This is a genomic window from Halopseudomonas salina, assembly GCF_014637955.1.
In the GTDB taxonomy this organism is placed as follows: domain Bacteria; phylum Pseudomonadota; class Gammaproteobacteria; order Pseudomonadales; family Pseudomonadaceae; genus Halopseudomonas; species Halopseudomonas salina.
The window spans coordinates 287,223-344,166 of sequence record NZ_BMFF01000002.1 but is presented as its reverse complement, the minus strand read 5'-3'; the positions used below and the strand labels follow the sequence as shown (position 1 = coordinate 344,166).

Sequence of the window (56,944 nt, the reverse complement as noted above, 5' to 3'; positions counted from 1 at the left end):
TGCGCATACCGTCCTGGAAAATCTTCGAATGGTAGCCTGAGCCGATGTCTGTATTTACCCCACTCAGCCAGAATGAGCTGAGCGCCTTCCTCAAGCCCTTCGACCTTGGCCGCCTGGTGGCCTTCGAGGGCATCAGCGCGGGCACCGAGAATAGTAATTTTTTTGTCAGCTGCGAGCAGGGCGAGTTTGTGCTAACGCTGGTTGAGCGTGGCCCCGTGGATGAGTTGCCGTTCTTCGTCAGCCTGCTTGACTGCCTGCATGGAGCTGATTTGCCGGTACCTTTCGCGGTGCCGGATCAGCTGGGCCGCAAGCTGCACCAGCTGAACGGCAAGCCAGCCCTGTTGCAGCCGCGGTTACCCGGCAAGCACATACAGCAGCCCGACGAGAGGCACTGCCAGGCACTGGGCAAGGTGCTGGCGCAGATGCACGCGGCAACCCTTTCCAGTGATTTGGTGCGTCAGAGCGACCGCGGATTGGCGTGGATGGAAACACAGACCAGCAACATGCTTGGTGATATGAGTGAGTCAGAGCGTGCGCTGATCGAGCCCCTGTTGCCGCTGATGCACGGCCTGCTGGCCGAGCGTCCGCCCATGCCCAAGGCGGTGCTCCACGGTGATCTGTTTCGCGATAATGTGCTGTTCGAAGGCCCCAATCTGACCGGGCTGATCGACTTCTACAACGCGGCCACTGGCTGGGCGCTCTATGACCTGGCGATCTGCGCGAATGACTGGTGTCTGGACGACAATGCGCGCCTTGATCCGGAGCGAGCCCAGGCATTGCTGGCCGGTTACGCTAGCCAACGGCGCTTTCTGACCGTGGAAGCGACCCACTGGCCGGATATGCTGCGCCTGGCAGCGCTGCGTTTCTGGCTCTCGCGCCGGATCGCGGCGGCTGATCATCAGGAGAAGCCCGGCGTACTGATCAAGGATCCGGCGCATTTTCTGCGGGTTCTCGAAGGCCACCGTGAAGTGGCCGTGCAACTGCCCATGGCGCTCTGATCAGAGCGTTTCCAGGCAGCTGGCAAGTGCCCCGGCAATGTCTTCGAGCGTGCGTTCGTACCCTTTTGGCCCCACTTCGATCGCGCTACCCAGCGGATCCAGGACCCCGACGCTGACAGGCAGACCTTCGGTCAGACTGTTGACCAGACGCGGAGTGAATTGCGGCTCGGTAAACACGCAACTCGGCCCTGCTGCCTGCAATTGCTGGCGCAACTGGTTGACGTGTCGCGCCCCGGGCTGTACCTCGTGGGACAGGCTGAAGATACCCTGGGGGCGTATGCCGTAGTGATCCTCGAAATAGCCGTAGCCATCGTGAAAGACAAAATAGGGCTTGTCCTGCAGCACATTCAGTCTTGCCTGCAGGCTGGCATCCACCGCTGCCAAACGCTGCTCGAATACGGCGAGGTTGGCTTGCAGCTGGTCGCTCTGCTGTGGATATACGCTGGCAAGATCCTCTGCCATGTAACGGGCTATGGCCCTGGCGTTGGTCGGCGATAGCCAGATATGCGGATCCAAGCTGCCGTGGTCATGCCCGTGGTCATGCTCTTGCCCATGGGTGTCGTGGCCAGCATGTCCGGAAGGCTCTTCCTGTTGAAAGTTATGCGACTGCAGTTGCTCGCGAACGCTCATCTGCGGCAGATGCAGCAGTGCGACGGAATTTTCCTGCCGCTCAAGCAGGTCCTCAAGAAACAGTTCCAGTTCCGGCCCGACCCAGTAGATACGTTCGGCCGCAGCCAGGGCGCGGCGGTCGGAGGGGCGAAGCGCATAAGTGTGCGGTGAGGCGCCAGGCTCCATCAGTAGCGCCGGGCTGTCTACGCCATCCATCACGGCCGCGGCTATCTGTTGCAGGGGTTTGATCGTGGTCAGTACCCGGGAATTGTCGGCAGCCAGCGCATGGCTGGCGCCCAGCAGGCATATCAGACAGAAATACAGACGTAGCCGCATGGGCCATACCTCCAAAGGTGAAAAGTGTTATATGATAACAGCACTTTCGCCCTTGCACAGACCCACTTTGAAGGCCAGGCCCTCATGCCAGACACAAGCATGCTCAACGATCCCCATCAGCCCCATGACCACAGCGAATGCGTGAGTGGCGCGCTGGAGTCTGCCGAACACCTGTGCGAGCGCGCCGGTGTGCGCTTCACCGCGTTGCGCAAACGCGTGCTGGAGCTGGTCTGGGCCAGCCACAAACCGCTGGGAGCCTACGATATTCTCGATACGTTGGCCCGGGCGGACGGTCGCCGTGCGGCGCCACCAACGGTGTACCGTGCACTGGACTTTTTGCTCGAACAGGGTCTGGTGCACAGGATAGCCTCACTCAATGCGTTTATCGGTTGTCCGAGCCCCGAGCATAGCCATCAGGGCCAATTTCTGATCTGCAAGCAGTGCCACATCGCCATTGAGCTGGATCGCGACGCCATTCGCCGCGCCATTGCTGACAGCGCCGATGCGGCGGGCTTTCAGATCGAGTCCGAAACTGTGGAAATTACCGGTGTGTGCGCCCAGTGTCAGGCGGCAGCATGAGCGAGCGGTTACTCGATCTGCAGAGCGTCAGCCTGCGCCTGCAAGGCAATGCCATCCTGGAAAATGTCAGCCTGAGCGTCCGTCGGGGTGAGGTCGTCACCTTGATCGGACCTAACGGTGCAGGCAAGACCAGCCTGGTCAGAATCGTGCTTGGGCTGCTCAAGGCCGACTCGGGCTCGGTGCTACGAGAGCCACGCTTACGCATTGGCTACATGCCACAGAAGCTGGAAGTGGATGCCAGCCTGCCATTGACGGTATTGCGGTTTCTGCTGCTGGCGCCGGGCGTTACCAGGGCGCAGGGGTTGGCCGCCCTGGAGGATGTTGCCGCCCCTCATCTGAGTGATCGGCCGTTGCAGCAGGTCTCGGGCGGTGAATTGCAGCGGGTGTTGCTGGCCAGGGCGCTGTTGCGTCAGCCGGACCTGTTGGTACTTGATGAGCCGGTGCAGGGTGTGGATGTCAATGGCCAGGTCGAGCTCTATCAGTTGATCAACAGACTGCGTGATCGCTATGGCTGTGGCGTTTTGATGGTTTCCCATGACTTGCATCTGGTCATGGCCACCACCAATACGGTGGTGTGTATCAATCGCCATGTGTGCTGTTCCGGCCACCCCGAGCAGGTCAGTACCGACCCCGCTTTTCTGGCTCTGTTTGGTGAACGCGCCAGCGCGCTGGCGGTATACAGCCATCACCATGACCACGCCCACGACCTGCACGGTGAAGTAGTCGACGGCGCGCCCCACCAACATGGACCCGGTTGCAACCATGCCTGATTTTCTGCTTTACGCACTGCTTGCCGGGCTCGCTCTGGCCATGACTGCGGGGCCGCTGGGGTCGTTCGTGGTCTGGCGACGCATGGCCTATTTTGGCGATACCCTCGCGCACTCCGCACTGCTGGGGGTAGCGCTTGGTATCCTCCTGGAAATCAACCTGACCGTTTCGGTCACCCTGGGGTGCGTTCTCCTCGCGGTGCTGCTGGTTGCGCTGCAGCACAAGCAATGGCTGGCCAGCGATACGCTGCTGGGCATTCTGGCGCACAGTACTCTGTCGCTCGGGCTGGTGGTGTTGGCCTTGTCCGATAATGTGCGGATAGACCTGATGGCTTACCTGTTCGGCGATCTACTGGCGATCGCCCGGTCGGATCTGTACTGGATGCTGGGCGGCCTTGCATTGGTCAGCGTTCTGTTGGCCTGGTTATGGCGCCGCTTGTTGTCGATCACCGTGCATGAGGAGTTGGCCAGGGTAGAAGGGCTGCCGGTCACGGCCATACGACTGGCCCTGATGCTGTTGATCGCCATTGTGATTGCCGTGGCGATGAAGATCGTCGGCGTGTTGCTGATTACCTCCCTGTTGATCATTCCCCCTGCCGCGGCGCAGCGGCATGCTCGCACGCCTGAGCAGATGGCGCTGGGGGCCAGCGTGTTGGGCTGTCTTGCGGTTCTTGGCGGACTGACGCTGTCATGGAATCTCGATACCCCGGCGGGTCCATCCATTGTCGTTTCCGCTGCCCTGCTGTTTCTGCTGGCAGTGGTTGTACCTCGTCGCGCCTGAGCCGAGGTGTATTGCCAACAGTGATCGAGCTGTTACACGCGCTGTAACAGCTCGAGGATCCCGTTGTCCTATTTCTCGGATAGGCTGAAGCCGAATTGGACAACACGTACCCCATTGCATGCATGATCCCCTGGTTATTCCTACCGATGAAGGGCTTTACTGCCCAGCCGGCAATTTCCATATCGATCCCTGGAGGCCGGTAGCGACGGCCGTGATTACCCATGCCCACGCCGATCATGCGCGTTCAGGCCATCAGCTTTATTACGCCCAGCATCTGAGCGTCCCCATTTTGCGCCATCGCCTGGGCGAGCATGAGTTCATCGGTCTGGCATACGGCGAGCAACGGCGCTTCGGCCCCATCACCCTGAGCCTGCATTCGGCAGGCCATGTGCTGGGCTCGGCGCAAGTCCGCGTCGCCCATGATGATGGTCGGGTTTGGGTGGTCAGTGGCGATTACAAGCGCGATGCCGACCCCACCTGTGCACCCTTTGAAGTGGTGCCCTGCGATACCCTGATTACTGAAGCCACCTTTGCTCTGCCCTGTTATCGCTGGCCACCGGTAGAGGAGGTTGGCCAGCAGATCTGGGACTGGTGGTCAGGCAACCCGGATCGGCCGTGTGTTCTGTTTACCTATGCCTTCGGCAAGGCGCAACGAGTGTTGGCGGCGCTGACCGCGCACACCGATCGCACGGTATATCTGCATGGCGCGATGGTGGCACTGACCGGGCTATATAGGGACGCGGATGTCGCCATGCTACCCACGCAAGCGGTATCCGAACTGCCTCGCTCGGAAAGCATGAATGGGAAACTGATATTGGCACCGCCCTCCGCCGCCGGATCGCCCTGGATGCGCCGATACAAGAATGCCAGTACCGGCTTTGCCTCGGGCTGGATGCGTATACGCGGAAACCGCCGGCGACGGGGCTATGATCAGGGCTTCGAGCTCAGTGATCATGCTGACTGGCCGGCCCTGTTGAATACCATCCGTGACTGCGGTGCCAGCACCGTACTGACGACCCATGGCCGCAGCGATGACCTGGTTCGCTATTTGCGCGAGCACGAGGGAATTGATGCGCGGGCGCTGACTACCCTGTACGGCGGCGAGGACGATTGATGCAGGCCTTTGCCAATCTGTATGCCGAGCTCGACGCCACCACCCGCACCCAGGTCAAGCAGGACGCACTGATCGACTATTTCCGTGTTGCGCCACCGGGTGATGCAGCCTGGGCTGTTTACATGTTGGCCGGGCGACGGATGAAACGCCTGATCGGCCCGCGCAAGCTGCGCGAATGGCTGGCCGAGGCAAGCGGGCTTCCGGACTGGCTGGTGGAGGAAACCTATCAGCATGTGGGCGATCTGGCCGAAACCATAAGCCTGCTTATGGAGGATGAGGGTGAGCGTCGGGCGGTGGATGGCTCCCTGGCTGAATGGATCGAACAGGCAATCCTGGGCCTGCGCAAGCTCGAAGAGCCCGAGCAGAAAGCCCATGTGCTGGCCCATTGGCGCAGCCTGCCGCGACCGGCGTGCTTCCTCTACAACAAGCTGCTGACCGGCAGCCTGCGGGTAGGCGTATCCCGCGGTCTGGTCGAGCGCGCTCTGGCCGCGCTGGGTGATTTGCCAAGGGCTCTGATCGCAAGGCGGCTGATCGGCGAATTCGAACCCACAGCTGAGTTCTTCACAGCGCTCTTCGACCAGGAGCAACGGGAGGAGCGTGAAGGTCAGCCATATCCGTTCTTTCTGGCCTCGCCTCTTGAAAGTGAGCCGGAGTCACTGGGCGCAGCGCAGGATTGGTTGGCGGAATGGAAGTGGGATGGGATTCGCGCGCAGCTGATCGCCCGACCCGGTGGGGTCTGGCTATGGTCACGCGGGGAGGAGCCCATGAATGGCCGTTTCCCGGAGGTGGAGTTAGCCGCAACGGACTTGCCGGAGGTAGTCCTTGACGGGGAAATTCTCGCCTGGGATAGCGGTGTATTGCCGTTCTCGCAGATGCAGCGACGCATTCAGCGCAAGACAATTGGCGAGAAAATGCTGCGCGAAGTGCCGGTCATCTTTCTTGCCTACGACGTGCTGGAATATCAGCAACAGGACTGGCGCGAGCGACCGCTTGGTGAGCGCCGTGCCTTGCTGGAAGAGCTGCTTGCCGGCAGCGGCGAAACCGCAGTGCGTATCAGCCCGAGTGTCACCGCCAGCGATTGGCATGGGCTAGCGCAATTGCGCGAGGAAAGCCGCGAGCGCATGGTCGAGGGGCTGATGCTCAAACGGCTGGACAGCCCCTATCGCAGTGGTCGAGTACGCGGTGACTGGTGGAAATGGAAGATCGAGCCGCTGACGATCGATGCTGTATTGCTGTACGCCCAGCCCGGCCACGGCCGGCGCGCCAATCTGTACACCGATTACACCCTGGCAGTGCGTGATGGCGATGCCTTTGTGCCTATCGCCAAGGCCTATTCCGGCCTGACCGACAAGGAAATCCAGAAGCTTGATCACTGGATCCGTCGCAACACCGTCGAGAAGTTCGGGCCGGTGCGTTCGTTGAAACCCGAGCATGTGCTGGAAATTGCCTTCGAGGGCATTCAACCCTCTCCCCGGCACAAGTCCGGCATTGCCTTGCGCTTTCCACGCATTGCTCGCTGGCGTCAGGACAAGCCCGTGGCCGAGGCCGATACCCTGGAGCAGGTGAAAGACCTGCTGCGTCTGTATGGCGGCTAAGCCTGTGGCAGCTAAAAGCGCCGGTGACGGTCTGGCGCTGATCGAAACCTGGTTTGCCGCTCAGGGCTGGACCCCAGCGCCTTTCCAGCGTCAGGCCTGGCAGGCATTTCGTGCCGGACGCAGTGGTTTGATCCATGCTTCAACAGGCTCGGGCAAAACCCTGGCAGCCTGGCTGGGCCCGGTGTCAGCTGCCTTGGAAAAACCTGCGCGCACTGGCGGCCTGCGTGTGCTCTGGATTACACCCTTGCGCGCCCTGGCCAGTGATACCGCAGGCCATCTGCAACAGGCGGTCGACAGCCTGGGGCTGGACTGGGCAGTCGAGACCCGCACCGGCGACACCACTGCCAGCGTACGAGCACGGCAACGACGCAAACTGCCGGAAGCTCTGGTCACCACCCCCGAGAGCCTGTCGGTGCTGCTCTCTTACCGCAATGCCGAGGAAAGCTTCAGACATCTTGACGCGGTTGTTGTCGATGAGTGGCATGAGTTGCTCGGCAACAAGCGTGGCGTCCAACTGCAGCTTTGCCTGGCCTGGTTGCGCGCTCGACAGCCCAAGCTGTCGGTATGGGGATTGTCGGCGACCCTGGGCAACCTGGACGAGGCCATGTCGGTATTGCTGGGCGAGGGCGCTGCACCGGGAGAGCGTATTGCCGGGGCGCAGAGTAAACCTATCACTATTCGGGGCCTGTGCCCGGCCAATGTCGAACGTTTCCCCTGGGCCGGGCATCTGGGTCTGTCACAGCTTGAGGGTGTACTCGATTATCTGGGGGAGGGAAAAACGGCATTGCTGTTTACCAATACCCGTTCCCAGGCCGAGCTCTGGTTCGAGGCGATCATCAAGGCGCGATTGGAATGGGTAACCGAACTCGGGCTGCATCATGGCTCCATTGATCGCAAGGTGCGCCGCCGTATCGAAGAGGGTTTGCGCCAAGGGGATTTCCGCTGTGTTGTCTGCACTTCGAGCCTGGATCTGGGCGTGGATTTTTCGCCGGTGGATCGGGTTGTGCAAATTGGCAGCCCCAAGGGTGTGGCCCGCCTGATGCAGCGCGCCGGGCGTTCCGGGCACCAGCCGGGCGCGGCCAGTGAAATTCTCTGTGTGCCCAGTCACGCATTGGAGCTGGTAGAGATCGCCGCAGTGCGCCGCGCCTGGGAGGCGGGTCGTGTGGAAGCCCGGCGGCCTCTACGATTGAGCCTGGATGTGCTGGTGCAGCATCTTGTCACCCTGGCGGCGGGGCCTGGCTTCGTTCCCGAACAGGCGCTGGCCGAGTTGCGCAGCACCCATGCCTTCGCTGAACTGGACGAAACCCTCTTTAACTGGTGCCTGGTGTTCATCACCCGGGGTGGACCGGTGCTGGAGCACTACCCCCAGTTTCAGCGCGTGGTGGTGCAGGACGGTCGCTATACGGTGGAAGACACCGGTATTGCCCGTCGTCATCGGCTGGCGATAGGTACCATCACCAGCGACGCGCAGATTCAGGTACGTTTCATGAAGGGCGGTAGCCTGGGCAGCATTGAGGAGACTTTCATTGCCCGGCTCAAGCCCGGTGATGTGTTTCTGTTTTCAGGCCGTGCCCTGGAGCTGGTCAAGGTGCGAGATCTGGTCGCCTACGTGCGCCTGGCCAAGACCAAGCGGCATAGCGTTCCGCGCTGGTATGGTGGACGCTTGCCGCTGTCCAGTGAGCTGGCCGATAGCGTGCTGGCCATTTTCGAAGAGGTGCAGGCGGGTCAGTATAAGGATGCCGAAGTGGCCGCCATCGCTCCGGTGCTGGAGCTGCAGAAGCAGCAGTCGGCTTTGCCCGGGCGTAACCGGCTGTTGATCGAACGTTGCACCTCCCGCGAAGGTCATCACCTGTTTATCTATCCCTTTGCCGGACGGCTGGCCCACGAAGGTCTGGCGGCACTGCTTGCCTGGCGCCTGGGGCAAATAATGCCGGCCACGTTCTCGTTATCAGTGAATGATTACGGGCTCGAGTTGCTTACCTCCACCACCTTCCCTGAAATGACCGATGCCGACTGGCATGCACTGCTTGATCCCGAGGATCTGCTCGATCATGTGTTGGCTGCGTTGAACGCCGGTGAGCTGGCCCGCCGCCAGTTCCGGGATATTGCCCGGGTCAGTGGTCTGGTGTTTCAGGGCTTCCCCGGGCGTGGCAAGAGTGACCGCCAGCTGCAGGCATCCAGCGGACTGCTTTACGATACCCTCAAGCGCTATGATCCCGAACATCGACTGCTGGCCCAGGCCAGCCGTGAAGTGCTCGAAGATCAACTGGAAATCCAGCGTTTACGCAGTGTGCTTGAGCACGCAGCTGGTCAGCAGCTGGTCCTGGTTTCGCTGGAGCGCTTTTCACCCCTCGCTTTCCCGCTTTGGGTAGAGCGCCAGCGCAACCGGATCAGTACCGAAGGCTGGCGCGAAAGGGTACAGCGGATGATGGACAGCCTGGAAAAACACGCAGCGCGCAAACCTGGGAGGCATCCATGAGTCGCACTCTGGAATGGCAGTTGGCAGGAGCTGATGTGGTGCTTCACGGTGAGCGCGCACTTTTCTATCCCGCCGAGTCGACATTGCTGGTAGCCGACACCCATTTTGGCAAGGCAGCGCTGATGCGTCGCCGTGGTTTGGCGGTGCCCAGCGGCCAGAGCCGCGATGACCTGCAGCGCCTGAGCCTTTTGCTGGACGAATTCAAACCCCAAAGGCTGATTGTGCTGGGTGATTTTTTCCACCACCGGCCCCTTTCCGGCGAGCCCTTTCTCGATCTGTTTCCCATCTGGCGGGCTCGGCATCGGGCTGTATCAATGGAAGCCGTGGTGGGCAATCACGACCGGCACGCCGCGGGCGTGGAGCTGGGCATTGACTGGCATGAGCATCTGGATCTCGGCCCCTTTCGTTTACGCCACGAGCCAGAACCAGTGACGGGACGTCATGTGCTGGCCGGGCACCTTCACCCGGTTCTGACCCTGCAGGTCGCGGCCGATCGCCTGCGTGCTCCGGTATTCTGGTTTCGTGACCAGGTAAGCGTATTACCATCATTTGGTGCTCTGACCGGCGGTTGGGATCTGCCACGCAAATCGCCGGGGCAAACGGTGCTGGTGGTAGAAGGTGAGCTGTTCGAGGGGCCAGATTGATAGCGACGCCCAGGCATATTGTAACCATGGATGCAGACTGGTTGAGTAGCGACCGAGCAGCGCTTATGCTGTGTATCTATACAGTATAAGGTTGTGCCATGGAACTCATCGAGAAACTCACCATCCTGGCTGATGCGGCGAAATATGATGCGTCCTGTGCCAGTAGTGGTGCACCCAAGCGTAGCTCCAAGGGCAAGGATGGCATTGGCGCCACCAACGGGATGGGTATATGTCACAGCTATACGCCGGACGGCCGCTGCGTATCCCTGTTAAAGATTCTGCTGACCAATTTCTGCCTCTATGATTGTCAGTACTGCGTCAATCGGCGCTCCAGTGATGTGCCGCGGGCGCGCTTCATGCCCGAAGAAGTGGTCAAGCTGACTCTGGATTTCTACCAGCGTAATTACGTCAGCGGGCTGTTTCTCAGTTCGGGCATCATTCAGTCGCCTGACTACACCATGGAGCAGTTGATTCGCGTAGCCAGACTACTGCGCAAGGAGCATCAGTTCCGGGGCTATATTCACCTCAAGACGATCCCGGAGGCAGACCCGGCGTTGATCGAGGAGGCCGGCCGTTATGCCGACCGGCTTAGCGTGAACATCGAGTTGCCCAGTCCGGACAGCCTGATACGCCTGGCACCCGAAAAACAGATTGGCAGTATTACCGGCGCCATGGGCACGATCGACAGCGCTTCCAATGAGTCCCGCGCGGACAAGCGCGCGCCCAAATTTGCCCCGGGCGGGCAAAGCACGCAAATGATCGTTGGAGCTGACGCCAGCGACGACAGCCGCATACTGCACACGGCTGAATCCCTGTACGGCGATTACCGGCTGCGCAGGGTCTATTATTCGGCGTTCAGCCCCATTCCCAATAGCCCCGCTTCGGTCCCCTTTCAGGCGCCTCCGCTCCTGCGTGAACATCGACTTTATCAGGCCGATTTTCTGCTGCGCAGTTACGGCTTCAAGGCCGGTGAGCTGATTGGCGCGCAGGGCAATCTGCCCCTGGATATCGACCCCAAGCTGGCCTGGGCACTGGTCAACCGGGCGCAGTTTCCGGTCGATCTGAATCTGGCTGAGCCGGCAATGATTGCGCGCATACCCGGGATCGGAATCAGGACAGCTCAACGTATCGTCAGTCTGCGTCGTCTCAAGCGTATCCGCTTTGAGGACCTGGTGCGCATGCGCTGCGTGATAGACAAGGCCCGGCCATTTATCATCACCAGCGATTACCGTCCGCGCCAGGATACGGTCGAATCCAGTCAGCTTCGCCGGCAGCTGAGTGATCAGCCAGCGCAGATGGCGCTTTGGGCCTGAGGGAAGCGCATGCAGGTATTGTGCTGTGACGATGATTTTGAGTGCTGGCGAAGCCAGGCCCGGCAGTTGTTGGCCCAGAACGTGCCGCCCCATGACGTGGTGTGGGAGGATGAAAGGATTCCGCAGTTGTTTGCAGCAGAGCCGGCACCAGCCTACGCCGCTACGGCGTCGACCCACCGTGTCCCTGCGGAGTTACTTGGCCAGTTAAAAAGCGCTGCGCGTTATCGCACGCCGGGGCGCTGGAATCTGCTTTACCGGATTCTCTGGCGGGTGGTCAGAGGTGAGCGTCAGGCGATGCTGGCCGGAGATCCGGATGGCAGTGAAATGCACCGGCGTATAAAGTCGGCCAGCCGCGAGGCGCATCACCTGCATGCGTTCCTGCGTTTCCATCCTCTGCCAGCGGATGAGCAGCTCGATTATGTAGCCTGGCACGAGCCTGCCCATGACATCCTCGCCAGTGCGAGCATGCATTTTGCTGAACGGCTCGGACGTCAGCGCTGGCTGATTGCCACGCCACGTGACGGTGTATGGTTCGATGGCAAGCAATTGCATTATCGCCAACCCTGTCCGCCGGAGTGGTTGGCTCGGGCGGAGGCAGTACGGGGCAAGGACGACGCGCTCTGGGAAACCTACTATGCCAGTATCTTCAATCCTGCACGGCTGAACCGCAAGGTCATGCAGGGCCATATGCCGCTGCGTTTCTGGAAGGGATTGACCGAGGGCAAGTTGATCCCGGTGTTACTCAGCCAGGCGCGCGCGGGCTCCCAGAAGGATGGGCAGGCAGTGGGAGTTGCGGGCAAGACGGGAAAGGTGATCAGGCTGATGAAAGACAGGGTTGCTGCCGGCGGGCCCGCAACAACTCAGGCGCTCAGCAACCACTCATCTACTGGGGATTCATGATGCGCGGCAGCCACAGACTCAGTTCGGCGATCTTGAATGGCGGTCGGATGAAACCGACATACTGGCCTTGCGGGTTGATCATGACTACTTGCCCGCTATGGTCGACCAGGTAATTTTCTTCACTGGTATCGGGCGGAATATAGGCAATCGAGAGGGCCTGAGCCAGCCTGGCAAGCTCAGCGGGCTCACCAGTCACGCCCTTGAAGCCGGCCTTGAAGTACGCAAGGTACTCGGTCAGCTGTTGTGGTGTGTCGCGTTCCGGATCCACGCTGACCATGGTGACGCGCAATTGCTCGCGTGCAGCCGGCGTTAGCGATTCGACCACTGAGCGCAAGTCCGCCATGGTGGTCGGGCAGATATCCGGACAGAAGGTGTAGCCGAAGAAGAGCAGATCCCACTGCCCTGTCAGGTCCTGGTTGGTCCATAGGTCACTTGTGGCAGCCTGTAACTCGATATCCGGCAGGTTGCGTGGGCTGTCGAACAGAAAGATGCCTGAATTGGAAAGCACTTCCCGGTCCAACGGGGCCTGACGGTTGACCTTGGCCACCACTGCACCCAGCACCAGCGCAATTGCCGCAACGGTGACCAGTACCGTTTTCTGCACACCACTCATAGCCATCCGGCAACTCCGACATAATGATCAACCAGCAGTGCCACGAATAACCAGAGCAAATACCAGAGGGAGAATTTGAAAGTCTTGATCGCCGCGTGGGGACGACTGTCGCGCCACAGGGCCCAGGCCCAGTCTATGAAGCGCGCACCCAGCAGCAGGGCGGCGGCCAGGTAGATCGGGCCGCTCATGTGAATAACGAATGGCAGCATGCTGACTGCCAGCAGAATGAAGGTATAGAGCAGAATGTGCAGCTTGGTGTAGCGCTCGCCATGGGTCACCGGCAACATCGGTATATCGACCTTGGCATACTCTGCCTTGCGGTGGATGGCCAGCGCCCAGAAATGCGGTGGCGTCCAGGCAAAGATGATCAACACCAGCAGCAGGCCTTCGGCATCAATCTGACCGGTTACCGCGGTCCATCCAAGCAGCGGCGGTGCGGCACCGGCAATGCCACCAATGACAATATTCTGGGGCGTGGCGCGTTTGAGGAACAGGGTATAGACAACGGCATAGCCCAGCAGTGAACCCAGGGTTAACCACGCAGTGACCGGGTTGATCCAGATCAGCAGGATGGCCATCCCGGTGACGCCGGTCACCAGTGCAAACAACATGGCGCTGATCGGGTTGACCCGGCCCTGGGCCATCGGACGCCGTTGGGTGCGTGCCATGTGTATGTCGATGCGGCGGTCAACCAGGTGATTCACCGTTGCGGCTGAACCGGCGCATAACGCGATGCCCAGGTTACCCAACAGCAGCACTGTCCAGGGCACCATGCCTTCGGTTGCCAGCAGCATCCCGATGGCCGAGGTGATGATCATCAGGGCCACCACCTTGGGCTTGGTCAGCTCCAGGTAGTCGCGCCATTGGGCGCTGGCCTGTGCGGTATTGGTCAAGGTCGTCATCAGTGCTTCCCCAGAACGCCGCAGCGTTTGTTATTGTTCGAGTTATTGTTCTGGCAGCCAGTATGCGCCAGGGTTCAATGGCTGGCCAGTAGCCCCGACGAGCTGTCGGTACTGAAAAACGCATTCCTGGCCGGCGCGCGCAAACGGTAGTTGATCGCCACCATGACCAACAGGAGCACGGCACCTACGGCGTTGTGTGCCACGGCGACAGCCAGCGGAAGATGCAGCAACACATTGCTGACACCCAGGCTGATCTGTACGGCCAGCACCGCAACCAGCAGGCCAGCCAGCCGACCCAGACCGACTTCCAGCATCCGCCAGGCCAGGAGTAGCAACACGACACTGGTAATAACCGCGCCGATACGATGGGTCACATGGATTGCCGTGCGTCCTTCGCCTTCAAGGATACCGCCGAGATAGTTCGGGCCGATTTCGTGGAACAGATGAAAGCCGGCAGCGAAGTCCATCTCGGGCCACCAGACGCCATGACAGGTGGGCAGATCGACGCAGGCGAGCGCAGCGTAGTTGGTGCTGGTCCAGCCACCCAGCATGATCTGGGCAATAACTACCACCAGTGCGAATCGGGCGAAATACCGCAAGCGCACTACTACCTTGCGCGGTGACAGGGGTGCCAGGCGGCCTGACAGGCGCAGCGACAGGAGCAAAAGCAGGCTCAGTGTAGCGAAGCCGCCCAGCAGGTGCGCCGTGACAATTTGCGGCCAGAGCTTCAGCGTCACCGTCCACATGCCGAATGCGGCCTGACAGACTACCAGCAGAAGCAGGCCGAAGCTCAATTTGACGGGATAGCCGGGAACGTTGCGCTGGCGCAGGCTGTAAAGCGCCAGACCCAGGATGATCAGGCCCAGAATACCGGCCACATAGCGATGAATCATCTCGGCCCAGGCCTTGAATACCTCTACTGGTTCATCGGGAAAGCGTGTTTCGGCAAGTTGAATCGATTCGGGTGATTGCGGGACACCAAGAAAGCCGTAGCAACCAGGCCAGTCGGGACAACCAAGGCCGGCATGCACAAGACGGGTGTAAGCGCCGAGGATGACCACAACAAAGCCAAATACCAGGGCACAGAGGGCAAAGACATAACCGGGTTTGCGCATGGTCGTTACCCTACCTTGGATACTTTCAACAGGTGCTTGAGGTCATCAAGCAGTTGTTTGCCAGGCTCATCCGGAGCCTGATGCAGTACGACCCGGCCAAGCGGGTCGATCAGCCACAACTGAGCCCCTTCGCGCCATTCCACTGGATGGGCTGTCAGGCTGCTGTCATAGGCGTCGGGCACCAGATTGGCCTGCTGCAGACGGGGATATTCGCGTTCAAGCCGTTCGAGTAGCGCGCCAGTGGCGGGTGTACTCAGTGCAATCACATGCTCGACCCGTCCGGCTTCACGGCCCAGGGCAACATTGATCTGTCGGGCTTCATGCACCAGCTCCATGCAAGTCGCCTCGCAGTCGCCGGTTGAGGTGACCAGAAGTCGCCATGGCGCGCCGTAACCTACCGGCTCGATGTCGAGTTGCCAGTCGTCAACGCTGATGGCGGGCTCGATGAGATCCGAGCGATTGGTTTGCGAATCCGGAATACCTACACCCAGCTTGGCCATCAGGCCTGCCAGTAAGATGGGCCCCAGGACAATAGCCACTATGGCCAGTAATTTGAGTTGCCCGCGTGGCTTGGATCTGATCGCGGACGTTTGTTCCCTGTCATGCATTCTTGTTTTTCTCCGGGGTTTCGGGCCGCAGTCCAGCCCAGATAAAGAGTGCCAGCAGGGCCAGTGCCAATGCAAACCATTGAACGGCATAGGCAGTATGTTTGCTGGACGTCATCGGTAGCTCGGGCCAGTCGAGCGTCAACGCGGCGTCGCTGCCGGTGCGTAATCGAGCTACCCAGGGCAGCAGAATTTCGCCACTGGCTTCACGCATGGCATCCACATCCACACGCGTTATCAGCTTTGGCCAGCCTGGCGTTACGTGGGTGGTGCCCAGGGTGAAGCCCGCTTCAGTGGGGGGCAGGGCCTCTGCATCGAGTCGCTGGGTGCCACGCGGTGTGCGGACCTCCGGGATCTGGCGTCGGTCGGGCCAGGGAAGCCAGCCACGATTGACTATGAGTCTTGTGCCTGAGTCGGCATCGATAAACACCTGCAGAACTTCAAGCCCGGCATTGCCACCACGGGTACGGTTATCCAGAAGCCAGATCAGCTCGGGATCGAAAATGCCCTGCATCTGCACGGGACGCCATGCAACGTTCTCGACGCCCTGTAATGTGCTCAGGGGCACAGCCACAGCGCTGCGACTCTGGTCCATTCGCGCTTGCAGCAGTTGCTTTTCTTCGGCGCGATCCAGCTGCCAGAATCCCAATAGCACCAGGATCGGTAGAAAGAACCCGACAAACGCGGTCATTGCCCAGCCCGGGGCGAAACGTCGTGCAGCAGAGGAAATATCAGACATGGCAACCTTGAGCATGTGCAGAAGCTATAATGGCCAAACCCTTCATAAGCATGGATGTTCGATTATGTGGTTAAAACTGGTCATTCTGGCCTTGCTGCTGGCTATTGTCGTCAGCCTTTTCAGTGGCTTGTTCTTTCTCGTCAAGGACGTCAACGGTGAGGGCCGCCTGGTGACTGCCCTGAGTGTGCGCATCGGATTGACTATCGCTGTAATGCTGGTGATTGCCTATGGCTTCTGGTCCGGTCAGTTCACCTGGAATACACCCTGGCTACACTAGACCACAGGCTGCAAAGGACCGGCGGCCATTGGGCCGCCGCCTGGCGTCAGAAAATATAGACGAAGATAAACAGTCCCACCCAGACCACATCAACAAAGTGCCAGTACCAGCTGGCCGCTTCAAACCCGAAATGCTGCTCCGGAGTGAAGTGTCCCTTGTATACACGCAACAGCATGACCGACAGAATAATGGTTCCCATAAGCACGTGGGCGCCGTGGAAGCCGGTCAGCATGAAGAATGTCGCGCCGTAGATGCCTGAATCCAGGGTCAGACCCAGATCGTTGTAGGCGTGAAAATATTCGGCAATCTGCAAGCCCAAAAACACCACGGCAAGCGCGACGGTCAGCCCCAGCCAGGCTTTCAGTGCGCCGCGTTTGCCGGCACGCAGGGCGTGGTGAGCAAAGGTCACTGTAACGCTGGAGGTGATCAGGATGATGGTGTTGATCAGCGGTAGCTGCCACGGGCTGATGGTCTCCTGGGGGCCGGGATACAGGCCCGGGTCGGGATTGGTCATCAGCGGCCAGACGTATTCGAAGTTGGGCCACAGCATACCGGTGACGCCCTTGTCGCCCTCACCTGCCAGCCACGGGCCGGCAAAGGTACGCACATAGAAGAGTGCGCCAAAAAACGCGGCGAAAAACATGACTTCCGAGAAGATGAACCAGCCCATGCCCATCCGGAACGAACGGTCCATCTGTGCGCTGTAAAGGCCCTGATGACTCTCCTTGATGACATCACCAAACCAGCCGAACATCATCCAGGTCAGAATCAACAGGCCGGCGATAAGAATCAGGTAGCCGCTTTCGCCACTGCTGACCATCATGGTGCCGCCACCAAAGACCGAGGTGAGCAGGCCGATGGAACCTACTATCGGCCACTTGCTCTGGGCCGGTACGTAATAAGCTTCGTGCGTTTCGTGTGCTTCGTGACTCGCCATCTCTTGTTCTCCTTGTCAGGCAGTCAAAATCAGTTGCTGTGCACCGCCGCCACATCAGGGCCGGCCATGCGATCAGTGATATCGAATAACGTGTAGGACAGGGTCAGTCTGTGGACTTCCTGCGGCAACTCCGGATCGACTATGAAGCGCACGGGCATTTCCACCGTTTCACCTGCCTGCAGCGTCTGCTGGGTAAAGCAGAAACACTCGGTCTTGTGAAAATAGGCGGCAGCCTTTGACGGTGAGACGCTGGGTACCGCCTGGGCGACCATGGGTCTGTCGGTCGGGTTGTGCGCGGTAAAGATCATTTCCCGGGTTTCACCGGGGTGCATGACCAGCTCATTACCCTGCGGACCAAATGACCAGACCATGCCCTGAGCATTGGTCGACAGGAACTGCACACGCACCGAGCGTGATTCGTCCACTGTCTGCCCCCTATCCTCATAGGCGGAGCTATTGGTCTTGCCGTTGATGCCAAAGGCATCGCACATCACGTCGTATATCGGTACCAGCAGGAAGCCGAAGCCGAACATGCCGGCCACCAGAATTACCAGGCGGCCTACCAGACGTTTTGTGCTCATGCCTTCGCCCATTGCGCTCATCCTCTTACTTCACTTCCGGTGGCGTGCTGAAGGTGTGGTACGGAGCAGGTGACGCTACCGTCCACTCCAGACCCTCTGCGCCGTCCCACGGCTTGGCTGCCGCCTTGGGGCCGCCTTTGATGCACTTGATGACGATAAACAGGAACAACAACTGGGTTGCGCCGAACATGAAGGCGCCGACTGACGAAATCATGTTGAAGTTGGCAAACATCATGTTGTAGTCCGGAATCCGGCGCGGCATGCCGGCCAGGCCGATAAAGTGCATCGGGAAGAACGCCAGGTTCATACCCACGAAAGACATCCAGAAATGCGTCTTGGCCAGGACTTCGTCGTACATGTGGCCGGTCCACTTGGGCAACCAGTAGTAGGCGGAAGCGAAGATGCCAAAGATCGCGCCCGGTACCAGCACGTAATGGAAGTGCGCCACTACAAAGTAGGTATCGTGATACTGAAAGTCCGCAGGGGCGATCGCCAGCATGAGGCCAGAGAAACCACCGATGGTAAACAGGATCACAAAGGCTACCGCAAACAGCATCGGGGCTTCGAAGGTCAGGGAGCCGCGGAACATGGTGCTGACCCAGTTGAACACCTTGACGCCGGTGGGTACCGCGATCAGCAGAGTGGCGTACATGAAGAACAGCTCACCGGTCAGCGGTATGCCCACGGTAAACATGTGGTGAGCCCAGACCACGAACGACAGGAACGCGATCGCGGCGGTGGCATAGACCATCGAGGTGTAGCCAAATAGTGGTTTGCGGCTGAAGGCCGGGATGATCGCACTGACCGCACCGAAAGCCGGCAGGATCATGATGTACACCTCGGGGTGCCCGAAGAACCAGAAAATGTGCTGGAACATGACCGGATCACCGCCACCGGCGGCGCTGAAGAAGCTGGTGCCGAAATTGATGTCCATCAGCATCATGGTCACCACGCCCGCCAGTACCGGCATGACCGCAATAAGCAGGAAAGCGGTAATCAGCCAGGTCCATACGAACAGCGGCATTTTCATCAGCGTCATGCCCGGCGCGCGCAGGTTGATAATGGTGGCGATGATATTGATCGCGCCCATGATCGAGCTGATACCGGCCAGGTGAATGGCGAAAATGAAGAAGGTCACGCTGGGTGGTGCGTAGGTGGTGGACAGTGGCGCATAGAAAGTCCAGCCAAAGTTGGGGCCACCACCTTCCATGAACAACGTCGAAACCAGGAGGCCGAACGCGGCAGGCAACAGCCAGAAGCTGAAGTTGTTCATGCGCGGCAGAGCCATGTCCGGAGCCCCGATCATCATCGGGATCATCCAGTTGGCCAGGCCCACGAATGCCGGCATGACCGCACCGAAGACCATGATCAGACCGTGCATGGTGGTCATCTGATTAAAGAATTCCGGCTGCACCAGCTGCAGACCGGGCTGGAATAGTTCGGCGCGGATAACCATGGCCATGGTGCCGCCAAGCAGAAACATGGCGAAGCTGAACCACAGGTACATCGAGCCGATGTCCTTGTGGTTGGTGGTAAGTACCCAACGCATCAAACCTTTGGCCGGACCATGGGCATGGTCGGCATGATGATCGATCACTGCACTCATGATGGTCTCCTATTGGCCGTTTTTGAAGTTGAGAATATCCAGCGGACTGACGATGTCGCCGGTGTCGTTACCCCACGCGTTGCGTTCGTAGGTGACCACCGCTGCAATATCCACTTCAGACAGCTGGCCATCAAATGAGGCCATTGATGTACCGGGCTTGCCGTTGACGACAATATTGATGTGGCCAGGTATGTCGTTCAGAGCCATGTCGCTACCCTTGAGTGCAGGGAAGGCCGGTGGCAGACCGCTGCCGTCAGCTTGGTGACAGGCTGCGCAATTGGTGTTGTAAACACGCTCGCCGCGCTCCATCAACTCGGCCAGTGACCATTCCTTGTCGCGCAGTTCGGCTTCTGCCGCGGCTACGGCCTTCTTGTCTGCCAGCCAGGCGTCGTAATCTTCCTGGGTTCTGGCGTCGACGACGACGGGCATGAACCCATGGTCGCGACCACAAAGTTCGGTACATTGACCGCGATAGATGCCGGGCTCCTCGATGCGCGTCCAGGCCTCGTTGACGAAGCCGGGTATGGCGTCTTTCTTGACCGCCAGCGCAGGTACCCACCAGGAGTGGATTACGTCTGCGGAGGTGATCAGAAAGCGGATCTTCTTGCCAACCGGCACAACCATGGGCTCATCTACTTCGAGTAGATAGTTTTCGCCCTTGTCGGTCTGGTTGTTGATCTGGTCGCGGGGGGTGGTGAGGTTGCTGAGAAAGCTTACGTCCTCGCCAAGGTACTTGTACTGCCAGCGCCACTGATATCCGGTGATCATGATGTCGACGTCGGATTCTTCCGCATCATAGATTTCAATCAGGGTTTTGGTGGCTGGCACTGCCATGCCGATCAGGATCAGTAGTGGAATGACGGTCCAGAGTACCTCGACCGAGATGTTTTCATGAAAAGTCGCGGGTACTGCGCCCCGGGACTTGCGGTGCATGAACATCGACCAGAACATCACACTGAAAACAATCACGCCGATGACGACGCAGATCCAGAAGATCAGCATGTGAAGATCGAATACCGACCGACTGATGTCGGTCACACCTTCGGACATATTAAATGCCCACCCGGCGCTTACGGTGCCACTGAGTGTCAGCAATAGCAGACCACCCAGCCAGGCGCTTGCATGTCGCAACATTCCCGGTTCCCCTTTTTTTTGTTATCTGTTCTGGAGCGGAGGGAAGGGTATTTATGCCGTCATCAGGACTTGATAAACACGAATGCCGCTATTTCCGGCCCCTCGCTGGGCGAAGGTGGATATAACGACTGGCCCCCCAAAAACTGCCAGACCGCTTGAGTATAGACCTGACAGGTCTCATGGCAATCCCCCGAAGGCCTCTTTTTTTGTTCTTTGTCAATTATCCGGAAGTGAATTTGTGTTACTACCCATTCTGTGGAAATGCGCTGCCAACGCACTGCCAGACACTCTGCAAACTATTCTATTGGCTCGTTTGCGAGTCACTTTGACGATATCAATATGCTCTGCTAGTTTGTCCAGCTACCCCCTCACCCTTCCTTGCCAGCCTGCATCCGGCCGGCATAAACGGAGCCCCAGATGAACATACTCGCATTGCGTGAGCGCATCAGCCTGGCAGAACAGCACGAGACAACTCAATCTTATCTGCGAGGCTGGTTACAGGAGCGATTACCGACGCTGCATCCAGCGATCGCAGCGGTTGATGAGCATGATGTAGATGCTTTCATGGGCTTTGTAAGTGGGTATATAGGACAGGTTCCGGATGTGCTGGAGGCTGCAATGGGGGTTGCGACCCAGGCGCGGATTGGCGCCCAGTTGCTTCCGGTAATGAAGGTGGCCGAGACTTTTTTTCTGCAGCCGCCGGATCTGCCTGCCGATCATCGTGGCCTGCTGGCATTGCTGGACGAAGCCTATCTGGCGCACCGGTTGCTGGAGGAGGTCAACGATCGTTATCTGGCCCACGGCGGTGGCCAGTTGGTGCCTCTGGATACCACCCGCGCAAACCTGATCGTGCATCATCTGCTCGAAGAGGAGTTCGCCAACGAACTGGATGCAATGGTTCAGGTAGCTGTTGATGGCCTGGCCCCGGATAGCGTTTTCCACGGATCGGATTTCAGCGAATACAAGCAGCGCATGAATGTCGAGGGAAAACGGTCTCTCTGGCAGGAGTGGCCCTGCATGTCAGCGCAGTTGGGTGTGGAGATCCGTCTGCGCGACATGCCCTGAACAGGTGAACAGGCAGGGCTATTTCTTTTTCAGCTTCGGATTGGGGAAAAACTGTACCGTTTGCACCTTTTTCTCCGGCGTGGGTTTGGCTTTGTTGACCCGGGTGGGTACCTCGCGCGGCACTGCATTGCCGCGCTCGTCCAGGGTATCGGCATAGCCACAACTGACACATTCACGCGCCGGCCTGCCGTCCTCATCGAAGGTCCGGATGGTATCCATCTCGGTGCAGGCGGGACATACCGCGCCCGCGATAAAACGCTTGATTACCGGCTGCTCGTTCATGCTGCCTTCCCGGTCAGACCGCTGTGGCGCAGCAGCGCATCGATTGTCGGTTCGCGACCGCGAAACGCGACGAACAGCTCCATCGGTTCGCGGCTGCCACCGCGGGCGAGAATATTGTCGCGGAAAGCCCGGCCGGTATCGGTATTGAGTACGCCCTCCTCTTCGAAGCGCGAAAACGCATCGGCCGAAAGCACCTCCGCCCACTTGTAGCTGTAATAGCCCGCGGCGTAGCCACCGGCGAAGACGTGGCTAAAGCCGTTCTGGAACCGGTTGAATGCTGGTGGGCGGAATACGGCAACTTCGTCACGCACCTTGTCGAGCACCTGTTGCACGCCCAGCTCCGGATCGTCACGACGATGTAAAAGGAAGTCGAATAGCGAGAACTCGATCTGGCGCAGCATACCCAGGCCGGATTGAAAGTTGCGTGCGGCAAGCATCTTGTCGAGCAGATCCTGTGGCAACGGGGAACCTGTTTCGTAGTGTCCGGAAATCAATGCCAGACCTTCCGGCTCCCAGCACCAGTTTTCCATGAACTGGCTTGGCAGCTCGACGGCGTCCCAGGCCACGCCATTGATACCCGATGCGGCTGGGTAGTCGACCTGCGTCAGCAGATGATGCAGACCATGACCGAACTCGTGGAACAGCGTGGTGACCTCATCGTGGGTCAGTAGCGCCGGCTTTCCGCCCACGGCGGCAGTACCGACTGGCGGAGTAAAATTGCATACCAGATAGGCGATCGGACGCTGCAGTGCGCCGCCGGGCAGGCGGCGGCGGTCGCGACAACCGTCCATCCAGGCCCCGCCGCGCTTATGACTGCGCGCATACAGGTCGAGGAAGAACCGGCCGGTTACCTCGCCTTGCTCGATCACTTCAAATAGCCGTGCATCGGGGTGCCAGCGATCAAAATCCTGTGTTTCGCGCAGCTCGATGCCATACAGTTTTGCTACTACACCGAACATGCCCTGCAGCACCTGGTCGATCGGGAAGTAGGGCTTGAGCTCTTCCTGGGAAATTGCGTAGCGATGCTGACGCAACTGCTCGCTGTAATAGCCGACATCCCAACTCTGCAAGTCAGGACAGCCGTTTTCAGCGGCGAAATCGCGCAATGCCTGCAAGTCCTGCTCGGCAAAGGGCTTGCTGCGGTGGCCCAGATCGCGCAAAAAGCCAACAACCTGATCGGTGTTCTCGGCCATCTTGGTCGCCAGGGACAACTCTGCGTAATTGGCGTAGCCAAGGAGCTCGGCCAGTTCCTGGCGCAGGGCAAGAATCTCGTCGATCAGCGGGCCGTTATCGTTTTCGCCGGCATGGGGTCCCTGGTCGGAGGCACGTGTGCTGTAAGCGGTATATACCTCTTCGCGCAGGGCGCGGTCGTGGGCATAGGTCATTACCGCGTAGTAGCTGGGGAACTCCAGGTTGATAAGCCAGCCCTCCAGCTCTTTGCTCTGTGCTGTCTGACGTGCCTGAGCCATAGCCGACTCGGGCAGGCCGCCGAGTATACTGGCATCGGTAATATGCCGGCTCCAGGCCTGGGTGGCATCCATCACCTGATTGGAAAAACGGCTTTGCAGGTCGGACAGGCGTAACTGCAGCTCGCCATAGCGCTTTTGTTGGGCCGCTGGTAACGCGATGCCGGACAACCTGAAGTCGCGCAGGGCGTGCTCGATGATGGTCTGTTGCGCCTGGTCCAGCGCGGCAAAGTCTGCGCTGTCAGCCAATTGCCGGTAAGCTTCGAAGAGCTTCTGGTTCTGTCCCAGTTCGGTGCTGAACTCGCTCAGCAGTGGCAGGCAACTGTTATAGGCGTCACGTAGTTCCGGCGTGTTCATCACCGCATTCAGGTGGCTGACCGGGGACCAGGCGCGAGACATTTTCTCGCCCATCTCATCGAGAGGTTCGATCAGGTTTGCCCAGGTCCATTTCTCCGGTGGGTTGTCCAGAAGACTGGCGAGCTGGGCCCGGCTGTCGGCCAGTACCTGCTCGATGGCAGGCTTCACGTGCTCGGCACGGATGCTGCTGAAGGGCGGCAGGTCGTAGGATTGCAGCAGAGGATTGGACATGATGTTGGGTATCCTGTTGGGTGCGTCTTGAGTCAATGGCTATCATGATATGAGACATCCCGTGCTTACGCACGGCCAGTCATTTTTATTAATAGTATCAAGAGCTTTCCCCAATGGAGATCAAACCATGAAGATACGCCCTTTCCGCGGCAAGCAGCCGGTTTTCGGCCAGGCGGTATTCATCGACCCGACTGCGGTGGTCATCGGCGATGTTGAACTGGGTGACAACTGTTCCGTTTGGCCGCAGACCGTCATCCGCGGCGACATGCATCGTATACGTATTGGCGCGCGAACCAGCATCCAGGATGGCAGCGTGCTGCACATCACCCACGCAGGCCCCTTCAACCCCGACGGCTACCCGCTGCAGATTGGTGATGACGTGACGGTAGGCCACAAGGTATTGCTGCACGGTTGCAGCGTCGGTAGCCGGGTATTGATCGGGATGGGCAGTATCGTCATGGATGGTGCCGTAATTCAAGACGAGGTCATTCTTGGCGCAGGGAGTCTGGTGCCTGCCCAGCGCACCCTGGAATCCGGGTATCTGTACATGGGTAGCCCGGCAAAGCAGATTCGACCTCTTACTGAAAAGGAATTGAGCTTCTTTACCTACACGGCGGGGAATTATGTCCGCCTCAAGGATGAGCACATAGCTGCTTTCGACGCTGTCTGATTCGTCTATGAAGCCCGATGCGCGCTGCTACACTCAGGTGAAACAGAAAGCCTGGAAAAGTGGAAAGGATCTATGCAAGGGTTAATTGACCCCCCTGGTGCAAATGGACAGCTGTTGGAAACCAGTGGTCTGGCCGACGCGGATCAGCGCTCCCTGTTGCGGCTGACATTTTCCACAACCGGCTTCACGCTCGGCCTCTTTTCTCTGTTGCAGCTTTTTCAAAGCCATTATCTGCTTGCCGGGGTCGAGCTGTTAGCGGCGCTGGCATTGCTCTGGGCGGCCAGACGCATTTCTCGCGCGCGCAATGTGGTCCTGTGGGTCTATGTCTACCTTGTGCCGCTGTTCTGCTTTCTCGTTTACATCGTGATCATGCCGGGAGCGTCGATCACCGCTTTTGTCTGGGTTTATCTGGTGCCGATTCTGTCCTATCTGTTGCTCGGACGCAGAGCGGGTTTCGTGCTGGCTGTGCCGGTGATGCTGCTGGTTACGCTGGCTTATCTGGTGCGCTATGGCATGCCGGACACTCCGCTGGGCTGGATCGATCTGGGCAATGCGCTGCTGTGTGGTTTTCTGGTGCTGGTTTTCGTTCATCTATACGAGAGCCGTCGTGCTGCGGCCCAGCGTGCCCTGCAGAGTATGGCCGAAACCGATGCCTTGACCGGGGTGGCCAATCGCGGTCATTTTCAGGCCTATCTCGAGCGCAGTATTCTGGCGTCCAGGCGAACTCAGGCGCCCTTTGTGCTGGTTGTTCTGGATGTTGACCTGTTCAAGGAGGTCAATGATCGCTGGGGGCACGATGCGGGAGACGCGGCGCTGCGGCATATCTGTTCCTGTTTGGCAGGCCGTCTGCGCGCAACTGATTTCATCGGCCGGTTGGGCGGCGAAGAGTTCGGCATCGTGCTTGGCAACACCGAAATCGAAGCGGCCATCCAATTGGTGGAAGGCCTGCGTGAACGAATTGCTGACAGTTACCTCGTACACGAAAACCATCACATCGCACTGTCCGCCACCTTCGGCCTTGCCCAGTGGCCCGTGGATGGAGACAGTTTGCTGGCGTTATATCGCGCAGCTGATCGCAGGCTTTATCGCGGTAAGGACGGTGGTCGTAACCAGCTGGTTGCCTGCGACGAACAATAACCCCGCGGCCTGGCTTTTGTTTCGGGCTGCCAACTAGTCCGAAATCAGCCCGATGAATAGTACCCTTGCAGCCGTGACATCCGCACATGCTGGTCTATTATCGTGCCGTCTGGGCTTATCGTGCCCTTTTCTGTTTATGTCAATTCGAGGCCTTTCATGACTGCCTACACCAATCGCAAAGTAGTACTCAACAAGCGCCCCCAAGGTGAAATTGCCGATGATGATCTGGTAATCCGCGAAGAGCCGGTGCGTGATCTGAAGGACGGTGAAGTCCTGCTCAAGACACTGTGGCTGTCTCTTGACCCTTACATGCGCCCGCGCATGAACGACAGCAAGGGCTATATGGATCCGATTGAAATCGGTGCACCTATCGTGGGTGAAAGCGTTGGCCGTGTTGTCGAGTCCAAGTCCCCCAATTATGCAGTGGGTGACGTTGTCACCAGTTACTCGGGCTGGCAGGAGTATTCAATCATTCCCGGCGACGCGCCAATGGTTTACAAGATCAAGGACCAGGGTGTGCCTCTGCAGGCCTATCTGGGCGTGGCGGGCATGCCCGGTCGCACCGGTTACTGCGGCCTGACCAATGTCGGCAAGCCCAAGGCGGGCGAAACTGTTGTTGTCTCCGCCGCATCCGGGCCTGTAGGCACTGTAGTTGGCCAGACGGCTAAACAGATGGGTTGTCGCGTCGTCGGCGTCGCCGGTGGCGAGAAGAAATGCCGGTACGTGGTTGAAGAGCTGGGCTTTGATGCCTGCGTGGACTACAAGGCCGGTAACCTGGAAGCGGATCTGAAGGCCGCCTGCCCGGACGGTATCGATGTGTATTTCGAAAACGTTGGCGGCGAAGTCACCCGTGCGGTAGCCAAGCTGCTGAACAAGGGCTCACGGGTACCGGTCTGCGGTTACGTTTCAGCTTATAACGCCGAAGATGCCAGCAAGGTCGAGACGCCCTTCCATGTGTTCGGCGCCATGGGCGAGAACAAGCCCGAGCACCGCTTCTTCCTGGTCACCGAGTGGCAGGACCAGCACCAGGAAGTCACGGCTCACCTGGCTGAGCAGATTGCCTCCGGCAAGCTCAAATACAGCGAGACGGTTGCCGAGGGTCTGGACAATGCGGTTGACGCATTCAAGGGCATGCTCAAGGGTAAGAACTTCGGCAAGCAACTGGTCCACGTCGCCGACTGATTCGTTCTTCTTTCCCTCAGGCCGGGTGGCGTTCTGCTGCCCGGCCAAAGTGGTACATATTCTGCATTCTTCTGCACTGTATCGAGCCGATGCGCCGTCTGGCGCATCAATCATGCGCTTGATTGGTGCGTTCAGGACGACAATGCGCCATCAAAGTGCCATAGCTGGTTTGGCTTGCAGGTGCCGCGATGCCGCTAGAAATGCTGGACGTACTCTGGGTAGTCCTCTGTGCCGGGCTGGTTTTCAACATGCAGCTGGGCTTTCTGTGCCTTGAGGCCGGTCTGACGCGCAGCAAGAACGCGATCAACGTGGCGGTCAAGAACATGGCCGATCTGAGCGTGGCAATCCTGCTGTACTGGCTGTTTGGCTTTGGCCTGATGTTTGGTGCGAGCCAGCAGGGCTGGATTGGTGGTGGCTTTACCATGTTGCCATTCACCGATACCTGGCATTCGGCCTTCTTTCTCTTCCAGGCGATGTTTTGTACCACGGCGGCAACCATTGTTTCCGGAGCTGCAGCCGAGCGCATGCGCTTCAGTGCCTATCTGATAGTGACTGCCCTGGCGGCGGGTCTGATCTACCCCCTTTACGGCCATTGGGCCTGGGCCGGCACCTTCAGTGAGGGGCTGGGCTGGCTTGCCGAAAAGGGGTTTGTGGATTTTGCCGGCGCTACTGTTGTTCATGGGGTGGGCGGCTGGATTGCGCTGGCAGTGGTTCTGGTACTGGGCCCGCGGGAAGGTCGCTTCGACGTGGATCGTAACGGTCGCAGCCTGCCCGGTTCGAACTTGCCCCTGGCGATGCTGGGTGCCTTGCTGTTGCTGTTCGGTTGGTTCGGATTCAACGGTGGCAGCACCTTCAGTTTTGATCACAGCGTGCCGGGCATAATTGCCAACACGGTGCTGGCGGGGGTGGCGGGCATTCTCGGAGGTATGTTGCTCTCCTGGCTGCGCTGGCGGCTGGTGGACCCCGTTTATCCGCTCAATGGCCTGATCTCCGGCATGGTTGCTGTGACAGCCAGCGCCCATGTGGTTGACGCCGGATCAGCGCTGATAATTGGCCTGATCGGTAGCTTCATCATGTATCTGGCCGACCGCCTGCTGTTCCGTCTGCGTATCGATGATGCGGTTGGTGCGGTGCCGGTTCACCTCGCCAGCGGCATCTGGGGGACCCTTGCAGTGGCACTGTTTGCCGATATGCAGCTGCTGGGCACCGGATTGAGCCGCTGGGAGCAGTTACTGGTGCAGGGCCAGGGTGTCATAGTCGCGGGCCTCTGGGCTTTCGGCCTGACCTGGATCGTGCTCAAGCTGATCAATCGATGGCTGCCCCTGCGGGTGACGCCCGAGGAAGAGCGCGTAGGTCTGAACGTCTCGGAGCACGGTGCGCGTACCGAGTTGATTGAACTACTGGAGGCCATGGCGACGCACCAGCACGATGGACACTTTGCCCGCGAGGTGCCGGTTGAGCCGTTCACCGAAGTAGGTCAGATTGCCAGCCAGTACAACAAGGTCATACGAGCGCTACAAAGTGCCGTGGGTACTACCCAGTCGATCATCCGGGATATTCGTGACGGTATCGTCACCTGCTCACCCGAAGGTGTTCTGGCCAGCTGTAACCCGGGGGCCGAAAGGCTTTTCGGGCTCTCCTCGGTCGACTTGCTCGGCCAACCGCTGCATCGGCTCGTGGCAGAGGATAACTGGCCAGGCTTGCCGAAACCGGAACGCGGGGGGGAGCTCAAGCAGGAGGTTCTCTTCAGCCGTAACGGACATGAACAGTTTGTGGCAGAGCTGACCGTGAGCCGGGGCGCCTTTGATGACCGAGCGGTAACCTGCATGATTCGCGACATCACCGAGCGTCGGCGGATCGAACAGCAGTTGCATCAGGAGAAGATGCTCGCGCAGGTGACCCTGGCGTCGATTGGTGATGGCGTGATCACTACGGGGCCTGATAGTCGCATCCGGTACATCAATCCCGTAGCGGAAAAGCTCACTGGCTGGGAGCACGGTCAGGCCACTGGCCGGCCCCTTGAAGAAGTGTACCGATTGTATGATGAGGCCAGCGGCACGGCCCTTGGCAATCCCGTTACTGCGTTGTTGAGGCGCTACAGACAGCCGCTGGCATCTGTGGATGGAGCGAGTGTCACGCTGCGACGCCGTGATGGAAGCGATGTGGCGATCCAGGATGCGGTAGCGCCCATACGCGATGCCGAGAGCCGTATTATCGGCGCCGTGCTGACTTTTCGTGATGTGACTGTCAATCGCCGTCTGGCCCGCGAGTTATCCCATCAGGCAGCCCATGACACGCTTACCGGCCTGGCCAACCGAGCCGAGTTTGAGCGACGACTGGCTGCTGCCCTGGCGTTGCCCGCCAGCGAACGGGGTGAGCAGGTGTTGTGTTACATGGACCTTGATCAGTTCAAGATCGTCAACGATACATGCGGTCATGCGGCGGGGGATGAGCTGCTGCGCCAACTCAGCAAGATCTTCCAGGCGCGCATTCGCAGTAGTGACATCCTGGCCCGCCTGGGTGGTGACGAGTTTGGTCTCCTGTTGGCTGGCTGCCCCCTGGAAGAGGCGCTGCCCATCGTTGATGGTATCCGCTCTCAGGTGGAAGAATTCCGCTTCAGCTGGGAGGGCAAGGCATTCGCCATCGGGGTAAGTATCGGTCTGGTACAGATTGCTCCCGGGGAAACCCTCGGCAGACTTCTTAGCGCAGCCGACAGCGCCTGTTATGCGGCCAAGGATGCAGGACGTAATCGTATCCATATCTATCAGGCCGATGATGAGCAACTGCTTGAGCGTCGCGGCGAGATGCAATGGGTAAACCGGATACGACAGGCACTGGACGAGGACCTGTTGCGCCTCTACGTGCAGCCAATCATGCAGGTGGCCGGGCATTCGACCAGCCCCAGTTATGAAGTGCTGGTGCGGCTGTTGGGTGATGACGGTAACGTGATTCCGCCGGGCGCGTTCATGCCTGCAGCTGAGCGTTACGCCCTGGCGACAGCGATTGACCGCTGGGTGATTGGTAATTTCCTTGCCTGGGTGGGCGATTATTCACGGCGGCATCCGGATAATCCGGGAAACTATTCGATCAATCTGTCGGCCGCTTCCCTGGGAGAGGACAGTTTTCTCGAGTTCGTGCTGGAAACGCTTGCCAGACACCGGGTGCCAACGGAGTGCATCTGTTTCGAGGTGACCGAAACCAGCGCGATAGCCAATCTGAGTCGGGCAGTGATTTTCATGCAGCGCCTCAAATCCATCGGTTGCCGGTTCGCATTGGATGATTTTGGTTCGGGATTGTCGTCGTTCGCCTATCTGAAAACCCTGCCGGTGGATTTTCTGAAAATCGACGGCGTATTCGTCAAGGATATCGAGTCTGATCCGATAGCGCGGGCCATGGTGTCGGCGATCAATACCATTGGTCATGAGATGGGCTTGCTGACGGTGGCCGAGTTTGTCGAAAGCGAGGGTATTCTTACCTGCCTGAAAGAGCTGGGTGTGGATTACGCTCAGGGCTATCACCTGGGGCGGCCGCAGCCTCTGGTGGAAATCGAGGGCGTGCGGATGATGCCTCGCTGAACGGACGTCTGCGGTCAGGGCAGATAGATGCGGAATTCACCTCCGCCCAAGGGGCCGTCGTTACGCAGTTCGATGTGGCCCTTTACCTCATCGCGGTGGTGCAGCTCCGCAATACGTTGCCCAAAATACAGGCCCAATCCGGTACTGCCGGTACTCATGTTGATGCCCAGCACGTACTCTGATTGATTTTCGATCATGCTTGGCGGGTAGCCCTGACCATCATCGCTTATGGCTATGACCAGTTGGCTATCCGCGACCCAGGCTTTCAGCTGGATGGCGGAGCGCGCATAACGGATCGAGTTGTTGATCACGTTACCGACCACGGACCCGACCAGCTCGGTATCGAGAAAGGCCATTAGCCCGTCTTCCTCGACCTCGTAGGAACCCTCTATATGCCGGGAGCGCAGAATTTCATCGTGGCGGGCTAGTTGTTCCTGTAGAAAGTCCTCCACCTCGAGCCAGTTCGGCCGCATGGGCAATTGATTGACCCCCAGCTTGTAGAGCCCCAGCATTTGTACCAGCATGCCGTTCAGGCGCATGGACTCATATTCGATCATTCCGCGCTCTGCGGTTTCGCTCAGCTCGGGGGGCAGTGCGCTGGACCATCTTTCGTAGGCTTGCATCAGCAGTCCCAGCGAGTTCTTCATGTCGTGCACAGTGGACGCAATCACCGTGGAGAAATCCAGGCCTCCCGGCGCCTCCGGATCAGATTGCTGCTTCTGCTGCTCGTCGCTCACAGGCCTGCCACCGTCTTGCAGAGTTTTTCATAACGGGGATAGCGTGAGTCCGTAGCGGGAATATTGCTGACCTGCGCCAGACATTGCAGGCATTCATCCTTGAGATCTGCGCTCGGCTCGGCTAGCAGCAACCGCAATACCGACTGTGCGGTGTTGAGCGCAAAACTGATATTGCGCGGTTGCAGGTCCCGGGCCTGACGAAACAGATCAAGTGCCTGGGGAAACTGTTGTTGCTGGTATGCCTTGATGCCTTCCCTGTTGAGAGTCTGGGCCTGGAGCCCGGCATTGAGTATTTCGGGATTGCTGGTCTGACTGGCGATCGCTTCCATGATCCTGGCATCGTCGCCGTACATTTCCGCACAGGTAGCCAGTACGCTCTCGGCTTTGTCGGCATGCCCCAGATGCTGCATTTGCGCAGCCACCTCCAGGGCTATTTGCGCAGTAAAGAAATTGGGCAGATCAGCCATTCTAACGCTGGCTTCAGCCACCAGTTTATCTGCTGCGGCCTGATCGCCAGTTTTGGCTACAGCGCTGGCGTGCACCAGATTGCCGCGAATAGTGACCTTGGGGTCGTCTTTCCAGGCTTTACCCAGATCGCCCAGGGTCTGGCGAATTTCAAGTAGCGCCTTTGGGCTTGGCGCCTCGTCTCCAGCCTGCTCGTTCAAACTGGAGGCCAGGCCTAGATGATCGTCAGGGTTGCGGAACTGCGAATTGCGACCCAGATCGACGGCCTGGCGGAATGCGCGAATGGCCTTGTCGTAATCGCCATTGGCCCGTGCGAGCCTGCCCAGCTCATGCTGGCGCTGCAGGCTGTTGGGCGAAATGCGCAATCCCTGCTCAAGATATTCCTGAGCCTTTGCGGACGCGCCGCGGGCTGCGTGAACCGCAGCCAGGCCATCGAAGAGGGCAGGCAACATCGGGAACTGGCTGATTGAGGAGGTAAATAGTGACTCTGCCTTATCCAGCTCGCCGATGGCCAGCCAATGATTGCCCAGCATGATCAGGGCCCAGGGTAGAGGACGATCCGCAATAAGTTCATTGAGCAGCGCTTCGAGCTCGGCATGCTTGCCCAGCGCTTTGAGTGCGCCGGCTTTATGCCGCAGACATTGTGGAGCGAAGCGTTTGTTGGCAGCCATAACCTGGTCACAGGCAGCCAGCACGGCTTGCTGGTCATTCTTTACCTGGGCATCGAGGATGGGTTTGAGGGCCAGCTTCCGCTCCACCAGCTTATCCAGTCTTTGCTGGAGACTGGCGCGGTTGAACGGTTTGGTCAGGTAGGCGTCAGGCTCACACTCCAGGGCACTCATTACCATGGCCTGGCTGCTCTCGGCAGTACACATCACGAAAATACAGTGCGGACTGATCAGGCCCGCATGATGCAACTCCTCGAGTACCTGTTGGCCGTTCTTGCCAGCGCCCAGGTTGTAGTCATGCAGAATCACGTCGTAGCGTGTATTACGGCACATGGCGATGGCGTCTTCACCCCGCGCTGCGGCATCGACTTGCTTTACTGCCATCAGCCGCAGCATCCCGGTCACCGAGGTGCGAAACTCGGAGAAGTCATCTACTACCAGGAAGCGTTTTTTACTGTAATCGATCATATGGGTACTCGGTCAGCTGCAGGCTTTGTGCTTCAGTATAGCTGGCTGCTCATCTGGTCAGGGTAAGGCAATGTGCCATTATAAGGAAGTGAGCTTGTGGATGCGGCTTTTCGCACAGACGCTCAGGTGTCTTTCGCACTATGGTGACATTTGATCTGGTCCGACTGGACGATACTCGTGCCGGGGCGGGGTTCCACTGCGGCAGCCAGCATGACCGCTGCCACGTCGCTGGCCTGCACCGCCTGGTAACGCGCGGGGATAACCGGTTGCAGCAGCCGCGCCAGCCACAGACCGATACTTTCGCCCAACCTGAACTCGGGGCGCACGCCGCCTGCAAGCAGTGAGGGTCGCACGTGGGTCAGGGAGCTGAAACCCAGGGTTTCCAGATCCTTCTCGATCTGGCCTTTGGTACGCAGATAAAGTGAGCGTGAAAGAGGCTCTGCCCCCATCGACGAATTGAGCACGAATACCGGTGTCCCGGCTTGCTGCGCAAGCGTGGCCGCCTGTAATACATAATCGTGGTCAACACGATAGAACTTCTCGCGTGAGCCGGCCTGGCTGCGAGTGGTTCCCAGGGCGCAGAGCACTGCATCAACTCGCCACCAGGTTGCATTGCGGGGAAGCTCGTCGAAGTCCACCAGAGGGTTGAGCAAGCGATCACTGATCTTCAGGGGGCGGCGCGTGGGCGCAATGACCCGCAATACCTGTGGATCAGCCAGAGCCTGCTCGATCAGCATGCTGCCTACCAATCCCGTCCCGCCGAGTATCAGCAGGGTTTTTGTCGATTGTTCGCTCATGGCAGCTCCATCGGAACGTGTGCGGTGCAAGGATGCTCATAGTGACAGGCTGCGCAGCGGCCCGTTCACTTTTATCCCCGCGGCAACCATTGGCACCGCCAGTTCTCGAGGTCAGCTCCGTTCAACTGTGCCCAGCCCACTCCTCTTCCTGCAGCGCGCGCCAGAGAATTTTGCCGGTGGGTGATTTGGGCAGGCTGTCGACAAAAGCAATCTGCTTGGGGCATTTGTAGGCGGACATGTTTTGCTGACACCAGGCCATGATTTCTTCAGCACCTACCGTCTCGTGTCCGGCAGCACGCACCACCACAGCCTTGGCAGTCTCGCCCCGCCGCTCGTCCGGAGACGAAATGATGCATACCTCCTGAATCGCGGGATGACCATAGAGCAGCGACTCGACCTCTGCCGGCCAAACCTTGAAGCCGGAGGCGTTGATCATCCGCTTGACGCGATCGACCAGATAGAAATAGCCATCCTCGTCGTAATAGCCGATGTCGCCAGAGCGAAAGAAACGTTTGCCGTCCAGTTCGACGAATGCGGCGGCAGTGGCTTCTTCACGCCGCCAGTAGCCGCCAAAAACCTGTTCGCCGCGCATGACAATTTCGCCGGTCTTGCCCACGCCGACCTCCTGCAGGTTGTCGACGTCAATGATGCGCGAGTCCACCCCGATAATGGGTATGCCCAGGCATTGCGGCTTGGGTGCCTGGGGAGGATTCATGTGGGTGGCGCTGATGGTTTCTGACAGGCCGTAGCCTTCGGCGTACTGCAGGCCAGTTTTGGCCTCCAGCTTGGCGGCGACCGCAGCGGGCATGGCTGCACCACCGCCACCGATCCCCTTCAGGCTGCTCAGATCGTAATCGTCGATGGTCGGTTCGGAGAGCAGGTCGACGACCATGGTGGAAATGTTGCGCCAGCCGGTAATGCCATGATCCTGAATCAGTTGCGCCGCCACCTTGCGATCCCAGCGGGTCATGACCACCTGGGTGCCACCAATGTAGATCGCACCGTTCATGCACACTTGCATGCCTGTCACGTGGAACATCGGCACTGATACCAGTTGCACGCTGTCGTGCTGGGCGTTGCCCCATACAGAACAGTAAACCGTGGTGGCCATGGCGCTGTGGTGGGTGTGCACGCAGCCTTTTGGATTGCCCGTGGTGCCAGAGCTGTAGGGGATCACGCAGTTGTCGTCCGGTCCGGCGGTCAGGGCGCCTGGCCGGTGTGCGGCTGCCAGTGCATCCTGCCAACTGCTTACACCCGGCCGTGCGGGAATCGGGCCTTGGAGCAATACCGCGTCGGGCAGATCCAGGTTGGTCGGCTCGGTAACGTACTCGCCGTAGGCAGAGACAATGACCTCCTGTAACGAATCCGCGCCAATCAGACCTTCAAAATTATCCAGCAACTCGAGGCCACTCAGTGCCACTGAGGCTTGCGTATCGGCGATCAGATATTCCAGTTCGGCCTTACGGTTCATCGGGTTGACCGGCACCACCACGGCGTTGGCGCGCAGAATGGCGTAGAAACCGATCACGAACTGCGGACTGTTCTGCATATATAGCAGCACGCGATCGCCCGATTTGACTCCGGCCTGCTGCAGGTAGCCGGCCAGCGCCTCGGCCTGGCGTTCCAGCTCGGCATAGCTGAGCGCACTGCCGTAATAGAGGATCGCCGGATGGTCCGGGTAGCGCAATGCCGAGACAGTCAGATTGCTGTAGAGGCTGGTCTTGGGCAGTTCGAGAAAATGCGGTACCTGATCGGGCCATACGTTGTAGTGACGATCGAACATGGCGGGTCTCTCCTGAGCAGACTGGGAATGCAAGGCATGCAGGCTAGCTGCGTGGCAGTTGGCTGGGAACGGACAACAACAATGGTGTTGTCTGATCATAAGCGCCGACACAGTTGCGAAGTGGCGCCGGTGGCCCCCGCGTAATATTCTGTGTTTCCGCCCGGTTGAACCGAAGGTGCCAATGCCAGTCCGAGACTCCATGCCCGTAGACGCCCTTCAATCCATGCCTGCCATCATCGCTGGCCCAATACTCCGCAGACTCGAACCGTCACGCCTGCTTATCTGGCTGGTGGCGCGGGAGCCTTTGCCCCTGGTTCTGACCTTACAGCGCCAGGGTGGCGACGAGCACATCCATATTGAGCCCGGCGGTTCGCTCTGCCAGGTAATGCCAATCGGTCGATATGCCTTCGTACATCTTCTGGATATCACTTTGGGTGATCCCCTGCCGGTCGATACCCTGGTTGAGTACGACTTGTCCTGGAGCGAAGCGAGTGAACAGCAAAATCTGGGCAAGGCTTTGCCCCACCTGTTGCACGCGGGGCGAGAGCGGCCTTCACTGATGATTGCGGCCACTAATCGCACACTGCTGCATGGCTCCTGTCGAAAGCCGCATTTTCCCTGTGGCGACGGCCTGGTACGCGCCGATAGCTGGCTCGCCGAAAGGCTGGATGAGCCCGAAAAGCGGCCCGCCTGGTTGATGATGAGTGGTGACCAGGTGTATGTGGATGATGTGGCCGGGCCGATGCTCCACGCGGTGCATCAGGTGGTCGAGCGCCTGGGCCTGTTCGATGAGCAGCTCGAGGGCGCTACCGTTACAGACAGTCAGCAGCTGTATCACAGTGCGGACAATTATTATCGGCGCGAGCAATTGTTGCCCGACATCCAGATGAATGCGCCGCTGAGGGAGCGTTTTTTTGGTGGTGCGAAAAAACCGGTGTTCACCTCCGCCCATGCCCATAATCATCTGATGACGCTGGCTGAGATGTTCGCCATGTATCTGCTGGTCTGGTCACCGGTACCCTGGCGGTTGGTCGAGTTACAGGCGCCGGAGCTGGAGGCGGACCAGGCAGAGAACTACGAGCGCGAAAAAATCGCCATTGACGACTTTGTCAGCGGCCTGCCACAGGTAGCCCGGGTGCTGGCGCATTTGCCGAGCCTGATGATATTCGACGATCACGACGTTACCGACGACTGGAATCTTACCGCCGAGTGGGAGAGCACCGCTTACGGGCATCCCTTTTCCCGGCGCATTATCGGAAACGCTTTGCTGGCTTATCTTGCGTGTCAGGGCTGGGGCAATGATCCGGATCAATTGCGCGAGCCGCTGCAGTCCCTTGCCCGGTTGCTGGATAACGCCAGCGAGAGTGGCTGGCTCGATGCGGCGGCGCAGGATGCCTCAATCGAACAGTCTCTTGGTTGCCAGTGCTGGGGTTATGAAGTGGCGGGCACGCCGCATTTGCTGGTACTGGATACGCGCACCCGGCGCTGGCGCAATGCTCGCCGCCCCGGCCACCCCTCGGGCCTGATGGACTGGGAAGCGCTGAGCGAGATGCAGCAGATGCTGCTGGACAAGGAGGCTGTAGTGATCGTCACAGCGGCGCCCATGTTTGGTGTCAAGTTGATCGAGGGTATACAGAAGCTCTTCACCTTGGCAGGCAAGCCCCTGCTGGTTGATGCCGAGAACTGGATGGCCCATCGCGGCGCGGCCAGTGTCATGCTGAATATCTTTCGCCACTCACGCACCCCGGGGAACTTCGTCGTGCTGTCCGGCGATGTGCATTACTCCTTCGCCTATGATCTCACTATTCGCGATCGTGATCGTGACCGCCGGCCGCGTATCTGGCAGATCACCAGCAGCGGCCTGAAAAACACCTTCCCGGAAAGCCTGCTGAACTGGTTCGATCGCCTCAATCGCTGGCTCTATGCCCCCTGGTCTCCACTCAACTGGCTGACCAAACGTCGCAGCATGCGTGTTACCCCTCGGGATCCCGACCGCGCCAAGGCCGGCGAAAGGTTGTGGAACGGCAGTGGTATCGGTTTGGTGCGAATGGATCAGGCCGGCAGACCCATCGAAATAACCCAGCTGGATGCCCGGGGCTTTGATGTGACTTTCGAACAGCGCCACTGAGGCCAGGTGTCCAGCTGTGGCTCAGGTTTGTACCGGGACCAGCAGGGCATCGCCGGTAGCTACAAGTTTTTCAACACCGTCGTGGGTGGCGAACAGCTCCGCGGTACTGAAAATCTGCTGGCGGCCCGGTTTGACTACCCGAGCAGCAACCCTGAAAGTCTGCCCGGTTGCCGGACGCAGGCAGCGCACGGTGAACTGGGACGCCAGAACATTACCGCTGAGCGTCGCCGCCGCGAATCCGCACGCGGTATCGATCAAGGCTCCCTGGATACCGGCATGCAAAAAGCCACTGTATTGCCCCATCTCCTTTTTCCACTGCATCGCCAGTTCTACCTCACCAGGAATCGCGGAGATAACCTCCAGCGCCAGCCAGCTATTGAATTCGGCAAGACGGGATATAGCCTGGATCTTGCCAAGTAGCTCATCTGCATCACTCATGCGCTGTTCTCCCGATTGTCGTTTCGTAGTGATGCCTTGAATACTGCTTTGGCCGTTGCGCATAGCTTGCCATCGGAGAATATTTTCGCCTCCGCAAAGCACAGGGATTGACCGATGCGCGAGGGCTCTGCGCAGACTTCCAGCCACTCACCGGTGCGCGCTGTGCCCAGATAGTCGATATTCAGACTGACGGTTACCAACCCGCCGATATTGTCGATCTGGCGCGCGCAGCTCAGTCCCATGGCGTTGTCCGCCAGGGCCGACATCAGGCCTCCATGTACAAAGCCGCGACTATTCACATGGGGTGAGTCGGCAAATAACCCGAGGGCGAAGCTGCTCGCCGATGCTTTGGCATACAGGGGTTCCCACGGGTCGGTCAAACCGCTGCGGCGGTCATGGCGGGAAAATCCGGCGGGTAGGGGTTTGTGGCTATCCATGGCTGACCCTCAATGGTTATGGCTGCTTTTATATATAGACCAGTTGTTATAATTAACAAGCTTTACTTGAATAAGCAATCTGAAGACGCTCAGCAGAGGGCAATCAATCAGGCAGGCTTGGAACGCAGCACCATCAGTGCGGCAATTTCTTCCGCGGCCTCGATGACGGGCCTACGGCTCTGCTCCACTCTGGCCTGGATCAACGAGCCCTCGAGAGCGGCTATGGTCAGACTGGCCAGACGCCGAGCAGCATCCGGTGCTGCTCCGTCGTTGAGCAGCAGGTCCTCGAATATCTGGCACCAGGCGCTGAATCCGTCCTGCGCGGCAATACTGAGAGCGGACGATTGAGGGACTGTTTCGAGAATAGTGGTGGCCATCGGACAGCCGTCGCGGAATGCAGACTGCTCCATCCATTCGCAAAGACGCGCGGCAAAGGCTTTTAGCAGGTCCGGAGCGGTGGTGTTTGCAGTGCGTAGCTCTTCCAGAGCGCGGACCGCCAGTTGCGCGGAGTATCGCAGCGCCTCTTCGCCGAGTTGCTCCTTGCCTTGGGGAAAGTAGTAATAAAGCGAGCCTTTGGGTGCTTTGCTCTCGGCAAGGATTTCATTCAGCCCAGTTTTGGAATAACCCTTCTTGCGAAACAGCATTGCCGCGGCCCGGACAATATTGAGACGGTTAACATTGGGAGCGGACATGCGTTGGATCCTTGGCCGAAATGAAGGGTGATGACGCTAGTTTATACGCAATGCTTTGCCCGTTGGTTTATCGAATGATCGAGGCAAGAATAGGGCACAGGATCGCTTTTTTGGCATATCGCGGCGGGGTCGGCGATTGAACTGTTGTCATGCTTGGGTGTCTGAACTGGGTGAGGTCGAATTCCGATCACTCGCCAGGAGTAACACCATGACCAGCACTACGGACAAGATCAAGGGCACAGCCAACGAAGTCGTTGGCAAGGGCAAGCAGGCTGTCGGCAAATCTGTCGGTAACGACCGCCTTGAAACCGAAGGCGCAGCCCAGGAAGTCAAAGGCAAGGCTCAAAACCTGAAAGGTGATGTCAAGGACGCTATCAAGGACGGCATCGACAAGGCCTGATAGCGTTTACGGGGCAGGGCGTCGGCGGTGTTTGCCAACGCCCTCTTTTCCAGCAGTACTTGCCCGCCGCCCCATCTTTACAGGAACAGCTCCTCGAGCGCACACGGCTTTCCGTAGAGGTAGCCTTGGTATGCCTCGCAACCGAGCAGTTCGAGTAAAGCCCGCTGCTCTTGCGTTTCTACACCTTCGGCAATCACGTTCAGTTTCATGGCAGCTGCGAGCGTAATTATGGCTTGCGCTATGGCTCGATCATTGGGGCTGGAAAGGATGTCCTGAACAAAACTCTGATCAATTTTCAACTGATTGAGCGGCAGCTGTTTCAAATATAGCAGCGAGGAATATCCCGTCCCGAAGTCGTCGATCGAGAAAGAGATACCGTGCTGCTGCAGTTCGAGCATTTTGGTTTTCACTTCTTGAAAATTACTGGCCAGCAGAGACTCGGTAATTTCCAGCTTCAGCCTTTGAGCGGGGGCGCCGGTGGATGCCAGTGCATCTAGTACGGTCAGAACAATGTTCTTTTCCCTGAACTGCACCACGCTGATGTTGACTGCGATGGTCAGATGCGACTTTGCCGGTTCACATGCCCACTGGGCGAGCGTCTCGCATGCGGCGTGCAAGGCCCACTTGCCGATGGGTATGATCAGCCCGGATTCCTCTGCCAGTGGGATAAACTGGGCGGGTGATACAAGACCTTTGGTCGGGTGAATCCAGCGCAGCAACACTTCAACCCCAATAATCTCTCCGCGCAGATCGACCTGCTTCTGGTAAAAAAGCACGAACTGCTTGAGGCGTATGGCGTCGTGCAGGTCCTGTTCAAGTGAGGCGCGCAGACTCACGGCTACCTGCATTTGCGGATCAAAGAAACGGATTCCGTTGCGGCCTGCCGCTTTAGCCTTGTACATAGCCATGTCGGCCTGTTTCAGCAAATCCGATGCACAATAGCGGGTGTCGTTGAACATGGTGACGCCGATGCTCGCCGATCCGTTGTACGCCAGTCCACCCAGATCAAATCCCAGGCTCAATTGCGCAACAATCTTTTCGGCCGCCGCTTCCGCCTGGTTGGCTGCCTCGTGGTCATCGATACTGAGATCCTCTATCACGACAACAAATTCGTCCCCCCCGAGTCGCGATACAGTATCGCTCTGACGCACACATTTGATGAGGCGCTGGGCTACCTGGCAGAGCAGCTCATCGCCCTTGCGGTGTCCGGAGCTGTCATTCAGGTCCTTGAAATTGTCCATGTCCAGAAACAGCAGCGCGGCATGCCTATGCTGCCGTCCGCAGTTGGCGAGTACCTGCTGCAGCCTATCCATCAACAGCCGACGGTTGGGCAAAGTTGTCAGGGGATCATAGAACGCGAGTTGACGGACTTCGTCTTCAGCCTTCTTGCGCTGGGTGATGTCCCTGACTATGCCAATAAAGTTGACACCCCTTTCCTGGTGCACCTCGGCCAGGCCCAGTTCGATCGGAAAGGCGGTCCCACTCTTGTGTCTTGCATCAAGCTCGCGCTTGCGACCGACAACATTTCCGGTACCGGTCTCGAGATAGTTGGCCAGGTAGGTATCGTGATTCTCGCGGTGGGGCGAGCCCATCAAGAGGCTGACGTTGTGTCCTACAACCTCTTCACCGCTGTAACCAAAAATCTGTTCCGCGGCATGATTGAATGTCAGGACCACACCCTTGCCATCAATACTGATAACCCCGTCGAGCATGTTGTCGACAATGGCCTGCATTTGTTTGGATTGTTCGATCAGCGTGTTTTCAGCCTGGATCTGGGCGCTGATATCAAAGTGCGTACCCAGAAGCCATTCAGGCTTGCCGTCGGGGGTGCGAGACGTCATACGCCCCCGGGTATTGATCCAGACCCAGGAGCCGCTCTTGTGTTTCATCCGCACGTTGGCTTCGTAATTGGGCACTTGTCCAGTGACGTGTTTTTGAATCTGGGTCAGGCAATAGGCCAGGTCGTCTGCATGAGTTAGATTTTCCCAGGTGCTTTGGTTGGTAGGCAGCAGCTCGGCACGTCGGTACCCGAGAAGCGCTGCCCATTTGTCATTGATCTGCAGCTCCCGGGTTTGCAGGTTCAGTTGCCAGGTACCAATTGTGTTGGCATCAATAACCGCTTTGAGCAGACCCTCGTTACGACTGATTAGATCTGCATCCTGCTTTTCCCGGGTGACGTCAGACTGGATCGAAATAAAGCCTATCAGCTCGCCTGAATCGTCCCGCAGGGGATTGCAGGCGATTCTTGTCCAGTAGGCTTTCCCTTTCTTGGAGTAATTCAGCACATCGACGTTAAAGCCCTTGTTTGTGGCCAAGGCCTTGGCCATGATTCTTACGGTATCTGGGTCCGTGCCCTCACCCTGCAGTAGTTCCCCGGGCCGCTTGGCCGCAATCTCCTCCATGCGGTAGCCGGAAATGGCGGTGAGGGCTTCATTGATCCACACCACCAGGCCGTCGGTATCAGTGATAATCACGCCATTGGTGGTTTGTCTGGCGACTTCGGAAAGGCGTAGTAGTTGCGCATTGATGCGGGTCTGTTCTGTGGTGTTGCGAACAATGACCAGGACTTCCTTGCGGTCGATTTTCCTGGCCCTGGCTTCGAAGGACTGGTCGGTAGCAGCAAGGCTGTAGTGAAGCTGTACCAGTTCGTTCGAATTGAACGCCTGCTCGATCTGGGCAATGACTTTTCTGCTCAGCTCCTCGGGTAGTACCTCTTCCAGGCTCCTGCCCAGAATCCTGTGGCGAGGGAGCGGCAGGTCGGGATGCTCGGCGCATACCAGAATGCGAAAGTGTCGATCGATCACAAAGACCATATCGGGCAGTGTTGCGATAATCGACGACATCCTGCTCATGCTGGCGGTCAGTTTGCGTTGAAACTCAGACTGATCAACCGCCGCGATTTCATGCTCAACCATGCCAGCAAATTCACGTAACAGGTGCTTCTGTTCAGGGCTGAACTCACGGATGGATGAGTCGATCAGGCACAGAGTGCCAATAGGTTGCCCCCCAGGCTCGTGAAGTGGCGCTCCGGCATAAAAACGAATGTAGGGTTCAGCGGTTACCAGGGGGTTATGGGAAAAGCGCGCATCCCGGGTCGCGTCAGCAACAACAAGAATATCCTTGCCCAGAATGGCGTGGCCACAGAAGGAAATGTCCCGGCCGAGCTGTTTCTCTTCCAGCCCCACCCGGGATTTGAACCATTGACGGTCGCTGTCAACCAGGGATACCAGGCAGATCTGCACGCCGAATACATGTGCGGCGAGCCGGGTGATGCGGTCAAAGCGTTCTTCCGGGGGCGAATCGAGAAGCCTGGTGTGTTGCAACGCCAGCAGGCGTTCAGTTTCATCTACGGGGAAATCGGGTGCGGTCAAGATGCCTCCAAACAGACTTTGGTCTTATCTTCGAATCACGCCGCTTGAGATCCACCTGTATTAGAAAAAGACATCACTCGAAGACAACATTACACGCGGTAATCTGCTTCGGGTACTTTATGCAATGCAGCCTTCAGGTTCTTGACGTAAAACTGATGGTTGTTTCAATACACCGGGAACAATTCTGAGCTTTTGAACGCGGCATGATGGGACAACATGTTACACAGAACATGGTGCGCTTGAGGGCGGCTGGTGTCGACCACATTCGCCCTGTGCATGTTAGTCGTGGTGGGAAATATCGACGAAGTAGGCAGGAAACTGGCGCACCCGACAGGATTCGAACCTGTGACCACCGCCTTCGGAGGGCGGTACTCTATCCAGCTGAGCTACGGGTGCGTTTCAGGGGCGCAATAATACCCATTGATTGGGGCTGCGTCCATGCTTGCGGGTGCTGGCTTTGTTCCTGCGGCACCGCGACCCGTTGTCGCTGGTTACAGATGCTATTTTGTTGGCTGCAGGTTTGCCGGTATACTCGCGCACATTGTCCGGGCATTGCACTTGGGCTCGAATATAAAGCCATGATGAGGATGTTAGGTGATGACTGTGAAAAAATTTCTGGCTGCCTCGGCGGCGTTGCTGGTTCTGGTAGCAGGCGGTGCGTTTGCTGTGTCTAGCGACAGCATTGCCGAGCGTATCAAGCCTTTTGGTGTTGTTTGTGTTGCCGGTGATCCTTGCGCGGATGTTGGCACTATGCCAACCGCAGTAGCGGATGCTGGCGCGGCGCGCACCGGTGAAGCGGTATACGGTCAGTTCTGCACGGCCTGCCACAGCGCCGGTATTCTGAACGCGCCAAAAACAGGTGATGCCGCTGCCTGGGAAGCACGTCTTGCGGCGGCGGGAAGCTTCGATGACCTGGTGACCTCTGCGATCAATGGTGTGGGCGCAATGCCGGCCAACGGTACCTGCGGCGATTGTTCGCGTGAAGAGATTCATGCAGCTGTCGAGCACATGTCCGGTTTGCAGTAACAGGCTTCAGTCAGCTGAAAAAGCCACCCCACGGGTGGCTTTTTTGTGCCTGCTGGTTTTTTTCAGGCCTTGGGTCCGAGCATGCTGCGAATGTCAGACAGCGCTGAGTTTCCCCGAGCCTGTTTCTTTTCCGGCGGTGCATCGTCGGTGCCTTCCCACTCCAGGTCCTCTGCGGGCAGTTCATCGAGAAAACGACTGGGCAGACAGTCGATGATTTCACCGAACTGTCGGCGGCGAGCAGCGTAGGTAAAGCTCAGGGTACGTTGCGCCCGGGTAATGCCAACGTAGGCCAGCCGACGCTCCTCCTCGACGCTGTCGGCTTCAATACTGGAGCGGTGGGGAATGATCTCTTCCTCCATACCAATAATGAAGACATGGGGGTATTCCAGACCCTTGGAGGCGTGGAGTGTCATCAACTGTACCCGGTCGGTGTCTTCCTCCTCTTCATGGCGCTCCAGCATGTCGCGCAGTACCAGTTTGGCGATGGCATCTTCGATATCTGTCTTGCCGGTTTCGTCTTTTTCGATAGTGTTTTTCAGGGCTTCGACCAGAAACCAGACATTGCCCATACGCTTGGCCGCTACGTCGTCACTCGAGCAGTTCTGCCGCAGCCAGTTTTCATAGTCCAGGTCATTGACCATGCTGCGCAGGGCTTCAATCGGATCCCCTTCGCTGCACTTCTTGCGTACGCCGTCCAGCCAGTTTCCGAAACGTTGCAAGCGCTCGCAGTAGCGCGGTTCAAGGTGTTCGGCCAGGCCCATTTCGCTGCAGGCACTGAACAGGCTGACATCACGCTGGGTGGCGTAGGTGCCAAGTTTCTCCAGCGTGGCGGGGCCTATCTCACGTCGCGGCACATTGATAACCCTGAGTAGCGCGTTGTCGTCGTCCGGGTTAACCAGCAGACGAAAATACGCCATCAGGTCTTTGACTTCCTGGCGACTGAAGAAGCTGGTGCCACCGGACAGGTGATAGGGGACCTGGTGATGCTGAAGCTTGAGTTCGAGCAGGCGCGACTGGTGATTGCCGCGGTAGAGAATGGCGAAGTCCTTCCAAGCCCGCTTGTGTTTGAGATGCTGGGTCTGAATGTCGGTAGCAACGCGCTCGCACTCCATCTCCTCGTTGCGACAACGAATCACGCGAATCGGATCGCCAAAACCCAGTTCGCTCCATAGCTGCTTTTCGAACACGTGGGGATTGTTGGCGATCAGGGTGTTGGCGGTCTTGAGGATGCGGCTGGTCGAGCGGTAGTTCTGTTCGAGCATGACTACCTTGAGCGCGGGGAAATCGTCTTTCAACTGGGCAAGATTTTCCGGGCGAGCACCACGCCATGCATAAATCGACTGATCATCGTCGCCAACCACGGTAAAACGAGCCTGTTGACCAACCAGCATTTTTACCAGGAGGTACTGACTGGCGTTGGTGTCCTGATATTCATCGACGAGCATGTAGCGGATACGAAATTGCCATTTTTCCAGAACATCGGGATGCTCGCGAAAAAGTGCAACAGGGACAAGAATAAGATCGTCGAAATCGACCGCGTTATAGGCCTTGAGCGTGCGATTGTAGTGCATGTACACGCTTGCGGCGGTCTGCTCCTGCGGCGTCTTGGCTTGGGCTAGCGCCTGGTCGGGGCTGATCAGGTCATTCTTCCAGCTGGAGATTTGCGCCTGGATGCCTTCGGTTCCTTCATCGGCGCCGTAATCACGATGCATCAGGTCGGTAATCAGCGCCTGGGCATCCTGCTGGTCGAAAATCGAGAAGCCTGGCTTGTAGCCCAGCCGCTTGTGCTCCTTGCGGATGATATTCAGGCCCAGGTTGTGGAAGGTCGAGACGGTCAGGCCGCGCGCTTCGTTGCCCTTGATCAGCAGGTTCACGCGCTCTTTCATTTCCCGCGCCGCTTTATTGGTGAAAGTCAGGGCGACAATATTCTGGGCTTTTATGCCGCACTCACGTACCAGGTAAGCGATCTTGCGCGTGATCACGCTGGTCTTGCCGCTGCCGGCGCCAGCGAGTACCAGCAAGGGGCCGCTGATGTAATTCACGGCTTCCTGTTGACGGGGGTTGAGTTTTGCCACCGGTAACGAACTCCTGAGCTGAAGGCGGTGGAGTTTACCCGAAAATAGTCTCGCCTTGAGTGATGGCTAAAAGCTAGTCTTGGTTGTTGATCATTTTTTCGATATAACTTACTTTAACAAAGATGTTCTATATATCTAATTTATATAGGCAACCGGGGAGACGATGTGATTTCCGAGCGCCAAATGCAGCGCGTACTGCTGTTAGACAGGGATGCAGGTGCTTCGGTACAGCTTGGCCGTCGTCTCATGTCCGTTGCGGGCTGCCCTTTCGAGCTGGTGCGTGCTGATGACTGGTCAGAAGCCAGATCGCTGATCGAAACAGGCGACATCGAGGTTATCCTGACTCGCAGCGAGTTTCTTTCCGATGCCTGCGAATGCGGCATCCCCGTCATTCATCTGGTTGTCGAGCCCGAATTCCACCGCTCCACTGAAGCGACCTGCGACAGTCTCTGGGACCAGTCCAGCGCCAGTGAACTCATTCGCTGCCTGCATTATGCAATCGAACGGCAAGCGCTCAAATCGGCCCTCGACCGCGCTTCCAGCTACGACCCTCTTACCGGCGTATGCAATCGTTTCATGGTGCAGGATCGACTCAAAATTGGTATGCGCCGTGCCCTCCGGACCAACCAGCCGCTGGCGCTGATGTTTGTTGACCTGGATAACTTCCGCCACGTCAATGAAACCCTGGGTCACGGTGCGGGTGACAGCATCATCAAGGAAGTTGTTGCAAGACTGCGGGGTATTTTGCGTAACACCGACACCGTAGGTCGTATGGGCAGTGACGAATTTGCGATTATCATCGAGGACTATGCCCGTTCCAGTAATCTGTTGCAGATCGCCCAGAAACTGGTCGGCGAGCTGGCCGAGCCTTTTCTGGTGGAGCAGGAAGGTTTGCTGCTCGGGTGCAGTGTCGGGATCGCTACCTATCCGGAGGGCGGTCAGACCGTCGACAGTCTGACTTTGCACGCCAATATGGCGATGCTGCAGGCCAAGAATCAGCGCGGCTGCAATTACCATTTCTATGACGACCGCATCAATCTGCAGGCCAACAACCTGATCGAATTCGAGACGTCGCTGCGCCATGCGCTGCGCGGCAACCAGCTGGAGCTGCACTATCAGCCCCGAGTTAACCTGGCTACCGGCAGGATCGTCGGGCTCGAAGGACTTATACGCTGGCGTCATCCGGAACGCGGGTTGCTGGGACCCAACGAGTTCATTCCCCTGGCCGAGGAAACCGGTCTGATCGTGCCCATGGGTTACTGGGTAATTGCCCGCGCCTGTCACGACCTGGCGAAGTTGCATCGTCGCAACCATCCACCCATCCATGTGGCCGTCAATGTCTCGTTCCGTCAGTTCCAGGACAGTCAGTTGTTGCCAACCGTCAAACGCTTGCTGGACAAGACCAGCATCGACCCGCGCTGGCTGGAATTCGAACTGACCGAGACGGCAGTTATGCAGAACCCCGATCAGGTGCTGGCGACGATGCAGGGTATGACCGGTCTTGGTGTACGCTTCTCCCTGGACGATTTCGGCACCGGTTTTTCCTCGTTCATGCACCTGCAGCGTTTGCCGATCGATCTGCTGAAAATCGACCGCAGTTTTGTCAAGGGTATTTCCGATACTCGTTCTGACCGCCAGTTGGTCGCGGCGATGATCGAGCTGGGCCACAGCCTGGATCTGGAAGTGGTCGCAGAGGGTGTCGAACATCGTCAACAACTGGCAGAACTGCGGGCGTTGGGCTGTGACCAGGTTCAGGGTTTCTTCATCAGCCCGGCGCTACCTTTCGACGAGCTTTGCTACTTCATGGATGCCTATAGCATGGGTCGTGAAGATTCGCAGCTCAGCGTTTCCTAGTGTTCCGCGCGGCGGTCGAGTTGGCGATACTGCAGAGCTTCGGCCAGGTGCCTGCGGGCAATATGATCGGTAGCTTCCAGGTCAGCCAGGGTGCGCGCAACCTTCAATGCCCTGTGACTGGCCCGATGCGATAGCCCCAAACGTTCTATAGCCTGTTCCAGCCAGCGAGCATCTGACTCTTCCAATTGGCAATGATCCCGCAGGCCGGCCAGATCCATATGCGCATTCAGGCATTCTTGCCGCTGGTGCTGAAGATTTCTGGCTGCCAGTACCTGTGCGCCGGCGGCCTGGCTATCGGGAACGCCCCGGGGTTTGCCGGCCATACTGAAGGGTTCATTGTGCATGGCCAGATGCAGGTCGATCCGATCGAGCAGCGGGCCTGACAGCTTGCTCCGATAACGCTGGATTTGCTCTGGGGTACATCGGCAGCGACCTGAGGGGTCGCCCTGATATCCGCATGGGCAGGGGTTCATTGCAGCAATCAGCTGAAAACGGGCAGGGAAATTCAAGGTTTCGCGGGCTCGGGCAATATGAATGGAACCGGACTCCATGGGCTCTCTGAGCATTTCCAGCACCTTGCGATCAAACTCCGGGAATTCGTCGAGAAAAAGTACGCCGTTGTGCGCCTGGCTGATTTCGCCGGGACGAGGCTGGCTGCCACCTCCAACTAGTGCGGCGGCGGACGCACCATGATGGGGCGCGCGAAAAGGGCGCAGGGGCCAGCTTTGCAAAGGCCCGTGATTGCAGACCGATTGTATGGCTGCCACCTCCAGTGCCTCGTTTTCGCTGAGGGGCGGCAGAATGCCCGGCATGCGACTGGCCAGGAGTGTCTTGCCGGTGCCGGGTGGGCCAAAGAGCAATAAATTGTGGCCGCCGCTTGCAGCCACAATCAATGCGCGCTTTGCCTGTGCCTGACCCTGTACATCCGCGAGGTCAGCCAGATCCTGCGTGGGCGGTGGAATGCTGCCCGAGGGCACGGCCTCCAGCTCCCTTTCGCCGCGCAGGTGCTCACAGAGCTCCAGCAGATTGTCGGCGGCAACGATATGTACGCCGCGAACCAGCGCGGCCTCCGGCGCATTGGCACGCGGGAGCAAGAGGGTCCTCTGGGACTCGCGGCAAGCCAAAGCGGCCGGCAGCACACCCTGCACCGGGCGCAGCTCTCCCGATAACGCCAGCTCCCCCAGGCATTCGCAGTGAGCCAGGCAATCGACGGGGATCTGACCACTGGCAGCCAGAAGACCGAGGGCAATGGCCAGGTCAAAACGTCCGCCTTCCTTGGGCAGGTCGGCGGGAGCCAAATTAATGGTGATGCGTTTAAGGCTGGGAAACTCCAGGCGGGCGTTTTGCAATGCGCTGCGCACCCGGTCCTTGCTTTCCCGCACGGCGGTTTCCGGGAGGCCTACCAGGGTCAGGCTGGGCATGCCGTTGGCCAGATGCACCTCCACAGTGACGGAAGGCGCGGCGATACCCAGTTTTGCGCGGCTGTGAACAATAGCCAGGGACATGATCACTCCTTGATCGGGCCATTTGACGCCTGCCCTGATGGGCGGCGTTGAGTGGTGTCAGATGGCAGCTGGTTGCTGGCGCTGCTCCATCTCGGTTACACGTCTTTCCAACACTTCGAGGCGCTCGCGCGTGCGCTGCAATACGACCTGCTGGGTTTCAAACTCGTCCCGGCTGACTACGTCCATTTTTGCCAGCGCGCTCTGCAGCAGCGCCTTGAGGTGTTTCTCGACCTCTGGCGCAGGCAAACTTTTTTCGCTCATCAGCAGACGAGTTGCCTGGTTACTGACCGCTTCGATCAAGACTTTATGCAGCATGGAAGATCCTGCCTTGTAATCGTTTGTGTCGACCGGCCTGGCTCGGTCTGATTAAGCCCCGAGTCTATCACCCGCGCCTGGATTCGTCCTCTTGAGGGCGTCGCGAATTAATGCGCGATATCGGGCCGCTACAAATCATGTATGCACCACACTGGTGCGTATGCGCGGGCTGGCCAATTGCCCTGGGGGAGGGTAAGTATGCCAACACTATGATTATTAACAAAAAATTAAAAGTGGCAGGATTTCTGCAATGCACCAAAGCAGGTGAGACAGGCGAGATAACCGTAATTGGGCATCCCACCTCAAGCCAGCGTGACTTTTGCTGAATGACTTTGCGCAAAGCCACTAAGGAGCATTGGAGCATGAAGCAGTTGACTATGGCTAACGTGGCTTTCGTTATGCACGCTTTTGCCGGCGCGTCGGGTAGCTGCATCGGATCTGTGCATTGTCCGTTTCTAAAAGCCTCTAACTCGGCATAGACTGGTCCTGTCCCCCAGGGCAGTCCATCAATCGGGAGAAATAAAATGAAATTAGTAACGGCTGTTATCAAGCCTTTCAAACTGGACGACGTGCGCGAAGCGCTATCGGAGATCGGCGTGCAAGGCATCACGGTAACCGAGGTCAAGGGTTTTGGCCGGCAGAAGGGTCATACCGAGTTGTACCGCGGTGCGGAGTATGTGGTGGACTTTCTGCCCAAGGTGAAAATTGACGTAGCTATCGGTGACGACATGCTCGACCGCGTCATTGAAGCCATCACCAAGGCAGCCAACACCGGCAAGATTGGTGACGGCAAGATCTTCGTGGTCAACCTGGAACAGGCTGTCCGTATCCGTACCGGCGAGACAGGCACAGACGCAGTCTGAGCGATCAGTTCGTCCACTGAATGTATAAAAAAGCCTGTTGGGGGGCTTAATTATGGAAGACATCGTACAAATCAAGTACGCACTTGATACGTTTTATTTTTTGATCTGCGGCGCGCTGGTCATGTGGATGGCAGCTGGTTTTGCCATGCTCGAAGCTGGCCTTGTCCGTGCCAAGAACACCACTGAAATCCTCACCAAGAACATTACGTTGTACGCAATTGCCAGTGTTATGTATCTGGTGGTGGGCTACTACATCATGTATTCGGGTGACGAGGGCGGCATCATGCCGAACCTGGGCGTTCTGATTGGTGCGGAAAATGCACCCGAAGACGTTCTGGCTGGTGGTGATGACGCACCCTACTACTCCGCACGTGCCGACTTCTTCTTCCAGGTTGTGTTCGTCGCTACCGCGATGTCCATTGTCTCTGGTGCGGTCGCCGAGCGTATGAAGTTGTTTGCCTTCCTGACCTTCGCGGTCGTCATGACGGGCTTCATCTACCCAATCCAGGGTTACTGGAGCTGGGGCGGTGGGTTCCTGTCTGAAGCTGGCTTCAGCGACTTCGCCGGTTCCGGTATCGTTCACCTTGCAGGTGCTTCTGCAGCCCTGGCTGGTGTTCTGGTCCTCGGTCCGCGCAAGGGCAAGTACGGTTCTTCCGGACAGATCAATGCGATCCCCGGTGCCAACCTGCCGCTGGCAACTCTGGGTACCTTCATCCTGTGGTTGGGCTGGTTCGGTTTCAACGGCGGTTCGCAGTTGATTGTGTCGAACATCGAGGATGCCAACGCGGTTGCCCAGGTGTTCGTCAACACCAACGCTTCTGCGGCGGGTGGTTTGATCGCTGCTCTGATTGTTGCCCGGATCCTGTTCGGCAAGGCTGATTTGACCATGGCGCTGAACGGTGCTCTGGCTGGCCTGGTGGCAATCACTGCAGATCCGCTGTCACCCGGTGGATTCCAGGCTACGCTGATCGGCGCGGTCGGTGGTGTGCTGGTAGTGTTCTCGATCCTGGCTCTGGACAAGATCAAGATCGACGACCCGGTTGGTGCCATCTCCGTACACGGTGTAGTAGGTATCTGGGGTGTACTGGCGGTACTGCTGACCAATGGTGATGCGACTATCGGTGGCCAGTTGCTGGGTATCGTTACCATCTTCCTCTGGGTATTTATCACCAGCTTGATCCTCTGGGTCATCCTCAAGGCGGTCATGGGTATCCGTGTCACCGAAGAGGAAGAGTACGGCGGTGTGGATCTGTCCGAATGCGGGATGGAAGCCTACCCCGAGTTCACCAGCAGCAAGAACTGAAGCTGGTAGTACTCTTAGCGGTAACAGACAGGGCGCCTTCGGGCGCCCTGTTTCGTTTGCGACACACGTTTTCCTGAAGTTCTGATTCGCCGCTGGGAGCTCAGAGCGATGGGGGCTCGTCTACACTGGTTGCTAAACTTACTGATTCAAACGCAGTCGGATGCGTATCAGACATTATTGTTAACCGACACCATTTACCTACAACAGGGAGCAACTGATGAAGGCAGAAACCTTTGAAGACTTGATTAAATGGAATTCTGGCGTGCACGACATGCTTGCTGAACGCATGGAGAAAGGTTCCGAGCGTAACGGTGATGAGCGCGCGAAGGGCCTGTTGACGTATCTGGCTACTCACGAGCGGACACTCGCCGATACGGTGCGCAAGATCGGTGAGCGCGCGGATGAGAAGGCCCTCAAGACCTGGCTTTATGAGCACCTGAGCGAGGGCTTGCCATTGGAGGATGATCGTGAAATCGACTTCGACAATTGGGGGTACGAACAAATCAGTGCAGAGGTTGTGGATATTCACAACCAGATCATCGAGCTTTACCGCTCCATGGACGAGCGCGCAGCGATTCCCGAGGCGGAGGTCGTCATGCAGGAGCTTTACGACATGCACAAGGATGAGATCAGACACCTGTCGGACCAGATCAATAACGGACGCGCGCTTTAAGAGCATATGGCCCTTCGGTGTGCGTGTTCGCACCCGGATAGGGCGCGTATTGCCGTAATAGCAGTTAGCCCTTCCTGGCCTGTATTCTCCAGGCCAACCTAATTAATTGAATTCACTGCAGATTTTTTGATATTCAACAAGCTGGCATCAACTATGCACTGGTTGATAACGAATCGGGATGAGTCCTCAAGACTCATGACGCGTCACACAGTGGAGTAACACCAAGGCGAACTAGGGTTCCGGTCTGTTTACAGATGTCTGGTCCGAGAGTTTTCCGGCTCTCAGGATGAGGGCTACACGGCGGGATAAAAGCCCGGGAGATCGTCATGACGACGCGTCCCGAAATTTTGTTCAACCGTGCAGGAGTCTGACCATGACCGCCCCTCTGATCCGTTCGATCCGCAAGTCCCTGGCTGGCGCCAGTCTGGCCGCCGCCGCTCTGATTGCCCCCTTCGCCGCCCAAGCGGACGACAAGCTGACCATCGGCACCGTTGTGTGGGCCGGTTATGGTCCTTTTTACGTGGCCGATGAGCTGGATCTGTATGACCAGTTCGGTCTAGATGTCGAATTGCAGTTTTTCAATGATCCAGCTTTGATTCCCTCGGCAATGGCCAGCAGAGCAGTAGACGGCGGCATGCTCACCTACGACCAGGTAGTGGGTTCGGTAGCCAAAGGTCTGAAGCACAAGGTGGTTATGCCGATCGACTTTTCCGACGGTGGTGACGCGATTGTCGCCGACAAGTCGATCACTTCAGTCGCCGACTTCAAGGGCAAGCAGGTGGGTTACAACCCGCTATCGCCATCGGATTTCCTGTTGGCCTACGCGCTGCAGGTCAATGACATGACCGAGAAGGACATCCGCCCGGTAAACATGACCCCTGAGGCCATCCCCAGTGCCATGGCGTCAGGCAACCTGCCGGTGGGCGTCACCTATGAGCCAAACGTATCGCAGATCGTTGGAATGGGCGAGGGTGAGCGTTTCCACGTGGTGTACTCCTCTGCCCAGGCCCCGGGTCTGATCACTGATGTGCTGGTATTTGATGAGAAGGTAATCGCCAAGCAGGAGCAGGCTATCACCGCGATGATCAAGGGTTATCAGGCTGGCCTGGATTACATGCAGGCCAATCCTGAGGAGTCCGCCACCATCATCGGCAAGGTGCTGGGTGTGAGCGGCCCCGAGGCCACCGAGCAGATGGACGGTGTGTACAACATCCCCCTGGCGGAAATGGCTGAAATCTTCAAGGAGTCCGACTCCACCATGTCGTTCTACGGCAGTGGTGCGGTGATTGCCGACATTTTGGTGAAGAATCAGCAAATCCCCGCAGCACCCGACTTTGGCGACACCTTTGACGCCAGTTTTGTTGAATCACTGAACGAATAACCCAGGCGCATGCAAGCCGGATGCTGCCGTAGCCGGCAGCATTTCAGTTATTGCTGCGAATCGGAGGCGTTATGTCCACACCCAATTCCACATCTGCACCCGAGAGCAAGCCGAAGGCTGCTCCCAAGGCCAAACCGTTGTTTCGTTATGCCGATGGTCCGGTGCCCAATTCGCTGGCTATGACCTATAGCCTGCTCGGCTATGGTCTGGGTATCGCGTTGTTGTTTGCCGAGTCCTGGTTACTCAAGGCAGGCGGAACCCTGTTACTGGGCCATGCCATGATCATCGGCGCCTACCTGATGCACGAATTTGCCCATGGCACGATTTTCAGCAAACCGGCGCACAATGCCCGTGCCGGAGAAGTGTTCAGCTGGATGACCGGGGGCTGCTACGCCGGATTCCAGGATCTGCGTCACAAGCATATGCGGCATCATGTTGACCGCGCTGATGTGCTCACTTTCGACAGCAAGGAGTTCATCAACGGCCTGCCGACCTGGGCGCGCAAGATCATCCTCGCGCTGGAATGGGCCTATATCCCGGCGGTCGAGCTGCTGCTGCATGGCTATGTTATTTTGCTACCCTTTCTCGAGAGCAGTGACAAGCAGCGTGCTCGCCGCCCGGCTGTCGCGGCCACGCTGGCGATCCGGCTCGCTGCGTTCGCGCTGCTTGGCTGGTTGTCCCCGGTCGCGCTGGTGCTCTACGCAGTAGCCTGGTTGCTGATGATCACTGTGCTGCGCTTCACCGATGCCTACCAGCACACTTATGACGCCTTTGCGGTGCTGGAGGATGGTGACATTCCCGCCGACAAGTTGCGCGACCGGGCATACGAGCAGCAGAACACCTTCAGCAATCTGGTTTCGTTGCGCTGGCCGGTACTGAACCTGCTGGTACTCAATTTCACCTACCACAACGCCCACCACGAGAAGCCTGTCGCACCCTGGTACCGCCTGCCGGCATTGCACGCGCAGCTGTATTCCGATGGGTATCGCCAAGTGGTGCCGATGAAGGAACTGATCGGCAGCTTCCACCGCTATCGTCTGCGCCGGGTTACCGATGACGATTACGGTCACTTTGGCGAGGGCCCCAAGCGCGCCGAGGGCTTTTACGGTGCAGTGGGCGTCTCCTTCCTGACGGCGGTCTGAGCATGCAGAATCTCGACTATCGCAGCCAATGCGTCGTCATCAGCGGCGCTGCCAGCGGCATTGGCAAAGGCCTGGCCCAGGCCTTTGCCCATCAAGGCGCACGGTTGGTGCTACTTGACCGCCATGCTCGGTCACTGGCCACCGTTGCTCACCAGCTTGCTGTCGAGGCGGGTCTGGCACCTGAGCGGGTACGTTCATTCTGTGTCGACCTTGGCGACGATACCGAGGTCATGCGCTGCGCTGACTGGTTGCGCGAGGACGGCGCACCCATCGATGTCTTGATCAACAATGCGGGTATGGAACTGCCTACCCCGCTGGACGATTCCGATCCGCTCGCCAACCAGCAGTGGCAGTTCCAGCTCGACAACAACGTTGTCAGTATGGTGCGGCTGACCCGTGCTCTGCTGCCTTTGCTGCGCGATGGTGGCAGCATCATCAATCAGTCTTCGATCTGGGGGCTCAGCGCGGTGGCAGGCTTTTCCGCCTACTGCGCGAGCAAGCATGCGGTCATCGGTCTGACCCGCTCGCTGGCCTGGGAACTGGGCAGCCGGCGCATCCGCGTCAACGCCGTATGCCCGGGCTGGGTTGGCACCGAGGCGGCGATGGCTTCTCTGAGGGTTATGGCCAGCGAGAGCGGCCGTAGCGAGGAGCAGGAGCTGGCGCAGATTCTGGCTGGCCAGGTGATTCCCGAGCTACTGACGCCGGCGCAACTGGCCGGGACTTTCCTGTTTCTCGGCAGCCCGCTGAGCCAGGCGATCACCGGCCAGGCGCTGGTGGTCAGTCACGGCGAGGTGATGCACTGATGACTCACTACCCATTTAAGGGTCAACGCATTCTGATTACCGGTGCGACTACCGGTATTGGCCGCGCCTGTGCCTTGAAGCTTGCTGCCGAGGGTGCACAGGTGTGGATCAATCACCACGCCCAGGGCCAGCAAGCCGCCGAGCTGGTTGATCATATCTGTACCAGCGGTGGTCTCGCCCACGCGGTCGAGGCGGATGTTACTCAGCCCGAGGCGGTTTCGGCGATGTTCGCGAAGGTCTGTGCCGAGGGGCCGCTGCATGGCCTGGTCAACAACGCCGGCATCATTCTGGAAAAGCCCTTTCTGGATACCGGTGAACAGGATTGGCAGCGGGTCATGTCGGTCGATCTGGATGCTGTATATCGCTGCTGCCGGCATGCGTTGGCGGGGATGCAGACGGCGAAGGCCGGCAGTATCGTCAATGTCAGTTCCGACCTGGGCTTTCTCGGCCGCGAACACTACGTTGCCTACTGTACAGCCAAGGCCGGGGTAATCGGCCTGACCCGCTCCCTGGCCCGGGAGTTTGCGCCCCATATCCGCATTAATGCGGTGGCGCCGGGCCCCATCGAAACGCCGATGCTGACCGGCGAGAACATGAGCGCTGAATGGCTGGCAAAGGAGCTGGCCATACCGGCTGAACGTTTTGGTAAACCGGAAGAGGTTGCCGCAGCGGTGGCCTTTCTGTTGTCGTCTGCCGCCAGCTTTTTTACCGGACAGATACTGGGGCCCAACGGCGGCTCCTGGATGGGTGGCTAATGTTGCGCCCGGAACTGATTCTGATCATAGCTACCATCTTGTGGGGCACCAGTTGGGTGCCGCTTCACGCATTTGCCGGTATCGGCTTGAGCGGCATGCCCATGGTGCTGGCCGCGTACGGCCTTATCGCGATCGTCTCTGTGCCGCTTTTATGGTACCAGCGGCAACAATGGCGCAGCCAGATCTGGGGCGTGATTGCGATTATCTGTTTTGGCGGCTGGGCCAATGCGGCACTGATTTCTTCCCTGTCCCTGGGTGAGGATTTGGTGCGCATCA

General features: G+C 58.4%; 52 protein-coding genes, 1 tRNA gene and 1 riboswitch (2 of these 54 only partly in view). Of the genes, 29 read left to right on the top strand and 24 right to left on the bottom strand.

Annotated features, from left to right (window positions below; translation table 11 throughout):
* Both IEV54_RS05500 and IEV54_RS05495 read left to right on the top strand, forming a co-directional pair.
* On the top strand, positions 1–35 hold the end of the coding sequence (locus tag IEV54_RS05500) for a DUF2782 domain-containing protein (RefSeq protein ID WP_150276709.1). Its footprint begins 247 nt before the window's first position; only the last 35 of its 282 coding nucleotides appear in the window; its start codon lies beyond the left edge, outside the window; the stop codon is at positions 33–35.
* Positions 36–44: 9 nt separating this feature from the next.
* The gene (locus IEV54_RS05495) at positions 45–998 is read left to right on the top strand and encodes a homoserine kinase (RefSeq protein WP_150276333.1); all 954 of its coding nucleotides are present in this window, start codon (positions 45–47) and stop codon (positions 996–998) included.
* Here IEV54_RS05495 and znuA read toward each other — a convergent pair whose 3' ends face one another.
* Positions 999–1,943 carry a zinc ABC transporter substrate-binding protein ZnuA gene (znuA, locus tag IEV54_RS05490; RefSeq protein WP_150276332.1) on the bottom strand — a complete coding sequence of 315 codons (945 nt, stop codon included), beginning with the start codon at positions 1,941–1,943 and terminating at the stop codon, positions 999–1,001.
* A gap of 84 nt (positions 1,944–2,027) precedes the next feature.
* On the opposite strand from znuA, the gene IEV54_RS05485 reads away from it, so the two are divergent.
* The 9 genes from IEV54_RS05485 (at position 2,028) to IEV54_RS05445 (ending at position 12,115) form a co-directional block, all read left to right on the top strand.
* Entirely contained in the window at positions 2,028–2,522 is a 495-nt protein-coding gene (locus tag IEV54_RS05485; RefSeq protein WP_150276331.1) for a Fur family transcriptional regulator, read from the top strand.
* Entirely contained in the window at positions 2,519–3,292 is a 774-nt protein-coding gene (znuC, locus tag IEV54_RS05480) for a zinc ABC transporter ATP-binding protein ZnuC (RefSeq protein WP_150276330.1), read from the top strand. The genes IEV54_RS05485 and znuC overlap by 4 nt, the downstream gene beginning before the upstream one ends.
* A complete protein-coding gene (gene znuB / locus IEV54_RS05475) occupies positions 3,285–4,070 on the top strand; it encodes a zinc ABC transporter permease subunit ZnuB (protein WP_150276329.1) in 786 nt (261 codons plus the stop codon). Before znuC ends, znuB begins: the two co-directional genes overlap by 8 nt.
* 118 nt (positions 4,071–4,188) lie before the next feature.
* Complete coding sequence (locus IEV54_RS05470) at positions 4,189–5,184, top strand: ligase-associated DNA damage response exonuclease (RefSeq protein WP_150276328.1); 996 nt, start codon at positions 4,189–4,191, stop codon at positions 5,182–5,184.
* Entirely contained in the window at positions 5,184–6,779 is a 1,596-nt protein-coding gene (locus IEV54_RS05465; RefSeq protein WP_150276327.1) for an ATP-dependent DNA ligase, read from the top strand. Before IEV54_RS05470 ends, IEV54_RS05465 begins: the two co-directional genes overlap by 1 nt.
* A gap of 4 nt (positions 6,780–6,783) precedes the next feature.
* Positions 6,784–9,258: a ligase-associated DNA damage response DEXH box helicase gene (locus IEV54_RS05460; protein ID WP_223825351.1), complete on the top strand. Its 2,475-nt coding sequence runs from the start codon at positions 6,784–6,786 to the stop codon at positions 9,256–9,258.
* The gene (gene pdeM, locus IEV54_RS05455; protein ID WP_150276325.1) at positions 9,255–9,902 is read left to right on the top strand and encodes a ligase-associated DNA damage response endonuclease PdeM; all 648 of its coding nucleotides are present in this window, start codon (positions 9,255–9,257) and stop codon (positions 9,900–9,902) included. The genes IEV54_RS05460 and pdeM overlap by 4 nt, the downstream gene beginning before the upstream one ends.
* A gap of 98 nt (positions 9,903–10,000) precedes the next feature.
* Positions 10,001–11,215: a putative DNA modification/repair radical SAM protein gene (locus IEV54_RS05450; protein WP_150276324.1), complete on the top strand. Its 1,215-nt coding sequence runs from the start codon at positions 10,001–10,003 to the stop codon at positions 11,213–11,215.
* Positions 11,216–11,224: 9 nt separating this feature from the next.
* On the top strand, positions 11,225–12,115 hold the full coding sequence (locus IEV54_RS05445) for a TIGR03915 family putative DNA repair protein (protein WP_150276323.1): 891 nt from the start codon (positions 11,225–11,227) through the stop codon (positions 12,113–12,115).
* Here the strand turns inward: IEV54_RS05445 and IEV54_RS05440 are convergent.
* The 5 genes from IEV54_RS05440 to IEV54_RS05420 all read right to left on the bottom strand — a co-directional run bounded on the left by IEV54_RS05440 (position 12,099) and on the right by IEV54_RS05420 (position 16,089).
* Entirely contained in the window at positions 12,099–12,728 is a 630-nt protein-coding gene (locus IEV54_RS05440) for an SCO family protein (RefSeq protein ID WP_150276708.1), read from the bottom strand. The two genes, IEV54_RS05445 and IEV54_RS05440, sit on opposite strands and share 17 nt — an antisense overlap.
* Complete coding sequence (gene cyoE, locus IEV54_RS05435; RefSeq protein ID WP_150276322.1) at positions 12,725–13,630, bottom strand: heme o synthase; 906 nt, start codon at positions 13,628–13,630, stop codon at positions 12,725–12,727. The genes IEV54_RS05440 and cyoE overlap by 4 nt, the downstream gene beginning before the upstream one ends.
* Before the next feature lie 74 nt (positions 13,631–13,704).
* Positions 13,705–14,745, bottom strand: a complete 1,041-nt coding sequence (locus tag IEV54_RS05430) for a COX15/CtaA family protein (RefSeq protein ID WP_150276321.1) — start codon at positions 14,743–14,745, stop codon at positions 13,705–13,707.
* A gap of 5 nt (positions 14,746–14,750) precedes the next feature.
* Positions 14,751–15,353, bottom strand: a complete 603-nt coding sequence (locus IEV54_RS05425) for a redox-active disulfide-containing membrane protein (RefSeq protein ID WP_150276320.1) — start codon at positions 15,351–15,353, stop codon at positions 14,751–14,753.
* Entirely contained in the window at positions 15,346–16,089 is a 744-nt protein-coding gene (locus IEV54_RS05420; protein WP_188434331.1) for an SURF1 family protein, read from the bottom strand. The genes IEV54_RS05425 and IEV54_RS05420 overlap by 8 nt, the downstream gene beginning before the upstream one ends.
* Before the next feature lie 64 nt (positions 16,090–16,153).
* On the opposite strand from IEV54_RS05420, the gene IEV54_RS05415 reads away from it, so the two are divergent.
* Entirely contained in the window at positions 16,154–16,366 is a 213-nt protein-coding gene (locus IEV54_RS05415; protein ID WP_150276318.1) for a DUF2909 domain-containing protein, read from the top strand.
* Positions 16,367–16,412: 46 nt separating this feature from the next.
* Here the strand turns inward: IEV54_RS05415 and IEV54_RS05410 are convergent, their stop codons facing one another.
* Genes IEV54_RS05410 through coxB form a run of 4 tightly spaced genes read right to left on the bottom strand, consistent with a single transcriptional unit; the run spans position 16,413 to position 20,624 of the window.
* Positions 16,413–17,303, bottom strand: coding sequence for a cytochrome c oxidase subunit 3 (locus IEV54_RS05410; RefSeq protein WP_150276317.1), 891 nt, complete (start codon positions 17,301–17,303; stop codon positions 16,413–16,415).
* A 29-nt stretch (positions 17,304–17,332) separates the two neighbouring features.
* Positions 17,333–17,896, bottom strand: a complete 564-nt coding sequence (locus IEV54_RS05405) for a cytochrome c oxidase assembly protein (protein WP_150276316.1) — start codon at positions 17,894–17,896, stop codon at positions 17,333–17,335.
* Positions 17,897–17,909: 13 nt separating this feature from the next.
* Positions 17,910–19,490 (bottom strand): cytochrome c oxidase subunit I, encoded by a 1,581-nt coding sequence (ctaD, locus tag IEV54_RS05400; protein ID WP_150276315.1) that lies wholly within the window; start codon positions 19,488–19,490, stop codon positions 17,910–17,912.
* Positions 19,491–19,499: 9 nt separating this feature from the next.
* Positions 19,500–20,624 carry a cytochrome c oxidase subunit II gene (gene coxB, locus IEV54_RS05395; protein ID WP_150276314.1) on the bottom strand — a complete coding sequence of 375 codons (1,125 nt, stop codon included), beginning with the start codon at positions 20,622–20,624 and terminating at the stop codon, positions 19,500–19,502.
* A 417-nt stretch (positions 20,625–21,041) separates the two neighbouring features.
* Between coxB and IEV54_RS05390 the strand changes: the two genes are divergently transcribed.
* Positions 21,042–21,689, top strand: a complete 648-nt coding sequence (locus IEV54_RS05390; protein WP_150276313.1) for a hypothetical protein — start codon at positions 21,042–21,044, stop codon at positions 21,687–21,689.
* Positions 21,690–21,707: 18 nt separating this feature from the next.
* On the opposite strand, the gene IEV54_RS05385 is transcribed toward IEV54_RS05390, so the two are convergent.
* The gene (locus IEV54_RS05385) at positions 21,708–21,971 is read right to left on the bottom strand and encodes a YheV family putative zinc ribbon protein (protein ID WP_150276312.1); all 264 of its coding nucleotides are present in this window, start codon (positions 21,969–21,971) and stop codon (positions 21,708–21,710) included.
* On the bottom strand, positions 21,968–24,028 hold the full coding sequence (gene prlC / locus IEV54_RS05380; protein ID WP_373286426.1) for an oligopeptidase A: 2,061 nt from the start codon (positions 24,026–24,028) through the stop codon (positions 21,968–21,970). Before prlC ends, IEV54_RS05385 begins: the two co-directional genes overlap by 4 nt.
* Positions 24,029–24,152: 124 nt before the next feature.
* On the opposite strand from prlC, the gene IEV54_RS05375 reads away from it, so the two are divergent.
* The 4 genes from IEV54_RS05375 to amt all read left to right on the top strand — a co-directional run bounded on the left by IEV54_RS05375 (position 24,153) and on the right by amt (position 30,589).
* Positions 24,153–24,695: a gamma carbonic anhydrase family protein gene (locus IEV54_RS05375; RefSeq protein ID WP_150276310.1), complete on the top strand. Its 543-nt coding sequence runs from the start codon at positions 24,153–24,155 to the stop codon at positions 24,693–24,695.
* A gap of 72 nt (positions 24,696–24,767) precedes the next feature.
* Positions 24,768–25,832, top strand: a complete 1,065-nt coding sequence (locus IEV54_RS05370) for a GGDEF domain-containing protein (RefSeq protein ID WP_150276309.1) — start codon at positions 24,768–24,770, stop codon at positions 25,830–25,832.
* 156 nt (positions 25,833–25,988) lie between these two features.
* Positions 25,989–27,014 carry an NADP-dependent oxidoreductase gene (locus IEV54_RS05365; RefSeq protein WP_150276308.1) on the top strand — a complete coding sequence of 342 codons (1,026 nt, stop codon included), beginning with the start codon at positions 25,989–25,991 and terminating at the stop codon, positions 27,012–27,014.
* 188 nt (positions 27,015–27,202) lie between these two features.
* Positions 27,203–30,589 carry an ammonium transporter gene (amt, locus tag IEV54_RS05360; protein ID WP_150276307.1) on the top strand — a complete coding sequence of 1,129 codons (3,387 nt, stop codon included), beginning with the start codon at positions 27,203–27,205 and terminating at the stop codon, positions 30,587–30,589.
* A 14-nt stretch (positions 30,590–30,603) separates the two neighbouring features.
* On the opposite strand, the gene IEV54_RS05355 is transcribed toward amt, so the two are convergent.
* The 4 genes from IEV54_RS05355 to IEV54_RS05340 all read right to left on the bottom strand — a co-directional run bounded on the left by IEV54_RS05355 (position 30,604) and on the right by IEV54_RS05340 (position 35,507).
* A complete protein-coding gene (locus IEV54_RS05355; protein WP_150276707.1) occupies positions 30,604–31,236 on the bottom strand; it encodes a sensor histidine kinase in 633 nt (210 codons plus the stop codon).
* A gap of 86 nt (positions 31,237–31,322) precedes the next feature.
* Positions 31,323–32,927 carry a tetratricopeptide repeat-containing response regulator gene (locus IEV54_RS05350; protein WP_150276306.1) on the bottom strand — a complete coding sequence of 535 codons (1,605 nt, stop codon included), beginning with the start codon at positions 32,925–32,927 and terminating at the stop codon, positions 31,323–31,325.
* 122 nt (positions 32,928–33,049) lie between these two features.
* Positions 33,050–33,724: an NAD(P)H-binding protein gene (locus IEV54_RS05345; RefSeq protein WP_150276305.1), complete on the bottom strand. Its 675-nt coding sequence runs from the start codon at positions 33,722–33,724 to the stop codon at positions 33,050–33,052.
* Between the two features lie 121 nt (positions 33,725–33,845).
* A complete protein-coding gene (locus IEV54_RS05340; RefSeq protein ID WP_150276304.1) occupies positions 33,846–35,507 on the bottom strand; it encodes a long-chain-fatty-acid--CoA ligase in 1,662 nt (553 codons plus the stop codon).
* Positions 35,508–35,706: 199 nt separating this feature from the next.
* Here IEV54_RS05340 and IEV54_RS05335 point away from each other — a divergent pair, with 199 nt between their 5' ends.
* Positions 35,707–37,635 (top strand): metallophosphoesterase family protein, encoded by a 1,929-nt coding sequence (locus tag IEV54_RS05335; RefSeq protein ID WP_229734525.1) that lies wholly within the window; start codon positions 35,707–35,709, stop codon positions 37,633–37,635.
* Positions 37,636–37,656: 21 nt separating this feature from the next.
* Here the strand turns inward: IEV54_RS05335 and IEV54_RS05330 are convergent, their stop codons facing one another.
* From IEV54_RS05330 to IEV54_RS05320, 3 genes are all read right to left on the bottom strand, one after another.
* Positions 37,657–38,073 (bottom strand): PaaI family thioesterase, encoded by a 417-nt coding sequence (locus tag IEV54_RS05330; RefSeq protein WP_150276303.1) that lies wholly within the window; start codon positions 38,071–38,073, stop codon positions 37,657–37,659.
* Positions 38,070–38,510 (bottom strand): PaaI family thioesterase, encoded by a 441-nt coding sequence (locus IEV54_RS05325; RefSeq protein WP_150276302.1) that lies wholly within the window; start codon positions 38,508–38,510, stop codon positions 38,070–38,072. Before IEV54_RS05325 ends, IEV54_RS05330 begins: the two co-directional genes overlap by 4 nt.
* 107 nt (positions 38,511–38,617) lie before the next feature.
* Entirely contained in the window at positions 38,618–39,202 is a 585-nt protein-coding gene (locus tag IEV54_RS05320; protein ID WP_150276301.1) for a TetR/AcrR family transcriptional regulator, read from the bottom strand.
* Positions 39,203–39,410: 208 nt separating this feature from the next.
* Here IEV54_RS05320 and IEV54_RS05315 point away from each other — a divergent pair, with 208 nt between their 5' ends.
* Entirely contained in the window at positions 39,411–39,602 is a 192-nt protein-coding gene (locus IEV54_RS05315; RefSeq protein WP_150276300.1) for a CsbD family protein, read from the top strand.
* A 77-nt stretch (positions 39,603–39,679) separates the two neighbouring features.
* Here IEV54_RS05315 and IEV54_RS05310 read toward each other — a convergent pair whose 3' ends face one another.
* Positions 39,680–42,973: a bifunctional diguanylate cyclase/phosphodiesterase gene (locus tag IEV54_RS05310; RefSeq protein ID WP_150276299.1), complete on the bottom strand. Its 3,294-nt coding sequence runs from the start codon at positions 42,971–42,973 to the stop codon at positions 39,680–39,682.
* A gap of 319 nt (positions 42,974–43,292) precedes the next feature.
* Positions 43,293–43,369, bottom strand: a tRNA-Arg gene (locus IEV54_RS05305).
* Positions 43,370–43,570: 201 nt separating this feature from the next.
* On the opposite strand from IEV54_RS05305, the gene IEV54_RS05300 reads away from it, so the two are divergent.
* Positions 43,571–43,999, top strand: coding sequence for a c-type cytochrome (locus tag IEV54_RS05300; RefSeq protein ID WP_223825349.1), 429 nt, complete (start codon positions 43,571–43,573; stop codon positions 43,997–43,999).
* Between the two features lie 62 nt (positions 44,000–44,061).
* Here IEV54_RS05300 and rep read toward each other — a convergent pair whose 3' ends face one another.
* A complete protein-coding gene (gene rep, locus IEV54_RS05295) occupies positions 44,062–46,074 on the bottom strand; it encodes a DNA helicase Rep (RefSeq protein ID WP_150276297.1) in 2,013 nt (670 codons plus the stop codon).
* 183 nt (positions 46,075–46,257) lie between these two features.
* Between rep and IEV54_RS05290 the strand changes: the two genes are divergently transcribed.
* The gene (locus IEV54_RS05290; protein WP_150276296.1) at positions 46,258–47,928 is read left to right on the top strand and encodes a putative bifunctional diguanylate cyclase/phosphodiesterase; all 1,671 of its coding nucleotides are present in this window, start codon (positions 46,258–46,260) and stop codon (positions 47,926–47,928) included.
* On the opposite strand, the gene IEV54_RS05285 is transcribed toward IEV54_RS05290, so the two are convergent.
* Together IEV54_RS05285 and IEV54_RS05280 are read right to left on the bottom strand one after the other, a co-directional pair.
* Complete coding sequence (locus IEV54_RS05285) at positions 47,925–49,433, bottom strand: YifB family Mg chelatase-like AAA ATPase (protein WP_150276295.1); 1,509 nt, start codon at positions 49,431–49,433, stop codon at positions 47,925–47,927. The genes IEV54_RS05290 and IEV54_RS05285 overlap by 4 nt on opposite strands.
* 57 nt (positions 49,434–49,490) lie before the next feature.
* Entirely contained in the window at positions 49,491–49,748 is a 258-nt protein-coding gene (locus IEV54_RS05280; protein ID WP_150276294.1) for an accessory factor UbiK family protein, read from the bottom strand.
* Positions 49,749–50,272: 524 nt separating this feature from the next.
* Here IEV54_RS05280 and glnK point away from each other — a divergent pair.
* The 8 genes from glnK to IEV54_RS05240 form a co-directional block, all read left to right on the top strand.
* Positions 50,273–50,611: a P-II family nitrogen regulator gene (glnK, locus tag IEV54_RS05275; RefSeq protein WP_096346362.1), complete on the top strand. Its 339-nt coding sequence runs from the start codon at positions 50,273–50,275 to the stop codon at positions 50,609–50,611.
* A 52-nt stretch (positions 50,612–50,663) separates the two neighbouring features.
* Entirely contained in the window at positions 50,664–51,914 is a 1,251-nt protein-coding gene (gene amtB / locus IEV54_RS05270) for an ammonium transporter AmtB (RefSeq protein WP_150276293.1), read from the top strand.
* Between the two features lie 217 nt (positions 51,915–52,131).
* The gene (locus tag IEV54_RS05265) at positions 52,132–52,587 is read left to right on the top strand and encodes a hypothetical protein (protein WP_150276292.1); all 456 of its coding nucleotides are present in this window, start codon (positions 52,132–52,134) and stop codon (positions 52,585–52,587) included.
* 220 nt (positions 52,588–52,807) lie between these two features.
* Positions 52,808–52,909, top strand: a riboswitch (guanidine-I (ykkC/yxkD leader).
* A 51-nt stretch (positions 52,910–52,960) separates the two neighbouring features.
* Positions 52,961–53,968, top strand: coding sequence for an ABC transporter substrate-binding protein (locus IEV54_RS05260; protein WP_150276291.1), 1,008 nt, complete (start codon positions 52,961–52,963; stop codon positions 53,966–53,968).
* A 71-nt stretch (positions 53,969–54,039) separates the two neighbouring features.
* Entirely contained in the window at positions 54,040–55,110 is a 1,071-nt protein-coding gene (locus IEV54_RS05255; protein ID WP_150276290.1) for a fatty acid desaturase family protein, read from the top strand.
* A gap of 2 nt (positions 55,111–55,112) precedes the next feature.
* Positions 55,113–55,913, top strand: coding sequence for an SDR family NAD(P)-dependent oxidoreductase (locus IEV54_RS05250; RefSeq protein WP_150276289.1), 801 nt, complete (start codon positions 55,113–55,115; stop codon positions 55,911–55,913).
* Positions 55,913–56,668, top strand: a complete 756-nt coding sequence (locus IEV54_RS05245; RefSeq protein WP_150276288.1) for an SDR family NAD(P)-dependent oxidoreductase — start codon at positions 55,913–55,915, stop codon at positions 56,666–56,668. The genes IEV54_RS05250 and IEV54_RS05245 overlap by 1 nt, the downstream gene beginning before the upstream one ends.
* Positions 56,668–56,944 carry the beginning of a DMT family transporter gene (locus IEV54_RS05240; RefSeq protein WP_150276287.1) on the top strand. It continues 605 nt past the right edge of the window, so only the first 277 of its 882 coding nucleotides appear in the window; its start codon is at positions 56,668–56,670; the stop codon falls past the right edge of the window. Before IEV54_RS05245 ends, IEV54_RS05240 begins: the two co-directional genes overlap by 1 nt.

Excerpts from the sequence above, each read along its gene's own strand:
- IEV54_RS05345 (WP_150276305.1), bottom strand. The coding sequence starts at position 33,724 with ATGAGCGAACAATCGACAAAAACCCTGCTGATACTCGGCGGGACGGGA.
- coxB (WP_150276314.1), bottom strand. The coding sequence starts at position 20,624 with ATGTTGCGACATGCAAGCGCCTGGCTGGGTGGTCTGCTATTGCTGACA.
- cyoE (WP_150276322.1), bottom strand. The coding sequence starts at position 13,630 with ATGACGACCTTGACCAATACCGCACAGGCCAGCGCCCAATGGCGCGAC.
- IEV54_RS05465 (WP_150276327.1), top strand. The coding sequence starts at position 5,184 with ATGCAGGCCTTTGCCAATCTGTATGCCGAGCTCGACGCCACCACCCGC.
- IEV54_RS05300 (WP_223825349.1), top strand. The coding sequence starts at position 43,571 with ATGACTGTGAAAAAATTTCTGGCTGCCTCGGCGGCGTTGCTGGTTCTG.
- IEV54_RS05355 (WP_150276707.1), bottom strand. The coding sequence starts at position 31,236 with ATGAAGAACTCGCTGGGACTGCTGATGCAAGCCTACGAAAGATGGTCC.
- IEV54_RS05440 (WP_150276708.1), bottom strand. The coding sequence starts at position 12,728 with ATGAGTGGTGTGCAGAAAACGGTACTGGTCACCGTTGCGGCAATTGCG.
- IEV54_RS05280 (WP_150276294.1), bottom strand. The coding sequence starts at position 49,748 with ATGCTGCATAAAGTCTTGATCGAAGCGGTCAGTAACCAGGCAACTCGT.
- IEV54_RS05415 (WP_150276318.1), top strand. The coding sequence starts at position 16,154 with ATGTGGTTAAAACTGGTCATTCTGGCCTTGCTGCTGGCTATTGTCGTC.
- IEV54_RS05320 (WP_150276301.1), bottom strand. The coding sequence starts at position 39,202 with ATGTCCGCTCCCAATGTTAACCGTCTCAATATTGTCCGGGCCGCGGCA.
- IEV54_RS05405 (WP_150276316.1), bottom strand. The coding sequence starts at position 17,896 with ATGGGCGAAGGCATGAGCACAAAACGTCTGGTAGGCCGCCTGGTAATT.
- IEV54_RS05430 (WP_150276321.1), bottom strand. The coding sequence starts at position 14,745 with ATGCGCAAACCCGGTTATGTCTTTGCCCTCTGTGCCCTGGTATTTGGC.
- amt (WP_150276307.1), top strand. The coding sequence starts at position 27,203 with ATGCCGCTAGAAATGCTGGACGTACTCTGGGTAGTCCTCTGTGCCGGG.
- IEV54_RS05485 (WP_150276331.1), top strand. The coding sequence starts at position 2,028 with ATGCCAGACACAAGCATGCTCAACGATCCCCATCAGCCCCATGACCAC.
- IEV54_RS05445 (WP_150276323.1), top strand. The coding sequence starts at position 11,225 with ATGCAGGTATTGTGCTGTGACGATGATTTTGAGTGCTGGCGAAGCCAG.
- IEV54_RS05425 (WP_150276320.1), bottom strand. The coding sequence starts at position 15,353 with ATGCATGACAGGGAACAAACGTCCGCGATCAGATCCAAGCCACGCGGG.
- IEV54_RS05385 (WP_150276312.1), bottom strand. The coding sequence starts at position 21,971 with ATGAACGAGCAGCCGGTAATCAAGCGTTTTATCGCGGGCGCGGTATGT.
- IEV54_RS05250 (WP_150276289.1), top strand. The coding sequence starts at position 55,113 with ATGCAGAATCTCGACTATCGCAGCCAATGCGTCGTCATCAGCGGCGCT.
- IEV54_RS05365 (WP_150276308.1), top strand. The coding sequence starts at position 25,989 with ATGACTGCCTACACCAATCGCAAAGTAGTACTCAACAAGCGCCCCCAA.
- IEV54_RS05260 (WP_150276291.1), top strand. The coding sequence starts at position 52,961 with ATGACCGCCCCTCTGATCCGTTCGATCCGCAAGTCCCTGGCTGGCGCC.
- IEV54_RS05290 (WP_150276296.1), top strand. The coding sequence starts at position 46,258 with ATGCAGCGCGTACTGCTGTTAGACAGGGATGCAGGTGCTTCGGTACAG.
- IEV54_RS05495 (WP_150276333.1), top strand. The coding sequence starts at position 45 with ATGTCTGTATTTACCCCACTCAGCCAGAATGAGCTGAGCGCCTTCCTC.
- IEV54_RS05285 (WP_150276295.1), bottom strand. The coding sequence starts at position 49,433 with ATGTCCCTGGCTATTGTTCACAGCCGCGCAAAACTGGGTATCGCCGCG.
- IEV54_RS05340 (WP_150276304.1), bottom strand. The coding sequence starts at position 35,507 with ATGTTCGATCGTCACTACAACGTATGGCCCGATCAGGTACCGCATTTT.
- pdeM (WP_150276325.1), top strand. The coding sequence starts at position 9,255 with ATGAGTCGCACTCTGGAATGGCAGTTGGCAGGAGCTGATGTGGTGCTT.
- IEV54_RS05325 (WP_150276302.1), bottom strand. The coding sequence starts at position 38,510 with ATGGATAGCCACAAACCCCTACCCGCCGGATTTTCCCGCCATGACCGC.
- ctaD (WP_150276315.1), bottom strand. The coding sequence starts at position 19,490 with ATGAGTGCAGTGATCGATCATCATGCCGACCATGCCCATGGTCCGGCC.
- IEV54_RS05370 (WP_150276309.1), top strand. The coding sequence starts at position 24,768 with ATGCAAGGGTTAATTGACCCCCCTGGTGCAAATGGACAGCTGTTGGAA.
- znuA (WP_150276332.1), bottom strand. The coding sequence starts at position 1,943 with ATGCGGCTACGTCTGTATTTCTGTCTGATATGCCTGCTGGGCGCCAGC.
- IEV54_RS05420 (WP_188434331.1), bottom strand. The coding sequence starts at position 16,089 with ATGTCTGATATTTCCTCTGCTGCACGACGTTTCGCCCCGGGCTGGGCA.
- IEV54_RS05245 (WP_150276288.1), top strand. The coding sequence starts at position 55,913 with ATGACTCACTACCCATTTAAGGGTCAACGCATTCTGATTACCGGTGCG.
- IEV54_RS05330 (WP_150276303.1), bottom strand. The coding sequence starts at position 38,073 with ATGAGTGATGCAGATGAGCTACTTGGCAAGATCCAGGCTATATCCCGT.
- IEV54_RS05470 (WP_150276328.1), top strand. The coding sequence starts at position 4,189 with ATGCATGATCCCCTGGTTATTCCTACCGATGAAGGGCTTTACTGCCCA.
- IEV54_RS05335 (WP_229734525.1), top strand. The coding sequence starts at position 35,707 with ATGCCCGTAGACGCCCTTCAATCCATGCCTGCCATCATCGCTGGCCCA.
- znuB (WP_150276329.1), top strand. The coding sequence starts at position 3,285 with ATGCCTGATTTTCTGCTTTACGCACTGCTTGCCGGGCTCGCTCTGGCC.
- IEV54_RS05410 (WP_150276317.1), bottom strand. The coding sequence starts at position 17,303 with ATGGCGAGTCACGAAGCACACGAAACGCACGAAGCTTATTACGTACCG.
- IEV54_RS05315 (WP_150276300.1), top strand. The coding sequence starts at position 39,411 with ATGACCAGCACTACGGACAAGATCAAGGGCACAGCCAACGAAGTCGTT.
- IEV54_RS05390 (WP_150276313.1), top strand. The coding sequence starts at position 21,042 with ATGAACATACTCGCATTGCGTGAGCGCATCAGCCTGGCAGAACAGCAC.
- glnK (WP_096346362.1), top strand. The coding sequence starts at position 50,273 with ATGAAATTAGTAACGGCTGTTATCAAGCCTTTCAAACTGGACGACGTG.
- IEV54_RS05350 (WP_150276306.1), bottom strand. The coding sequence starts at position 32,927 with ATGATCGATTACAGTAAAAAACGCTTCCTGGTAGTAGATGACTTCTCC.
- IEV54_RS05450 (WP_150276324.1), top strand. The coding sequence starts at position 10,001 with ATGGAACTCATCGAGAAACTCACCATCCTGGCTGATGCGGCGAAATAT.
- IEV54_RS05265 (WP_150276292.1), top strand. The coding sequence starts at position 52,132 with ATGAAGGCAGAAACCTTTGAAGACTTGATTAAATGGAATTCTGGCGTG.
- IEV54_RS05255 (WP_150276290.1), top strand. The coding sequence starts at position 54,040 with ATGTCCACACCCAATTCCACATCTGCACCCGAGAGCAAGCCGAAGGCT.
- znuC (WP_150276330.1), top strand. The coding sequence starts at position 2,519 with ATGAGCGAGCGGTTACTCGATCTGCAGAGCGTCAGCCTGCGCCTGCAA.
- IEV54_RS05375 (WP_150276310.1), top strand. The coding sequence starts at position 24,153 with ATGAAGATACGCCCTTTCCGCGGCAAGCAGCCGGTTTTCGGCCAGGCG.
- amtB (WP_150276293.1), top strand. The coding sequence starts at position 50,664 with ATGGAAGACATCGTACAAATCAAGTACGCACTTGATACGTTTTATTTT.